We start from the raw sequence: 41,405 nt of genomic DNA on the forward strand, positions 1-41,405 counted from the left end.
ATTTTCCACTGAAGTAGCAAAGCGGGGAGCCTTATCATACAATGCCAGGCATAAGGCATCTAATAAAGTAGACTTACCTGCACCGGTAGGTCCTGAAATGGCAAAGATACCTGCAGAATGTAATGGTTCTGCCATAAAATCCACTTCTACCGTTCCTTCTATCGAGGTCAGATTCTTCAATCGTATAGCTAGTATTTTCATTCTTCTTCCTCCTCTTCTTTACGGGTAGCAGCCAAATAGGCCTCTTCAAACAAACCTGTCAGTTCTACAGGCATTTCCACCTGATAAATCTTCTCAAAGGCAGACTGTGCAATCTGCAAGGGAGACATTTCCTGCAACCCCCTCTTCCAGTTTTCATTTTCTTTCGTCGTATTTCCAGTTTCAGTGCGATAGGTAGAAACAATACGCGCCAACCGATAGTTTTTATCTGCCAGTGCATCTTCAATCTCCTGCCGAAGCATGGGTTCCGGTTCCTCCAACAATACCTTTACTTCCAGATATGGGGCTACGGCTTCTGTCTCGGGTAGTTCCTTCAAGGCTTCCAAGACGGCTTCCGGTGAAACAGGTTCTCCGTTCGGGACACTCAACAAAGGTATTAATTTCGGGCATTCCAACCGTTCAATGTCCACCGCACAACCTCCGTCGAAAGTCACCATCACGACTCCATGATGATAATGTTTCTCGGCAAAAGACATCGGAATGGGACTTCCGGCATACCGCACATTCTCTCTTCCGGACACTCGCTGCGCTTTATGTATATGTCCCAATGCCGTATAAGCTATCTGTTCGGAAAAAGTTTCCGGAGATACGCACTCCAGCCCACCAATCACGGTACGCTCGCTATAATCCTTCTCTGCAATTTCCGATCCTGTAGCCTGCAAATGACCGATGGCAAGAATCGCCTGATTCTCCGTCCTTCGCTTCCATAGCCTTTGCAAAAGTTGTGCATAAAGTTCGCGAACTCCCTCCGCATACGGATTGCCTTCCGTTTGCACGGCCGGATAATCTCCCTGACGCAGAAAAGGAACTGCCATGCAAAGCAATTCCACTTCCCCTTTCCGGTTCTTCAGTTCCACAGTCAAATGGTCATAATCGATTTCTCCGCCTTCGAGCTTGCGAACTACCCCTCTGACTTCCGTCCGCATAGCTTGCAACAGAGGCAAAGGAGCCTCCAGGCGTGCTGCCGAATCATGATTGCCGGCAACAATGACAATCTGCAAATACGGATTCTCTGCTGTCACCCGATAAATAAACTGATAATACATGCTTTGGGATGCTGCGGAAGGGTTGGAAACATCAAAAACATCTCCGGCTATAATCAATGCATCAATCTCTTTCTGACGAATTTCTTCTGCCAGCCAATTCAGGAATACTCCATGTTCTTCCGTGCGATCATAACCAAAAAAGGTTTGTCCCAGATGCCAGTCGGCAGTATGTAATATACGTATCATAATTTTGTAACTATCTCTAATAACAAGAGGCAAAAATAACACAATCAAAAAGATTATATCACATCTGCCTCTCTTTTTTACCAATAATCATGTATATTTGCAGGATAAAAATCCAACCCTATGAAGATACTGTATTATATTTATCAGATTTGCATCGCTTTGCCTATTTTATTAGTGTTGACCATCCTCACGGCAATCGTCACTATTGTAGGTTCTCTCTTGGGAGGAGCCCACATCTGGGGATATTATCCGGGGAAGATTTGGTCACAATTAATTTGTCTGTTTCTATTGATTCCCGTGAAGATTGAGGGACGTGAAAAGTTGCATGACAAGACTTCCTATATTTTCGTACCTAACCATCAGGGTTCATTTGATATTTTCCTTATTTATGGCTTCATCGGAAGAAACTTTAAGTGGATGATGAAAAAAAGCCTGCGCAAACTGCCGTTTGTAGGAAAAGCCTGTGAAAGTGCAGGACATATCTTTGTAGACAGATCTGGTCCTAAAAAAGTATTGGAAACAATCCGGCAGGCAAAAGACTCATTGAAAGACGGGGTTTCTCTCGTAGTCTTTCCTGAAGGAGCGCGTACATTTACAGGACACATGGGATACTTTAAGAAAGGCGCTTTCCAGTTGGCTGATGATTTACAGTTGGCGGTTGTACCCGTCACCATTGACGGCTCATTCGAGATTCTGCCACGCACAGGCAAATGGATACACCGTCATCGCATGATTCTGACTATTCACGAGCCTATTCCTCCCAAAGGGAAAGGAATGGAAAATATCAAGGCAACCATGGCAGAGGCCTACGCTGCGGTTGAAAGCGCCCTGCCGGAACAATACAAGGGAATGGTGAAAAACGAAGATCAAGACCGATAGTCAGTACATAATCTTATATAAATATGGGGATGCTCACGCACCCCCATATTCCTAACCAGTTTTATGCATCAAACTATTAAATTAAGAAATTCAGATATTTAGATGTTTTGCAAGGTTATGGTTTGGTTTGACATCATTTGTAATTCTTGAAAAGTCAAATTAAAACTTTTATAAATTTCCTTTTCTAAATTCTCTAATGAGAAAGATTCATTTCTGACACCATTAATCTTCCCTCTAAACCGATTGTTATAATGCTTGCGGAATGTATCCGGAGTAACCAGACCTCCCAAGCCATAATCACCCACTACAATCACCGGCTTTCGGCGCAATACCCCTTCGTAAGCGGTAATCCCCGCACCAATAATCAAGTCGGCTTCTTCAATCAGTTTACCGATCTCACTCTCGGAGGATATATAATCCACCTGATACTCTGAATATTTACTTAATAGAATTCCTATCCGTAACCTGGTGCGAGAATTTGCTATTCCGACAACAATGCTGGCTTTTTGTTCTATTAACTGCAATTCGTCACCTCTCAAAGAAGAGGCGGCAGATAATTCATTAGGATTTTTCATATAGCTATTTGGTTTTTGTTGTGTCAAAAGTACAGCATGCATCCGAAAACACAAAAAAAGTCACCCGGACAAAATCAGTGCGCCTGATTTTTCGTAAGCACTTACATTTCAATCAAATACAGATTAGCGTTCTATTAATGACCCGGACAATTCATTTTTTATTTATCAAAAATCCCTTAAAAACACATTCAAATCTTCTTGTGGAGAAATGCCTAATCGACCTTTCAGCCTTCCTTTTGCTTTGGTAACAGAATCGGAAGAGGTCTGAAAAATACGCGCCAGTTCTTCATTGGTCAGTCCAAATTTAAGAAAGCAACAGATCTCAAGATCATGTTTAGTTAATAAAGGAGTTTTGTCAAGCAACCGGGTAACGTAATTAGAATAGAGAAAATCAAACAGGCTAAACAATTTATAGCGTTCTCCATTAGACAATTTACTTCTTAATGTTCCCTCTTTGATAGCAAGCAGCAGACGAAAAGCGGATATGTACTGTTCAGAAGAGGGTCCGACAGTTAATTCTCCTCCCAGTTCTTTCAACAGTCCCGATAAGGTTTTGTTCTGCATACTTAGAAGTACAATCTTTCCATTCAACTCGCCTACCTTCATTCGATTTTCTTCCAGTATGCGGTTCTCTTCCAGTACTTGATCTTTCAACTCCTGGATTTCTTCCATCTCCTGCTGGTATCGCTTTATCTCCTCTTCATTATCTCTAATCTGGGATTCGATTTCGGCAATCTTCTTCCTGTGATTTTTACTTTTGTAGTAGTAATAACACATATAGAAGGCCACAATCAGGAAAATAACCGTACCGCAAAATATAAAAACTGTACGGTCCACTTTCAGTTGTAGATTATCATTCCGGAGTTTCTCGTTCTCGTACTGCTTTTGCAGTTCTGTTATCAACTCCTGCGAATCGACTTCATCCAATACATTCACGATAGAGTCCGCTTTTTCATGGTAGATAATCGCTTCTTCAAAATTATCAATATCTTTTTCAAGAAAGTATAAATTGTTATATGCGTCAATACGGGTATATTCTTTAGAAGAATTGATACTCATCTTAAAATATTTCCGGGCATTCTCTGCATCGCCCATCTGTATATACAAATAGCCGAGAGACATACACTCCACGTATTTCCTTTCTTCATCCGTTTCTTTTTCATAAGCTGCAAGAAAATAGCGTTCTGACTTTTTCAGTTCTCCCATGGAACGGTACAGTATCCCCAACTCATGTAAAATGGAAACTTCAGACGGATATTGCTTTTCCCTGGCTAGTTCTAAAGCGTAAGTATAATAGAAATAGCAGCTATCCCATTTATTCTGAAACAAATAAGCCCGGCCTATATTTTGCCCGGCTCTGACAAGACTCAAAGAATCTTTCAACTCTTCATAGATCGTATATGACTCCCGAAAATTCTTCAACGACTCCTGATACAATTTCTTTTTCCGGTTAATCATCCCTATCTCATCAGTAGCCATTGCAAACATCTTACAACATTGAATATTCCCGAACATTTCTTTTGCCGAAGATAAAAACGTCAAAGCCTCTTCATCTTTGCCCAATTCACGCAACACTCTTCCATAATAATACTGTGCTTTAGCACGCGTAACAGAGTCACCACGCTCTACAGTATAGTAATTCAGCGCCAGTGCAATCAATGAGTCAGAAGTAAACTTCACATAGTTCTGATCCATCGCCTGCGTCAATAAAAGTGCATAATCCGCCTGCAACTTTCCACGCAATTTTTCAGTATGAGGTATTGACTTTAATAGATACAGAGCTGTATCCGGAAGAGATTCCATGCACATTTCAATCCTCTGGAATGCCGCATCAGGGGCCTCCGAATCTCTATGACAAGAAACCGATAAGACTAAAATAAAAAAGAAAGCGGCGTATACCGAAACAGTAGTCGTTTTCACTTTACTTGAGTTTTGTGCAAAAATACACAAAAAACTCAAGTATTACTTATTTGTTGAAGCATTTTGTTCCAATCGTTGATGTTCTTCTATCAACTTCATGTTTTCTCTTGCTTTAGACAGAAACTCTCTAACCAGCTTATTATCTTTAAAAGAATAAGGAGCATCCTTGATTATATCATCAATCTGCGGAGTCATAATGGGATAGGGCAAAGAGCTGCAGAGCATCATAAACACACTGGGTCCCAGCACATTTTCGTAATTATCGGAGATGAACGTCTTTACATACTGATTCATCGCTTTCATCAGTGAGTCTCCTTCCACCACCAACTGACCGTGAATTTCATCCAGATCGCCTCCATCCAGTACCATACGGGTTTCCTTCTGCTCCAGTTCACCAATGCTTTCTTCCAATTGGTTTCTTTTGCTGATAAACTCGTACAGTGCATTATTTAAAGATGTTCCGACTGCCTTGAGGTCCGTGTTGCTAATGGTAACAGTTATCTTCCCACTTTCCAACACAATCGGCATAATGCTTTCTTCATCCATATAAAGTGTCACCATCTGTACGGAATCTATTTTCCCTTTCATTGAGAACAGACCATGCACTACTTCAGCTGAATCCAGCTTCACCCACTCTCCATCACGAAGGGACTTAAGATACAACATCTTTCCATCCAGACTATTCACTGAAGAGGTTCCTTCAATCTTGTACTTACTGGTGCAGGAAGCCAAAAACGGAAGCAAAAGCAAAAAAGGCAAAATTTTATTCACGTTCATCTATTCATTAAATTCTGGGTACAAAGGTACAACTGATTCAGAATTCAAAGAAACATTTTATCAATATTTAAATCTTGTAAGACTCTTTTCTTTAATAATCCTTATAAACATAGGTATAAGGCTATTTTTTTCATTTAGTTTATCTAATTTTGCGGTCATGAAAACATCAACATTTGCCCCTTTTGCCAAACCGCTTTATGTAATGGTAAAGCCTGTAGGTGCCGTATGTAATCTAGCATGCGATTATTGCTACTATTTGGAAAAGGCCAACCTATACAAAGACAATCTGAAACACGTAATGAGCGATGAACTTCTGGAAAAGTTTATCGACGAGTACATTAACTCACAAACCATGCCGCAGGTGCTTTTCACCTGGCACGGAGGAGAAACGCTGATGCGACCGCTCTCCTTCTATAAAAAGGCGATGGAACTACAAAAAAAGTATGCCCGAGGACGAACGATCGACAACTGCATCCAAACCAACGGAACCATGCTCACCGACGAATGGTGCGAGTTCTTCCGTGAAAATAATTGGCTGGTAGGAGTCTCTATCGATGGTCCCCAGGAGTTTCATGACGAGTATCGCAAAAATAAAATGGGAAAACCCTCTTTTGTGAAAGTGATGCAAGGCATCAATCTTTTGAAAAAACATGGGGTGGAATGGAATGCGATGGCGGTTATTAATGACTTCAATGCCGACTATCCACTAGACTTTTATCGTTTCTTCAAAGAAATCGGTTGTCAGTATATCCAGTTCGCTCCTATCGTTGAACGTATTCTCTCACATGAGGACGGTCGTCACCTCGCTTCTCTTGCAGAAAATAAAGCCGGAACCCTTGCCGATTTTTCGATCACTCCGGAGCAATGGGGCAACTTCCTTTGTGCTCTTTTCGACGAATGGGTGAAAGAAGATGTAGGCAAGTACTATGTACAAATATTCGATTCGACTTTGGCGAACTGGATGGGCGAACAGCCTGGTATATGCACAATGGCAAAGACCTGCGGTCATGCCGGCGTGATGGAATTCAACGGAGATGTTTATTCATGCGACCATTTTGTATTTCCCGAATATAAATTAGGCAACATTTATAGTAAAACTCTGGTGGAAATGATGCATAGCGAGCGTCAGCACAATTTCGGGAACATGAAATATCAGTCTCTCCCTACTCAATGCAAGGAATGTGAGTTCCTGTTTGCCTGCAACGGAGAATGCCCGAAAAATCGTTTCAGCCAAACGGCAGAAGGCGAACCGGGATTGAATTACTTATGCAAAGGCTATTACCAGTTCTTTAAGCATGTAGCTCCTTATATGGACTTTATGAAAAACGAACTGATGAATCAACGTCCGCCTGCTAATATCATGGAAGCACTGAAGAACGGAGATTTGAAAATTGAATACTAACCAATCATATATTTTAATTTTATCATTAAATAATGAACAGACTAAGACTTTATCTATTAGCGCTGGCTGCGCTTTTTGTATGTTCCGTTAAAGCGGATGAGGGTATGTGGCTATTGCAACTGATGCAACAGCAACACTCCATAGACATGATGAAAAAACAAGGATTAAAACTGGAAGCACAGGACCTATATAATCCGAATGGAATTTCTCTTAAAGATGCCGTAGGTATATTCGGAGGCGGATGTACCGGAGAAATTATCTCACCCGAAGGTTTGATTCTGACCAATCACCATTGTGGCTACGCCTCCATCCAGCAACATAGTAGTGTTGAGCACGATTATCTGACTGATGGTTTCTGGGCTACTTCCAGAGACAAAGAACTCCCTACTCCGGGATTGCAATTCACATTTATCGAACGTATCGAAGATATTACGGATATTGTCAATGCCAAGATCGCGGCGAAAGAAATCACCGAATCCGAATCATTCAGCAATATATTCCTTCAAAAGCTGGCTCATGATCTTTATTTTAAAAGTGACCTGGCAGACAAAAAGGGAATTGTTCCGCAAGCTCTTCCGTTCTATGCCGGAAATAAATTCTATCTTTTCTATAAGAAAATATATCCGGATGTACGTATGGTAGCCGCTCCACCCTCTTCTATCGGTAAGTTTGGTGGTGAAACAGACAACTGGATGTGGCCGCGTCATACCGGTGACTTTTCCATGTTCCGTATTTATGCAGATGCAAATGGTGAACCTGCAGAATACAGCGAGAGTAACGTCCCACTGAAAACCAAGAAACATTTGTCTATCTCTATCAAAGGATTGAAAGAAGGAGATTATGCAATGATTATGGGATTCCCCGGAAGTACGAGCCGCTACCTGACTGTATCAGAAGTAAAAGAACGTATGGAATCGGAAAACGATCCACGTATCCGTATTCGTGGTGCACGTTTGGCTGTCCTGAAAGAGGTAATGAATGCCAGTGACAAAATCCGTATTCAATATGCTAACAAGTATGCGGGTTCCAGCAACTATTGGAAAAACTCCATCGGCATGAATAAGGCCATCATCGATAATGATGTATTGGGAACAAAAGCTGCACAAGAAGCCAAATTCGCAGAGTTTGCAAAAGCACAAAACAATGCTGAATATGCAGCGGTAGTGAAGAACATTGATGACCTGGTAGCTAAGACAACTCCTCTCAACTATCAGTACACCTGTTTGAGAGAGACTTTCTTCGGAGCTATCGAATTTGGCAATGTGATGTTGACTAAAACACGCGAAGCATTGCTTGAGAAAAACGATTCTGTAATCGAAGCACGCATGAAAGCCTTGGAAAGCACTTACGAAAGCATCCATAACAAAGATTACGATCATGAAGTAGACCGCAAGGTAGCGAAAGCCTTGTTCCCCTTATATGCTGAAATGATTCCGGCAAACCAACGTCCTTCTATTTATAAGGTTATTGAGCAGAAATATAAAGGCGATTATAACAAATTCGTTGATGATATGTATGACAACTCTATTTTTGCCAACCGGGCAAACTTCGAGAAGTTTACAAAGAAGCCTTCAGTGAAAGCGATTGACAATGATCTGGCACTACAATACTGCCAGTCTAAATACGACTTGATGGATACACTGGCTTCCCAGCTCAAGGATATGGATCAGGAACTAGCTTTGCTGCACAAAACTTATATCCGTGGTCTAGGTGAAATGAAGTTGCCTGTACCTTCTTATCCGGATGCAAACTTTACCATTCGTCTGACCTATGGTAACGTGAAACCTTATGATCCGAAAGACGGCGTACACTACAACTACTATACGACCACTAAAGGTATTCTTGAAAAAGAAAATCCGGAAGACCGTGAATTCGTTGTACCTGCCAAACTGAAAGAACTGATCGAAAAGAAAGATTATGGCCGCTATGCTTTGCCAAATGGTGATATGCCTGTCTGCTTCCTGTCGACCAACGACATCACCGGTGGTAACTCCGGCAGCCCGGTACTGAATGAAAACGGAGAACTGATCGGTTGCGCTTTTGATGGCAACTGGGAATCATTAAGCGGTGACATCAACTTCGACAACAACCTACAACGTTGTATTAACCTGGATATCCGTTATGTCCTGTTCATTTTGGAAAAGTTAGGAAACTGCGGACACCTAATCAATGAAATGACAATCGTAGAATAAATGAGAAAGCAAATCCTATTTGTCCTATTTTCACTGGCAACTCTTAGCATCCACGCCGACGAAGGCATGTGGATGCTAACCGATCTGAAAGCACAGAACGCTGTTGCCATGCGCGAACTTGGTCTCGAAATTCCGATAGAGGAAGTATACAACGCAAATGGCCTTTCTCTAAAAGACGCTGTTGTACACTTCGGAGGAGGATGTACGGGAGAAGTTATCTCTTCCGAAGGACTGGTACTGACTAACCATCACTGTGGTTATGGAGCTATCCAGCAACATAGTAATGTAGAACATGACTATCTGACAGATGGTTTCTGGGCTATGAACCGTGATGCGGAACTCCCTACTCCGGGATTGACCGTCACTTTTATCGACCGGATTCTCGATGTGACGGATTACGTCAACGAACAACTGAAAAAAGATCCGGACCCGGATGGTGTTAATTATCTATCTCCAAGTTATCTTGGCAACGTAGCAGAACGTTTTGCCAAAGCCGAGAATATAGAAATAACTCCTGCAACAAAGTTGGAGCTCAAGGCTTTTTATGGAGGAAACAAATATTATCTGTTCATCAAAACAGTATACAGTGATATTCGTATGGTAGGGGCTCCTCCTTCTTCCATCGGTAAATTCGGAGCTGATACCGACAACTGGATGTGGCCTCGTCACACAGGCGACTTTTCTCTCTTCCGTATTTACGCGGACAAGAATGGAAAACCGGCAGAATATTCTAAAGACAACGTTCCTCTGCAAGTGAAAAAACATCTGAAGATCAGCCTCGCCGGAGTTCAGGAAGGAGATTTCACCTTTGTCATGGGATTCCCCGGACGTAACTGGCGGTATATGATTGCCGACGAAGTGGAAGAACGGATGCAAACGACCAATTTCATGCGCCAGCATGTACGCGGAGCCCGTCAGAAAGTACTTATGGAGCAAATGCTGAAAGATCCGGCAGTGCGTATTCATTATGCAAGCAAATATGCTTCTTCGGCCAATTATTGGAAAAATGCAATCGGCATGAATGAAGGACTGATACGCCTCAATGTACTGGATACCAAACGTGCACAGCAAGAAGAACTATTAGCCCGCGGCCGTGAGAAGGGAGATGATTCGTATCAGAAAGCCTTTGATGAGATTCGCTCTATTGTATCTCACCGACGCGATGCGCTATATCATCAGCAGGCTATCAATGAAGCATTGGTCACCGCCCTTGATTTTATGCGTATCCCTTCCACGACAGAATTGGTTACCGCTCTGAAATCGAAAGATAAAGAGCAGATAAAAGAAGCAAAACTAAAACTGAAGAAAGAAGGTGATAAGTATTTTGCTTCTGTCCCTTTCCCCGACGTGGAACGGATGGTAGCGAAAGAAATGCTGAAGACTTATGCCAACTACATTCCTGCAGAACAACGAATCAACATCTTCGAAATCATCAATTCTCGTTTCAAGGGAAGTATTGACGCCTTCGTTGATGCCTGTTTCGAACATTCCATTTTCGGCAATCCTAAAAACTTTGAGAAGTTTATCAAGAAACCAAGTTTGTATAAAATAGGATATGACTGGATGGTATTATTCAAATATTCTGTTACCGACGGAATTCTGAAAACAGCCATTGCCATGAAAGAAGCCAATCAGAACTATGACGCAGCTCATAAAGTATGGGTGAAAGGCATGATGGACATGAGACAGGAAAAAGGAACGCCGATTTATCCGGATGCGAACTCTACTTTACGATTGACATACGGCCAGGTGCTTTCTTATGAACCGGCTGACGGTGTGGTATATGATGCTCATACCACCCTCAAAGGTGTGATGGAAAAAGAAGATCAGGGAAACTGGGAATTCGTAGTGCCTCAAAAGCTAAAAGAGTTATATAAATCCCAGGATTATGGACGTTATGGCAAAAACGGTGAAATGCCTGTCTGCTTTATCGTAAACACCGACAATACAGGAGGAAACTCCGGTAGTCCGGTATTTAACAGCAAAGGTCAGTTGGTTGGAACTGCTTTCGACCGCAACTTTGAAGGCTTAACAGGAGACATTGCTTTCCGTCCTTCATCGCAGCGAGCCGCTTGTGTTGACATCCGCTATACCTTGTTTATCATCGATAAATACGCAGGAGCCTCTCATATCATCGACGAACTTAGCATTGAGTAAGTTGAGAGTTGAGAATTAAAAATTGAGAAATAAAAGTTATGCCATCTGGCATTATATTTCTCAATTTTTAATTCTCTATTTTCAATTTATATAAACTCTTCCACCATATACATCTCGTCAATCATCTCATTCATTATATTCTGTAAATTCTGAACTGCTTCTTCAGGAGATTCCCCATAAGCATTACATTGCATATTTACAGTCAACCAGGCATAGTAGCCACCATCTGATGCGCGTTCAAGCACATAATCCGTTCTGTTTAGTTTCATATTGGTAAATAATTAGTGAATGTTGGTATTGAAGTTATTTCTGAATGTGAAGCTGCCAGTTTCTCCAGTTCACGGATCATCCGACGTTCACAGCTACGAACCCAATAAACGAAATGACGGTTCGGAGTATATTCTCCTGCAAAACGAAGCAACGGCTGCAAATCAAAGGAATCACTGATTATTCCTGCCCCCGCTTTCATTGCATCATAGGCATTGCAGTCTTGTTCAATATGTGCCGGAACCATTAATACAGGTTTTCCAAGATACATTGCTTCGCAAATAGACTCGAAGCCTGCCGTACTGGCATAAGCCTTACAACCCGCCATAGCATTAAGAAACTTCACATCATCTATTTGATGGAAACTCAATGTTTCGTCAATCCGTGTCACCTCTTCAGCATCCGATCTATCCCAGAAAAAAGTTAAAGGAACTTCCGGATGTTTCGCATGAAAACTCTCCACGCTATCAGCAAACCCGGAATTAACCATATATCCATGAATATAATCACCCTTTTCCGGACGGATAGCGGTCACTTCCTGACGAATCAATGGAGGAACGGTCACTATTTGATTCATATCATCCTGTTCCATTTCCAGGAAAGACAAAGCCAGTTTCTTCGAAGATCTTAGAGCGGTCATCCGGGTAAAGAAACGCAGCATCCATAACTGGCACGAATTTTTATCCGGAAACTCGAAATCACGATGTAAAAACAGATACTGATGCCCAACACAAATATACGGAACGGAGGGACGGAAGAGTGCATAGGTAAGTCCGGTTAAAAGCTCGTAGAAGTTGATGACAACTTCCGCCCCTGTCTCCCTGATCCGCTGATTTATATAATACATGCTACGAAGATACTCCGGTAATCTTAATAAATTGTATGCAAAGCTTTTCGTCAGGTTCGCCCGTTTATTATCTGCCGTAGGCAGAAAGTTCGGACTAATGAATCGCTTCACCGGTGCATGAATACTCCGATTGAAAAATCCCGGCAAAGTACGTGTCGAGCTTTTCCCGACTAAGACTTCCACTACTTCATGCCCATTGCGCAATAACATTTCTTCGAGAGTGATTGCCTGTGTAAAATGCCCTCTCCCCTCACCTTGAACAATAAATAAAAATTTCATAGTTCCATTATTTTTAGATACGCAAAATTCCCTCTTTCACATTACAAGATGATGACTCTATGATTACTATTTCATGAACAAAATCAGCTTTTTCTCGTTATATAATAAAATAGAAATTATATTTGCGGTCTTCAAAGACTGCTTTTTAACTCTAAGAAAGAAAAGATTATGGAAAAATTTGAAGATTTAATACAGTCACCAGTGCCCGTTTTAGTTGATTTCTTTGCAGAATGGTGTGGACCTTGCAAAGCAATGAAACCGGTTTTAGAAGAACTAAAACTTATTGTGGGAGATAAAGCACGTATTGCAAAGATAGACGTTGACCAGCATGAAGACCTGGCTACTAAATATCGCATACAAGCTGTACCGACCTTTATACTGTTCAAGAATGGAGAGGCTGTCTGGAGACATTCCGGCGTAATCCATAGTAGCGAACTGCAAGGGGTTATCGAGAAGCATTATACATAAAAAGATAATAATAACGAATGAAGAAAGTATTAGTAATGGTAGCCCTCGTCATGGCAAGCGTAATTGTATACGCATTCAATGACAGTAGGGAAACTAATCAAGGTAAAAAAGAGGTAACAGGTAACGGTGAAGTCGTCGTAATGGACAAAGAAATGTTTCTGAAAGACGTCTTCGATTATGAGAAATCAAAGGAGTGGAATTATAAAGGTAATAAGCCCGCCATCATCGACTTATATGCAGATTGGTGCGGACCATGTCGCCAGACAGCTCCTATCATGAAAGAATTGGCAAAGGAATATGCCGGAAAAATTGTCATCTACAAAGTCAATGTAGATAAACAAAAAGAACTGGCAGCTTTATTTAATGCAACAAGTATTCCATTGTTTGTATTCATTCCCATGAAAGGAGATCCACAGCTTTTCCGTGGAGCTGCTGACAAGGCAACTTACAAAAAAGCGATTGATGAATTTCTCTTGAAGTAAAGAAGAAAATATAGTGACGCTATCCGGTCGGGATAGTAACGCTATAATAGGAAAAGAGTGACGGTATCCTTGCGGGATACCGTCACTCTTTTGTATATCTTGCCAATCCTTATTTGAAGTATCCCACAGGATGATTCATCATTGGCATTTGGCTATCTTTCAATTTCAAAACTTTCTTCAATTGTTCATTGTCCATCGAAGCGCGTGGCACTGTTGCTATGTTAGCAGCGGAACAGAATATTGAAATATTTTGAGAAACGATGCCGGAATCCATAGCCCCCATCAACTGGCTGCGTGCACTCTTCGCATCTCCAAATCTGGAAAGATCACTGATTAACACCAAGGACACCGGAGCTGTTTTCACAAATGCCTGTCCACCGGCTACTGCTCCACGATGATCTCCTTCAGCAACCAGAGTCAACTGATGATTTTTAGCATCATACAGATAACTTCCTTCAGGTAATACTACATATACATCCACATCCTGCTTATTCAACGCCGACGGAGCTGTTCTCATTCCGGATTCCTTACGGTTTATCCCATTAGCAGCCCATAACAAATCAGACAGATCCGACAGACTCAATGATTTAGAAGCATACTCGCGAGTTGAATGTCGTTCAGACAATGCCTTCATCACCGCACCGGTACGGTTTAAATTAGGCTTCGGCAATTTAATCACTTTGTCAGCAGCAAAAGCAGCCACCGAAAGCATTAAACAAACTAACAATAGTTGTACTTTTCTCATAACTGTGGTATTTAAAAATTGATAGACAAATATAAATAAAAAAGGTCTGTATTCGTTGCAGAATACAGACCTTTTAAGAGTTTATTAGGCTTAATTATTTCTTATCACCGAAATAACGGTTGTACAATCCTTCAAAACCTTTACCGTGACGAGCTTCGTCTTTGCACATTTCGTGTACAGTGTCATGGATAGCATCCAGATTCAGAGCTTTAGCACGAGTTGCGATACGTTTTTTGTCTTCGCATGCACCTTGTTCAGCATCTTTACGTTTCTGCAGGTTCGTTTTAGTATCCCATACGCAGTCGCCCAACAATTCCGCAAACTTAGCAGCATGTTCAGCTTCTTCCCAAGCGTAACGTTTGAAAGCTTCAGCTACTTCAGGATAACCTTCACGGTCTGCCTGACGGCTCATAGCCAAATACATACCAACTTCAGTACATTCTCCCATGAAGTGATTGTTCAGGTCCTTAATCATTTCTTCGTCACAACCTTTTGCCACACCAATAACGTGTTCGTCAGCAAAAGACAATGCGCCACCTTCTACCTCAACAACTTCTACGAATTTGCTGGCAGGAGCTTTACACAATGGGCATTTTTCAGGAGCTGCGTCACCTTCATGAACGTAACCGCATACAGTACATCTAAATTTTTTCATTTTCTTCTCAATTTTAAATTAATTAGTCAATACGTGTTTCTTTATCTTTACTTAAGCAATTCTTGCAAATACCTTTATAATAATAATGAACTTCTGATACCTGGTGACCATCCATTCCCAGATTTTCCACTTGTTTAATCGCTTCCGGACATTTCAAATCATAAATATGTCCGCAACGTTTGCAAAGGAAATGAGAATGTACAGAAGTATCCGCATCAAAGTTTGTATTCTTTTCGTCAATCGTAAGCATTAATGCCGCCCCCTGTTCGGAAAACAATTTCAAAGTATTATAAACCGTGGTCTTTGAAAGTGTCGGCATTGAAGGAGACAATGCAGTGTAAATATCATCAGCCGACGGATGAATCGGATGCTCCATCAAATATTCCATGATAGCGATGCGTTGCATAGAAGGCTTGATATTATGCTCTAATAATCGATCGTATGGTTTCATCATCTTCCTTTCTTTTCAAAGTTGTATTCATTACAATTATAAATCCAATGCAAAGATAGAAATCCTTAATCTTATTTCCAAATAATTCATGACTTTTTTTTGTGACATGACTAGCATTATTAGGTAAAGAGATAAATCAGTATAAAAAAAGGATTCACTCCATTTACTGAATGGCGTGAATCCTCTTTTTCTTTCCGTAAATTAAAACTTAATTATCCGTATCAGCTCTCGCTTCTTCTACAATCTTAGAAGGAACCTCGTCACAACGAACATATTTAGACACATCCCCCGCATCGTCTTTCGCTGTCCAAATCATAGAACCGGCTTCCAATAAATCGGTTACGATATAATCATTGTTCCATTCACCGTTGCCGAAATCATATTCACCACTAATCACATATCCCAAATAAGGATCTTTTTCAATGCTAAAATCGCCAGTGATATAACGCGCGTACATGCTGTCAAACTTCTGGTAAATTTCAAAAGTTTGTTCCTTACGGTTAAAGGTTATGTAGCAATACGTACCTTCGGCAAGAGATTGTCCGTTCCATTCGGCCAGTTGCCACGTACCGTTCAAGTTGGCCGGAGTGACCGGCAATGTCGGAATATCCGTCTTCTCATCGTCATCACAAGAAGTGAAACAAAGTACGAAGGCGAATAATGCTATCAAATTAAATATATTCTTCATATTTTCTTTTATTTATTACGTTACTCAATACGATTTACTCTAATATTCAATGTACGGTCAGACTGCGGTCCATCTATTCCTTCTATTATAATAGGAAAGGTAAACGAACTGCCTTTTCCTGAAGGAATCTGTGATGTATCTATCGTAACCACTATATCAGCTTCTCCCGCCGGACTGATAACCTCCGGTTCCGTACGAAAAGTTGCAAACTTGGGAACACCGGAGGCTGACAAACGTAACTCTTGCTCTCCGCTATTACCACAGAGAATTCGTTCTGACAAGCGTTTCCCGGAAATTTTAAATTCCATCCGGTTTTGTTTGAGCCGCAATTTCCCCATTATATATGGATACCGCGCCCATTCATCTGCGCCGGGTAGCACATTACCTCTTAATGTGAGTCGTGCCACAGGTTTTTCGTCAGAAAGCGACAAATAAACGAAAGCATTTGCATCTATCGTTCCGGGATGGTTATTCGGATTATAAGTCAATCCGATAACCTTTGTTTCCCCCGGTAATATATCTCCGGATTGAATATCCGCAACCACGCATCCACAAGTCGTTTTGACCCGGGTTAAATTCAAGGTCTTACCACTTACATTAGTACACATGAAACGATATGTCTTCGGAGCATCATCTTCGGTTAATGTTCCGATATTTATTAATGTACTGTCGAAATGCAGTATTTGTCCGGCCTGCTTTAACAACGGCGGATTTATAAGTGAATCAATTCGTACCTGTGGAGCTGAACAACCAATCCTGGCTTCGAGCATCCGGCAATGTCCAATGACTGCACTTAATAAAATTAGCCGTATCAGAGTAAATGGTTTCATTAAAATATCAGAATTTACATCCAACCGTTATCATTCGCATTCTTACGCACGGTAACTGTAATGGTCTGTTCGTTTCCGTTACTTACTTTCACCAGGATGCGAGTCGCACCGGTTTTCAATCCGGATACTTTCATTAGTGTACCTTCAACAGTTACCGTAGCAACCGATGTGTCACTCGATGTACAGATATAAGTCAGGTTCTCTCCTCCCACATAATAGTAAGCCAAATTGAGAGTCGATTCCGCACCTTCCGCCACATACACATTCGGCACTACCATGTCCGAACCTTTACCTTCGATATTATCAAGCAAAAGTCCTGCATCTACAAGACCAGCCCCCATCTTACCAATGTATTTCGACAAATTTATTTGGGTAAGAGAAGCACCTACCGATAGATGGTTGCGATAATATTTTTTCACCTTTCCATTGCCATACCAACTATCCAACGGTTTTACAGAAGCCTTTAGCAGCTCAATGAATTCACTAGCTTTAAAGTGACGACGTTGCTGATAAGCGTATGACAAACCTAGTGCTGCAACTCCCGATACATGCGGACAAGCCATAGATGTACCATCCATGAATCCGTATGTAGCTGTACCATTTTGTATCCATGTAGACAAAATAGAACCGGAATATATTCCATCCGACCAACTTTCGGGATCATCCTGTCCCACCTTATTATAATATTCCGTATCACCACCAGGAGCGGAAATAGTCACCTCCTTACCATAGTTTGAATAAGAAGCGGGAGTAAAATCTGCCGCCACTGCACTCACTGATATACATTTGGAATAAGCAGCGGGAAACGCGGCCATTCCTGCATATTCGTTACCAGCAGCAAAGATTGCCAATCCACCGTCAATCACTCCGTTAGGAGAACCGGCGTTATTGATGAAATAATCTAATGCTTCTTTTTCCAGCGGATACATATTTTCCCATTCCTCCTCCGAACCCGGTCCGGGAGAATATCCTTCAATCATATTAGCCAAAGAAGAGTTATACCCCCAACTACATTGCAAGATAACAGCACCATTATCCGCAGCATATTTAATTGCTTTGGCTTCTGCATCCAAAGTAGCACCATTAACACCTGAAAAGATCTGGCAAGACATAATTCTCACTCCGGGCTTTCCTGGCCCGTCACCACCGGCAATACCGCAAACACCTTCACCATTACCATTCACAGCAGCAATAGTTCCTGCAACGTGTGTTCCATGTCCGGAATCTTCAGCCTCCATCCACGAGATAATACCTGTATCACTTACGAAATTGTATCCATACTTGTCATCTTTATATCCATTACCATCTTTATCTGTATCGGCATAAAGTTCTTCTCCTTCGTTCATCCACATATTATCTCTTAAATCGGGATGACTATGCATCACTCCTTCATCCAACACAGCCACAATAATAGCAGGATCGCCAGTACATTTCTTCCAAGCTTCCGTACAACCTACATCGCATCCAGCTTCCGAACCATTATTAAGCCCATTTTTATTATCGAACTCATTAGTACCACTGTTGATGTAATGCCACTGATAAGGTAATCCGGGATCAGAGAATCTACCGCTTGCTGTTACAGCACGTGTAGCTGATTTTTGTTGTAACGCAGCTTCGCTTATATAACTCCTGTAACCTTTAGTATTATAAGCACGCTTAATATGGCCATTAGCCTGTACCTTGGATATCTCTCCCAATTTAGCAAGACGACTGGCAGCTTCCTTCAAATCTGTATTTTCATCGAACTTTACCCGATACCAAAGATGTAATCCGGCAGAGCGTGTACGCTCCTCATTCTTAACATCTACCGGAAATATACGTTCAAAATGATATGCTCCCAGAATGTCCAACACTTCATCCGTAGATGGAATACCGGAACGAGTCATAGCTCCTCCACTTCTTGTCGTAACCTTTAGAGTCCGATCAAGAATATCTGTCATTTGAGGATCGAATTTAATCAGCAGTTCGCCGGAAGTGACATCAGCCGGAAGCTGAACTTCCGTCCCCCCTACAGGGGTAGACGGTTGTTCAATAAGTTCTTGTTCCGAGCATGAAGCCAATATCATAGCAAACAGTGCTGTATATAAGAATTTTTTCTTCATTGTTCCTTTTTAAATTATTCTTGTTAATGATATTTATGCCACAATTAGCCTAGTCAGTTGTATCCGATAGTACGAATTTTCTGAAATATAACGGATAAGCTACACCATCCACAACTGTATCGTTCCCCGGATCTTCTTTTCCATAATAATAAGAATAATCGTAGTTAACCAAATCCACATTACTAAATCCAACCACGGTTCCACTTGAATTCTTACCATTCTCCTGTTGATTGAATACCATGGTTTCCGGATACCAATATGCAAAATAAGGATGGAATAAAATCCAATTCGGCACAGCACCAGTCAGGAAGTTCAAGTTGAAATGAACATTACGGGCAAATGGCAATACACGCGGTATTTGTTGCCCATTTACCGTAGTTTTGGTTTTCTTATATTCCACAGGCTGATCTGTTGTCAACAACCATTGGCAAGTGTCTTTTGATATCTTACTCTGGTATACAGACGGCGTAGCTGTCAGTTCCTCTTTAGTAAAGAAATCATCAGCCTTATAAGTCAGTGGTTTTCCTGCCGCTCTCAAAGCTTCGGTTACTTCTTCATCTGTAGGAAGTTCACCCTCTATAAAATTGTATGACATTTGCAGTGAAAGCAGATTATCCCAAGTCAGCAATTTCAAGAAAGCCTCCCGTTCCAGTTGCCCTTTAGAAATATTCACATACAATCCGACCTCTCTACCATTGTATTTAGTGCCTTCAATCAGGCTTAAATCGCTCAGCGTTTCCGTAGCACGGCAGCCGGTCAATGTCAGATATTTCAATTTCGGGAAGTTGTTCTGGTTTACTTTTTCAGTAATCACTGACAATGTCTTGAAATTATTGCTTGCCAAATCCAATTTCTCCAGTTTCTTACCTAATTTAACAAAATTATTAGGGAAGTCTTCAATTCCAAGAGAAAATACAGTGAGATTCTTTAAATATTCCAATTCACAGATTTCCTCACCCAAATGAACTGTACGTGTCTGTCGGTTCGCATTACTTTGAATAGAGAATGATTCCAAATACTTCAGATGACGGATTTCCTTTGGTATAGAATCACCACTTTGCAAATCAATCATGGCATAACTTACCGAACGCACGCGTCCTATTGCTTCCTCAGGAACTTCGTTATTTTTAATCTCCTTATCAGTAGCCTCCCAAAGCGTCACAAAATCCCAGTTAGTCATATTTTCACTAGTATCGAAACTCATCATGGTCTGGAGTTTGCTATTAATAGTGATTACAGCCAACGAGTCTCCCGAACGGTTATCTTCAATTTTCATTGCAGCCTTCTGTGTTACAGTCAACACAACAGCATCAATTTCATTACCGTCATCATCTACTAATTGGTCTGTTTCCGGATGTGCCGGAACTAAACGTACTTTTGCGACACGAGTATAAGGAGCCACATTCATTCCCCAACGGAAATCAACCTTCAGAGTACGGGGACGCGCACCCCTGTCAAGATCAACCTTTAAATCCTCCATTTTCGGCGATGTCAGCCAACCAGTACGTTCTCTCTCCACTTCCGCTTTCTCCTCAGCGGTCATTGTAGCCTCTTCAGCAAAAGAATAATCTACTTTATCGATCACAAATTCAACATTCGTAGAGATGGTAGTTTCAAAATGACGTTTTTTGTGAGTATCGGAACTGGGAATTTCCACTTCCGGTTCTCTCACTATAATTTGCTTGCCGAAGCCAAACTGCGTAACAGTAACCAATTTAGATTCACCTCCATTCATAGAAAAGCGTATCTGTGCCTCGCGTGCAGTATTTTTCAGTGTAGAGTCTATGGCAAGAACGCAGTCTGCCGAACCCACACCATTTGCCGGTGAAACGGCAATCCAAGGCTCAGACACACGTGCCACCCATTGTTCATTAGATGAAACGGATATCCTCTCTGTTCCTCCTTCGGCACCAATAGTAATCTCTTCCTTATCTACCGAGATACCATTGATTCCCGCTTCATCATCATCCTTGCACGATGAAATGAATCCCATGCAAAGAATCAGTCCTAATGTTATTTTATTTAAATATTTCATTAATAGCATCTTTTTTATTATCGTTCAATATCCAAAGCATCACAACCACGAATATCCTGTGTCTTATCATATATAAGCGCATACATACCTGCTTCAATATAAGGACATACGCTTGTCACATCAATAGATATATTGGGATTGTCTGCAATATCTAAAATCCAAAGTTTCGAAGTCAGCGTTTCGGTTACTTTACGGATGTCATTCGAACCGATTTGCAATTGAATCAAACTCGGACAAGTAGTAATACCTGTAGGCCATTCACGCAAAATACGGTTACCTTCTGCATCACGCTGGTGGCGGATACCAAAAGCTTGCAACTGACTACTGTTCAGCGGCTGCGTCGGAAATTTAGAAAAACAGTTGAAGCCGACATCCATATTACTCAAGTAAGGTAAAGTGGTCGCCCGGAAATCATCGGACAAACTTGTGAGTTTATTAAAACGCAAGTCTATAGTAGTCAGCAGATACGTATTCTTATAATTACCCTCTTTCGGTTTCAGTGAATATTCCGGAATCGATGTCATCTTATTATTGCTCAGATCAATAGTAGAAATAGGAGATCCTGACGCAAACAATTCTGTCGGGAATTTCTCTATCTGATTATAGGATAAGGTAATCGTACTGGCATTGATACCCTTGAACTCACTCATTCCACATTTTATATTTTTACCTTCCGAACCAATTTCATTGTATGAGAAATCTACAGAACCCATTACATAAACCGATTTGGCATTGAATATATTCGGAATATACTTTAACTTGTTATGTGAAAATCCCAAGCCTTCCACCTGATCGGTAAACGCACAGAAATCATCCGGAATTTCTTCTATCTGATTGTAATCCAGCTTAAGAGTTGTCAGTTTGACTTCCGTACCGAAAGGATTCAGTGTGCTGATATTATTGTGAATACAATCCAGCAAACCAAGCTTTACCATCTTCTTCAACGACTCGTGTGGCGGGAATGCTTCCAGATTGTTGTATCCCATATATAAGATCTGAATCTTCGGACCTGTATCTTCATCGTCCGCCAATTTTTGCCAATCAGCCAATATATCGTCAGGTTTAATACCTCTGTTGCAAGCAATATTAAGCAACTGTAAATCCGGAAGATCAAATATAAATTCCGGAAGACGGGTCATATTAGGACAATTATACAGTTCCACATCTGTCAATGACTCCATTTTGCTCCAGCTCAGATCCTCATTCATATATTGTTTGGCATATTCGGAATCCTCTTTTGCCCACTTGGTTGCGATGTCATCTTGAGTGAAAGGCGAATTGGCAAAAAACAGCGTCTGCAATTTAGTCAATCGCATAATAGCTTTCGATACAAACGTAATATCGTTAGTAAAAGTTCCTATTTGTGTATCCTTCAATGTAATACGACTGTTTTTCTTGATAGGTTTCATTTTCGGATTCCTATTGATAGCATCTTGTATAAGTTCCGACATATTCAGACGCGGGTCGTAATCAAGGAATGTTCTCTTATAATGCATACGTATCCGCTGTTTCTGTTCCTCACTCATATCTGGAGTCAGTTCGTCTTCACCAAACTTTCTTCCGCTCAGCGTTTCGCTATGTGTACCGAAAGACAATGTTCTCAGTTCTGTTAACTGTCCGATAGCATCAGGAACAAAGCCTTTGGCTCCGAAGCCGGCGACTGAAAGTCCGGTAACGCGCCCGTTACTATCCAAATCAACACCGGGCTGGTCGCCCCACATGTCCATTTCTTTATTGAAGTTCCAATTTGAGCTGTGCACAGAATTATCTACTGAACCTCCATAATATTTCCAATTTTCACCACCTAAAGCTTTCCAAATTTCTTTCAGTGCTATATAGTCCTTGATATACTCTGCAGTTTCCTTCAATTGGATAGGCACATTAGCATCTTCTGTCAACTCATTATCTTTCACAACGAAAGGTTCGCCTCTGACGGGTTGCGTTTCCAGTTCCTTTTTTGTACTACCGCTTTTTGTGTAAGTGGTGTAAGCTACTACCTGATAAGTTCCGGCAGGAAGCCATACGGCAGAGTCGCAGGTCGCTACACCTATATCCATATACTTGTTATCAGGATTACCAGAAATCTCATTCTTTTTAGAATCTTCTTTATAGGTGACTTTCATATCTTTCAGTTCAGTAGTGACCCTATTGAAGGTATTCATCACTGTGACATTGATAAAGCGAATATCACTAAACAGATATTCACCAGCAGCACGAGTAGCCGGAAGCCATTCTTTTGTCAATTTGAAAGTTACAGTTCCGCGAGACACGGCATCTACCGCTAATGCTTTTTCCTGAAGTCCGCCACCAACAACAACGAACTCATTATCATCTCCACCAGGACCAGCCAACAACACTATATCCTGTTTGTCATACAGATAATAACCGATAACTTTATAAGTACCGACAACTAACTGCAATTTTTCACTACGCATACCATATTCTGCATTATTTTCATTGTATGCGTTCAAAGGTAAAGTCTGCGAAACGGTTGTACCGTTATGCTCCATTACCACCTTTATCTTCTGTGCACTCGACAACGATTCAAGTTTGTCTGTCGCACGAGTAGTTGCTCCTTCAAACGACGCGCTTTTGAAAAGTCGGAACTGCACATAACCATACTGGCTTTGCAGTGCTTCATCATCGTCGGAACAACCAGTTACCAACCCTATCGTCAGTATACTGACGATAAGGGGTAAGAGGTATATTGAGTATAATTTATGTAGATTCATTTAATCTATATTATTCATTTGGAGTAATAATCAAAACTTTAACATTCATATAATTTTGTTTGAAACAAACATGAATTTCTTGTTCTAATGGCTCATCATTAAAAAATGTAATTTCTTTTTCCAATGGTTCCATATATTGACTTGTAACATTAACATCACCTATCCATATCTGAACAGTCCAATCTATCTCATAACTCCCCATAAACGGATCAATAGTTAGAGCATGTCCGCTTGAATCTGGTTGCTTTAATATATAAACATCCTCGATACCATAACCATAGTCATTATCTGCTTTAGTACAAGTTGCTTCTTGCAAAGCCCATTCTGCATCATAATATGTTATTTTAAATGCCTTATTATCTGGCTCTTCTTTCACTTCTTTTTGAGTAAATCCAACTAAAAGATTGTTCTGTTCATACTTATAAGCTATTTCTCCATTTACAACAATAGCTTCCTCTAGATTATCTTTTATATTTTCATATTCAGCACGTGAAAATGCAAGAACATATCCCATTCTTTCATCAGGGTCACCATTCATTGCGTTAGGAATATATTCATCAATAGTTAAATTCAATTTTCCTCCATCCTTTTCACAATGTATCCATTCATAAGTAAAGAAATCAAAATCGGAACCTTTAAGATGGATATTACCGTCCCATCCCTCACTTAAAAATACGATTTCAAAATCATCTTCCAGAGTCTTGACAGTAAATGGCATTCTTTTGTGTAGTGTTACTTCACCCGTACTACCACCTGTACTTTTCTGGGTAAATGTCTTTCCATCCATTGATACAACCCAATCCGATGCATAGCTTGAAGGACGAGTCAACTCCATCATTCCCGGCGTCATGCCATCATAAACCACTTTGAAAGTTTTGAATGACCTTCCCTCTTCATCAGCGAATGTGATCACATTTTCTTCACTAGCCTGAACCGGATACTTTTCACGAACCTCGTTTTCGATGATTTTCAAACCGCCTTTCACTTTCTGATTCACTGCACCAACAAGAGAACCACCTTCCAATTCTACCCAACCCGGCAGATTCGTTGCTGCAAAGCGGAAGTTAGCTTTTACATCAAAACGAACAAAATCTCTATATCCGACTTTAAGTATTCCTTGTTCAGTGATATCAATTCCATCTGCATCGTATATCTTCAATTCATAATCTACTTTCGAGCGGGTCACTTCACCAATTACAATCGTCTGACCCCCCATCGTCAATTCCAATTTAGCTACGCTAACGTTGCCCGCCTGCATATTATCGTCAGTAACCAGAAGAGTCACTGTCTGCGTACCGGCTGTTCCGGACAGGACAAATTCTTCCATGTCATCTGCCTTGAACTTACACCAAATGGCAGAAGAAGCCAAACTCCAGTTCGTATTAGCCGTAAAAGTGAACTCCCTTGTATCATTAGAGTTGCAAATGATGTTCTGTTTTTCCGGGAATATCGGAGTCACTGCATCATCATCGTCGTCCGAACATGCCGCAAGGCAGAAAGCCATAAGTAAGCCAATAAAGAGCCAACTCTTGCATAATGTCTTCATGCACGAATCTCCTAGTGGTTTTAAACTAAACTTTTTCATATCTTTATCTATTGCTATTTTTTAATATCCTTGTTCTTTTAATTTTTCAGCTTCCGCTTCGCTTATCCACTCGAGTACATTGACAAATGTTCCTACCGTACCGTAGTATGAGCCGTCTTTATTATTCACACTCATCGTAACATACTGCAAAATAAAATTCTCATTTGTACTATAGAACGAAGTATAAGCTGTAGGCTGATTTAACCGTAACTTGCCATCGCCATGAATCGTATTGAATGCCTCTCCGGTAGAGCCACAAATCTGTTCTTCCATTTCTACGAGAGGTTCCAAAACATCTTTCCGGTTGAACTTTATCTCCATATCGTAACCGTCAAAATAAAGATCATGGACTACAATCGTGTTTTCTTTACCTTCCACAATATCAGAAGTCACTAATCGCAAATCTACTTTCTTCGGATAGTAATCGGAAGACAAATAGCTGGAAGTCACTTTGCAATAGCCCTTAAAGTTTTTGATATCAAACGGACAAATCTTTTGCATCACAACCTTTGCCTCGTTCTTGTATAAACTCCATTGTTCAGTATCAGGGATTACCAACCGCAAAGCGAATCCTAGCGAATCAGTAATACCTATATTCTTATAAAGACCTTGTACCTTAACATCAGTACTCATCTCGCCGGCTTTTATAGTAACGGTATTCGACAAGATTTTGTAGTGCTTTCCTTCAACAGCATTACTCTCCTTATCTATGACTTCGACACCAAAAGTGCGGTCATAGTCGGCAGGCACAGTGGCAGAAACAGGCACATTGAATATCTCATTGGTTTCTTGCACGGCATAAGTATAAAGCGTGTCAGAAAACATAAGATAATTGGGTCCGCTGTACACCACCTTGTCCTGATCGCATCCGGAGAAAGCTATCAGAGCAGCAACGGCTGCCATACATCCTATTAATAATTTCTTCATTATCGTATGTTTTAATCTTATTTATTACTTTCATTCGGTTCTATTTGCGAGCCGGGAGCGTCTAGTTCGTGCTGCGGAATAGGCCATACAAATAAAGGATCGTCTGCTTCTACCTTCAATCTATCGCCAGTTGACAAAGACTGGTCTTGCGGCTTGCGCTCGAAACCTTTGTGCCAACGTTTCAAATCATGAAGACGGAAACCTTCCATATAAAGCTCTTTCACGCGTTCGGACTCGATAACCTCCATTGCATTAGCCTCGCTCATGGGAGTTGATCCACCATAAGAGGAATATCGTGCAGTACGCAGTGTCGTAATATCTTTTCCCGCACGGCCATAGTCCGGCTGTTCCTTTTTCACGTAAGCCTCAGCGCGTATCAGATATTGTTCTGACAGACGCAAAACTTTAGGCATGGAAACATGAAGAATATTAGCAGCTATGAAATCTTGATTACCGGCATACTTAATCAGCAAAGGCCAAGAAAGATGATGGCTAAAACTAGTTGTATGCGATTCGAAGAAAGTAGAGGCACGTAAATCATTCATATCATAAGCATTGAGCACCCAAGTAGCCGGGACATAGTCCGGGCGATAATTCACATGGTCGTAATTTAAGAAAATCAATCCCAGTTTGCCTCCATAAGAATTGACGGTGAAGCCCACTTTCCAAATAGCTTCTGTAGCCATGTCGTTTGTCCACATATACTTATAATAGCTGACTCCGGAGGAAATTGCACGAGTGCAACTAGCCAACAGATAATATCCGCTATCTATCACTTTACTGGAATATTTGATGGCTTCATCCCACTTCTTCATATAAAGAGCAACACGTGCACGCAAAGCGTATACAGTATATTCGTTGAAGTAAGTAGCATTGTTAAATAAAGCCACATCTACAGACGGATCATAGTCTTTATCCAACTCCAACAACTTAGCAGCCCGGTCAAGATCTTCAAGAATAAACTCATAAGAAGCTTTCAACGAAGAACGTTTCATTTCTTCGTCGCCTTGATAATGTTTCGTCAGGATAACCCCTAGCTGATTAGCAGCATCTTCATCACTTTCGTAGGCTTTACAGAAAAGCTTTACCAATTCCGAGTAAGCAAGTGCGCGGGCAAAATAAGCTTCACCACAATACTGGTCAAGCTTGTCCAAATCATTATCATCGGTTGTATTGTTTCTCACTCCGTCTACACGATCGAGCATGAAGTTACAACGATTGATCACATCGTAAAGTCCGGCATAAACAGCCTCGATACTTGTATTTGTTGCCAGAATGTCTTTCCAGCGCCAGATATCTCCGTATGTATTCGTATTTCCGTTGATCCCATACACAAGATCGGTCTGCAAATCAGGAAGTATCGTGAGATTACCGGAATACAGAGCACTATTCTTGAATGCGTCGTAAATACCGATAACTGCCAGATTTACATCATCCACCGTCTGAATGGCATCATCAAAAGGAATAGAGTCTTCCGGCATCTTATCCAAACAGGAAGTGGCGGAAAGAGCCACAGCAGCCATCAGGATATATAATTTAAATTTCTTAATCATCTTTCTTTATTATACTATTAGAATGAAATGTCAATACCCAAAGTAAACTGACGTGAAGCCGGGTACTGTGCCCTATATACATTAGATGCCACTTCCGGATCAAGTCCTGTAAAACCTGTCCAAGTAAACAAATTCTGTCCCTGCAAATAGACACGTGCTGACGTGAAGAAATGAGTTTTATTCAACAATGATTGCGGAAGCGCATAAGCCAGTGTCAGGTTCTTTAAACGAAGGAATGATGAGTTCTCAAGAAAACGGTCGTCCAGTTGAGCTGTCACTCCGTAACGGGGAATATCCGTAATGTCACCCGGTTTTTTCCAACGATCATACAATAGTCTTCTTGATTGATTGTAAGCACTATACAGTCCGTTACTTTCTTCGAAGAAGCGGTCATTATTCATCACATATCTTTTAGCCATCCAGCTGAACTGGGCCGATAATGAAAGCCCTTTCCACATCAGGGTTGTGCCGAAGCCGCCTGCCCAGGGGGAGTCGAAGGTTTTACCGGTCATTACTTTGTCTTCTTCACGGTATTCTGTTGTCAGTTCTCCGTCAGCAGTGTACCACAAAGCATCACCATTAGCCGGATTCACTCCTGCATAACGGTTCATGTAGTATTCATGAACAGGATGTCCTACTACGTATTTCAATCCGGTAGTGGAATTTACATATTCTTCCACACCATTATAAAGTTCCAATAGTTTATTCTTATTATAAGATACGTTTGCGCTCAGATTCCAAGTGAAGTATTTTGTACGGATCACATCTCCGTCCATTGCAATTTCCACTCCTCGATTCATCATAGCACCAATGTTGTCCCACCGATTACCGACACCGGTAATAGCATACGATTGAGGAACTAACATTAACATATTAGTCGTCTTTTTATGATAAAAATCGACGTTCAAATTGACTCTATTGAAAAAGCCCAAAGTCAAACCGATATTGTTTGCCCAAGTTTGCTCCCAGCTTAATTCTTCGTTCCCGCTTTGTTTGGGATATATACCAGCTTCATCATTATAGTTGGCATCACCGGCAACCAGTGCCAGATGATCATAGTAAGGAATTTCCGAGTTTCCGGACGTACCTGTACTTAACTTAATCTGTGCATTCGTGAGCCATTCTATTTCTTTCAGGAAAGCCTCGTTCTTGATATTCCACATAAAACCTAACGACCAGAACATTCCCCAACGGTGGTCTTTACCAAAACGGGAAGAAGCGTCTGTACGTGCAGCAACTTCCGCATAATATAACTCTTTATAGTTATACTCTCCACGAAAGAAAAAAGACAGGTATGCATAAGCACTATTTGAGTCCGGCCACGAGATAGCACGAGTTCCGGAAAGCAGGTTGGTTAGACGGTCATTGTTCTGTCCTTGTGTAGTTACCTGAAATCCGGTCGAACGATAGTCTATACCTTCTTGTCCCAGCAAAAAATTCAATGAATGATTATCATTCAAAGCCCATCGGTAATTGGCTGTAAGAGTTTCACTCAAACTAAGAATATCCGATGAACTACGCCCGGCTTTACCTGATTTATTATTAATTATATAACTTGGGAAAGATTGCATGAAAGCTGTAGAATGTGCATAATCTGCAGCAAACTGTGCACGAATGGTTAAATCCCGAATCGGAGTAACTTCCGCGAAGATAGTAGACAGCAATTTGTATTTTTCATATTTTACAGGATTGTTCGCCATCCATTCTATCGGGTTCTGTCCGGTTCCTGTCCAAGTTCCATCGTTTTCGGAAGCCAAAGAGCCGTCAGCATTATAAGGATTCCAGTAAGGCAACATAAAACGCGAACCGGAAATAGGTGTATAAAGTGCCGGTTCTCCCTCTTCAGCCTGTGCTATTTCTTCGTATGCCATCATCGTATTAGTACCTATTTTCAGCCAGTTGCTAGCTTTCACTTCCGCATTAGCACGCATATTATAACGACGAAAATTAGAGCTCTGGGCAATACCTTCCTGATCATAGAATCCTCCGGAAACAAAATAATTCAAACGGTCGGTAGCACGATTAACAGACAATTCATAACTCTGCAAAGGAGCGCGGTCATTGAATACTTCATCCAGCCAATTTACATCCGTACGAGACAACAAGTTATAATCCTTTCCCGTATCTAAACCGATTTCTTTTTCAAACTGGATACGTTCCGGAGTATTCATCACTACCCAATTGTCGTCTGAAGCCAATTGTGAAAAACCCCATTGCGCACGCATGGTTACTTTCGCCTTGTCAATCGCCAAACCACGTTTGGAAGTGATTACTACCACACCGTTCGCTGCACGGGCACCGTAAATAGAGGTGGATGAAGCATCTTTCAACACAGAGATAGACTCTATATCGCCCGGACTGATTGTATTAAAATCAGCACTGGAAATAGGCACACCATCCAAAATAAATAACGGAGATGTACCCGAATTGATAGAATTGGTACCTCGAAGCTGGAAAACAGCCGCCTTACTTGGTTCCCCCGAATTAGAGATTACCGTTAACCCGGGGGTCTGTCCCTGCAATGATTGGTCGAAACCGGCCGCAGGTACATTTTCCATTTTTTCTGCCTTTACAGTAGATACGGCACCGGCAATCGTTCCTTTCTTACGTGTACCATAGGCAACGACCACCACTTCCTCTACCATCTGCGCATCGCTCTCCATCTTCAAATCAATACGAGTGGCAGCAGACACCTGCTTTTCCATCGTTTTCATTCCAATGTAAGAAAACTGCAAAATAGCGGGGGATTTCGTCACTGTGATACTGTAATTACCATTCATATCGGTAATTACTCCGTTCGTCGTACCCTTCTCCAAAACAGACACACCAATCATCGGCTGATTATCTTCCGCCGAAATAATGTGTCCCGTTACCTGATATCCACCCTGCGCAAAAAGCAACAGGGGGATACTTGTCAGAGTAAAGAGTACAAACAAGAGAATTGATTTTCTCATCTTTGATACTTGAATTAAAATTAATGAAATTGATTTATTTTTATAGATTTATCTACAATTAGGAATACGCTTATCTTCGCATATGGAATAGTAATACACTCCTTCCCCAAAATCGGCTTTAAGCATATTCTGCACCGACCCGGGATAGGCTATTATTATCTATAAATATAGAATAGGAATAGACTAACTTGGCAAATTCTTAATATTGCGCCAAATATCCAAATAATTTTTTCGTGTTACTGCTGTGTGAATTAAACGTATGACCATCTGCTCTCTTAAGTTATAAATTAAACACTAATATCACTTGTTCTGTTTAGGTGTTATATACTTCCAATATCGTTCTTTTTCGGGTACAAATATATATATTATATTTAAATAAAAGAAACAATATGTCGCATATTTTATACCATATTTCCACTTATATCTTTTTGCTATATATTTAAGCATATATTACTCATTTAAGAAACAAATACACAATATATTTCAATATAAACCTAACATTAACAACCATTTTGATAGTTATTTTAATTGTTTAAACAACAATGCCATATCTCACACAAAATAGCTTATCGAGAGGATTCAATGCAGAAAAGATAAATATTCAAAAGTATTTCCTATTTTTGCACCCATTATATATAAATAAGGTATAAGATGAACTACGGATTTGTAAAAGTAGCTGCAGCCGTGCCACACGTAAAAGTGGCTGACTGTAAATTCAATGTAGAGAAGATAGAAAGTCTGATTGCAGTGGCTGAAGGAAAAGGAGTGCAGATCATTATTTTCCCGGAAATGAGTATCACAGGATATACGTGTGGCGACCTGTTCGGACAACAACTTTTGCTGGAAGAAGCAGAAATGGGGCTGATGCAAATTCTGAATAACACTCGCCAATTAGACATCATTTCTATTGTTGGTATGCCTGTCGGTGTCAATTCGACAGTAATCAATGCAGCCGTAGTGATTCAGAAAGGGAAAGTGTTGGGAGTTGCCGCCAAGACCTATCTGCCGAATTATAAAGAATTCTACGAACAGCGCTGGTTTACTTCGGCGCTTCAGTTGACAACAAATAGTGTACGTCTCTGTGGACAAATCGTTCCGATAGGTTCTAATCTGCTTTTTGAGACTTCAGATACGACTTTTGGCATCGAGATATGCGAGGACCTTTGGTCTACTATACCTCCCAGTTCTTCGTTGGCACTGCAAGGTGCAGAAATTCTTTTCAATATGTCTGCTGATAATGAAGGTATTGGAAAGAATAATTATCTTTGTTCTCTCATCAGCCAACAATCTGCACGTTGTATTGCCGGATATGTATTCTCGTCTTGTGGCTTTGGAGAATCTACTACCGATGTAGTTTTTGCCGGCAACGGGTTCATTTATGAAAACGGTTCACTGCTTGCACACAGCGAACGTTTCAGCATGAAAGAACAGCTGATTATCAGCGAAATTGATGTGGAACGTATCCGGGCAGAACGCAGGATAAATACAACCTTTGCAGCTAATCAAGCAAACTTAGGGGATAAAAAGGCGGTTTCTATTGCGACTGAATTTGTCAACAGCAAAGAGCTAACCTTAACCCGGAAGTTTAATTCTCATCCTTTTGTACCGCAAGGAATAGAGCTAAATGAACATTGTGAAGAAGTGTTCTCCATACAGGTAGCGGGATTGGCACAAAGGCTTGTCCATACAGGAGCTAAAACTGCTGTAATCGGTATCTCTGGCGGGTTGGATTCAACACTGGCATTACTTGTATGTGTGAAGACTTTTGATAAGTTGGGATTGTCCAGAAAGGATATTCTCGGCATTACGATGCCAGGATTCGGAACGACCGACCGTACTTATCATAATGCCATCGATCTAATGAAATCGCTGGGTATCTCTATTCGTGAAATCAGTATCAAAGATGCTTGCATTCAACATTTTAAGGATATAGACCATAATATTAATGTACACGATGTCACATACGAAAATTCTCAAGCACGCGAACGTACACAAATATTGATGGATGTGGCGAACCAGACTTGGGGAATGGTTATCGGTACAGGAGATTTATCAGAACTTGCACTAGGATGGGCAACATATAATGGCGATCATATGTCCATGTATGGAGTGAATGCGAGTGTCCCTAAAACTCTCGTAAAATACTTGGTACAATGGGTGGCAGTAAATGGCATGGATGAAAATTCGAAAGCGACTTTACTCGATATTGTAGATACTCCCATCAGTCCGGAACTGATTCCGGCAGATGAAAACGGAGAAATTAAACAGAAAACAGAAGATTTGGTGGGTCCTTATGAACTACATGACTTCTTCCTATATTATTTCTTACGTTTCGGTTTCCGGCCTTCCAAGATATTCTATCTGGCAAATATTGCATTCAAAGATATGTATGATGAAAAAACCATCAAGAAATGGCTTTCTACCTTCTTCCGTCGTTTCTTTAATCAACAGTTCAAGCGTTCTTGCTTGCCGGACGGTCCTAAAGTAGGAAGTATTTCTATCAGCCCGAGAGGAGATTGGAGAATGCCGAGCGATGCCAGTTCAGCCATGTGGCTTAAAGAAATAGAGGCCTTGTAAAGACGTCCTATCAATAGGCTTGTGCCACCGCATTGGCACAACTGTGCCAGCATGATGGCATGGTTGTGACAATACGGTGGCACAGCTGTGACAGAGCGATGGTAAAGATATGGCATATTATAACTCTCCACCTTCCATTACTTCTTTTCTTATTTGCTCCACATTTGCTTCCTTGATTCTTCTAATAATATTCTTATAAATTCGATGAAAGCCATAGCCTCCTTCAGCCATTTCATGGATTGCATCTTCTTTTGAAACATTCTGAAAAATGATACGATAAAACGCACAAACAGCCCCTGTACGGTCAGAGCCGTGGTGACAATGGAAAACAATAGACGCTTTACGATTTTTAATAATGCGTAATGCCTGTATCAATTGCTTTTCACTAATCGAATGTGCTTTAGTTTTTACCCGGTGAAGTTTTATACTTGTTCCTTTTGCTTCGTCATCATCACTATGTCTGTTTCGTAGATTAAGTACTTCTCCAATACCATACTTTTCTAAAGCTTTAAAGCCCTCTTTTGAAGGTTGCTCCGAACGATATACGCCCGAATCTATTTGATACAAATTTGTCAAATCACTATCAGACAGAATAATCTTATCCGCTTTCAGATTTTGACCGAAAAGAGAGACGGATAAGACTATCGCCAATAAGCATAGTGGGATTTGCTTTTGCATAAGCAATATGGATATGATTCTAAAAAACATTAAAGCACACCCTTACTAGATGGAAGTTCAAAATGATAGATATCTCTTTTAATTGCCATTTTCAAAGCACGGGCAAGGGCTTTAAAAATTCCTTCTATCTTATGATGTTCATTCTGTCCTTCCGCTTTGATGTTCAAATTCATCTTTGCCGCGTCACTTAGTGACTTAAAGAAATGAAGGAACATTTCCGTCGGCATCTCTCCTATCTTCTCACGCTTGAATTCAGCATCCCAAACTAACCAGGGACGACCACCGAAGTCCAGACAAACCTGACAAAGACAATCATCCATCGGTAAGGCATAGCCATAACGTTCAATCCCTCGTTTGCTACCTAAAGCCTGATAGATACATTCGCCCAATGCAATGGCGGTATCTTCGATCGTATGATGTTCATCTACTTCCAAATCTCCTTTTACACGGATGGTCAAGTCCATGCCGGAATGTTTTCCAATCTGCTCAAGCATGTGATCGAAAAAGCCAAGACCGGTAGAAATGTCACAAGTTCCATTTCCATCCAGATTCAAAGCAACATAAATATCTGTTTCTTTTGTAGTACGACGTACTTCCGCTTTCCGTTCTCCGGCAAAAAGGAATTCGGCTATCCGGTCCCAGTCAGTAGTTGCAAGAGCACAGACTTCTTCTAATCCTTTTTCTTTCAAAGCGTCGGTCGAGTCTTGCAAATAAATTGCCCGGCAACCCAGATTTTTAGCAAGTTCCACATCCGTAGGACGATCACCTATCACAAAACTTCCGGTAAGATCATAATCGGGACTATTTAAATACTTCGTCAACATTCCCGTACGTGGTTTGCGGGTAGGTGCATTATCTTCAGGGAAGCTACGGTCTATCAGAATTTCATCAAAAGTAATCCCCTCTCCTGCCAATGTTTTAAGCATCAGATTATGAGCAGGCCAAAATGTCTCCTCCGGAAAAGAAGATGTACCCAATCCGTCTTGATTGGTGACCATCACAAATTCAAAGTCAAGTTTACTACGGATGAAACCCAAATTACGGAATACCTTCGGATAGAATTCCAGTTTTTCCAATGAATCGAGCTGATAATCAATGGGAGGTTCGATTACCAACGTGCCATCTCTATCGATAAATAATACTTTCTTCTTCATAAATTATCCTTGATAGTTTTTAAGGGCGGCCAGTAGGGTATTATTTTCTACACGGGTACCGACAGTTACACGCAAACAGTTGCAACAAAGTGAAATATTATGACGATTACGCACTATGATTCCTTCACTGACCAAATAGTTGTATATCTTCACAGCATCTGTCACTTTAGCCAAAAAGAAGTTGGCGTCAGAAGGAAACAATTTGATGGTACATGGAAGTTTTTCAAATTCCGCTTCCAGATAATCACGCTCTTCCTTCAACGTTTTCACCCAACGTTCTATCTCATAGTGCTTATGCAACATAGAAATAGCTTGTTGTTGAGTCAACTGATTGACATTATAGGGATATTTGATTTTACTAAGAATGTCTATAATTTCTTTGGAAGCAAAAGCCATTCCCAAGCGAATTGCAGCACATCCCCAAGCCTTGGAGAATGTTTGGAATACGACAAGGTTGGGATATTTATCCAGCTCTTCGAGGAAAGACGGAGCCTGGGAAAAATCATTGTAAGCCTCATCCAACATCACCAATCCTTCGAACTGACAAAGTACCTTTACAATTTCAGAACGAAGCAAATCATTACCTGTCGGGTTATTAGGCGAGCAAAGGAAAATCAATTTAGTGTGTTCGTCGGTAGCCGCCAGCAGTTTATTGGCAGAGAACTGGAAGTCATCATCCAGTAATACTTTCCGATATTCCACATTGTTCACATCGGCACAAACCTGATACATACCATAAGTAGGGTCGATGGCTACGACATTATCTTTTCCCGGTTCGCAGAATGCACGAAAAACCAAGTCGATGGCTTCATCGCTACCGTTTCCAAGAAAAATATGCTCGGGGGATACTTTTTTGATTTTCGACAACAACGTCTTCAGTTCGCACTGCATAGGATCCGGATAGCGGTTATGAGGTGTATTGTAGGGGTTTTCGTTTGCATCCAGGAAAACAGAGGCTGTAACTCCTTTATATTCATCTCGTGCCGAAGAGTAGGGTTTTAATTTCCAGATATTCGGTCGGGTTAGTTCTTGTAACGTTTTCACTTCTTTAAGTTTTAAATTATAAATTTTGAATTGCTTTGAGACGAACTGTGACGGCATTTTTATGTGCATCCAGCTGTTCATTAGCCGCCATCTCTTCAATAGCAGGACCGATAGCTTTTATTCCTTCCGGGAGAATTTCCTGAAATGTAATCTTACGGATAAAACTATCCAGACTTACACCACTATAGGCTTTGGCATAACCGTTGGTCGGCAGGGTGTGATTCGTTCCGGAAGCATAGTCGCCGGCACTCTCGGGAGTTAATGAACCTAAGAAGACAGAACCTGCATTTATCACACGTTCGGCCACTTCCATATAGTTCTCCGTTTCTATGATTAGATGTTCCGGAGCATACGCGTTAGTCAGTTCCAATGCTTCATCCAGATCCTTCACTAAAATCAATTTACTATTCTCCAGTGATTTCGCCGCAATTTCACGACGGGGAAGTTCTGCTAATTGACGCTCCACTTCTTCCATCACCTCTGTTTGAAGTTTCTCGGAAGTGGTAATCAATATAGCCTGGCTATCTATTCCGTGCTCTGCCTGTGACAAAAGATCTGCTGCTACAAAAACCGGATTGGCAGATGCATCAGCCAAGACTTCCACTTCTGAAGGACCGGCAGGCATATCAATAGCTACATCACGCAGGCTTACCAACTGTTTGGCAGCTGTCACATATTGATTGCCGGGGCCAAATATCTTATATACTTTGGGTACACTCTCCGTTCCATAGGCCATAGCGGCAATAGCCTGCACACCACCAGCCTTGAATATTTTGCTGACACCTGCCAGTTGCGCAGCAAAAAGGATAGCCGGATGAATATTTCCATTTTTATCGGGAGGCGTACAAAGTACGATTTCCTTGCATCCTGCAATTTTAGCCGGAACAGCCAACATTAATACAGTTGAGAAAAGCGGTGCTGTTCCACCCGGAATATATAAGCCGACCTTTTCGATTCCCACTGATTTTTGCCAGCAAGTTACCCCATTCATTGTCTCTACCTTCTTCCCGACAAAACGCTGGGAAGAGTGGAATGTTTCAATGTTTTGTTTAGCTAAAGAAATGGCAGCCTTTAGTTCATCGTTTACTAATGTCCCGGCGGCTTGAACCTCTTCAGGAGTCACAGCAAGTGCGGACAAGGTTACTTTATCAAAAGCAGCCTCATATTCCAATACTGCTTTATCGCCTTCTGTCCTTACCTTATTTATAATAGAACGAACAGTATCGAACAAACTTTCCGTATTTAGTGCCGGACGTTTCAAAAGTTCTGTCCATTGCTCTTTTGAGGGATATTTAATCAATTTCATGGTTCATATTTTATCAGGAACGAATTTTCGTTCCTATCTATTTATACAATCATCTTTTCAATCGGCAGTACCAAAATACCTTCTGCTCCCAGTCCTTTCAATTTTCCGATAATTTCCCAAAAACGTTTTTCATCAAGTACTGTATGAACAGAACACCAGCCTTCCTGTGCCAATGGCATCACTGTAGGACTCTTCATACCGGGCAATACAGCTATGATTTCTTCCAGTTTGTCTTTTGGAGCATTCATCAATACATATTTTTTATCTTCAGCTGTTTTTACTGCGTTCATACGGAACAGCAATTCTTCGAGCACTTCTTTTTTCTCTTCGCTCATGTTCTTGTTGCCAATCAACAATGCTTCCGACTTCATTACAACTTCCACTTCTTTCAAGCGGTTGCTGACCAAAGTAGAACCGGAACTTACAATATCAAAAATGGCATCAGCCAATCCAATACCCGGAGACACCTCTACCGAACCGGTTATCACATGTATTTCGGCATTTACGCTATTTTTTTTCAGGAAGTTACGAAGAATAACCGGATAAGAGGTAGCAATCTTCTTGCCTTCAAACCATGACAAACCGGGATATTCAATATCCTTCGGCATAGCCAGTGACAGACGACATTTGCTGAATCCCAGACGTTTGACAATTTCCGCATCTTCCTCCTTTTCCATAAACTCGTTCTCACCAACAATTCCCAAATCAGCTACCCCGGTAGCTACCGTTTGCGGAATATCATCATCACGAAGAAATAGAACTTCGATAGGAAAGTTAGAAGACTGTACCAACAAGGTACGTTTAGTAGTGCTTAACTTGATATCTGACTCTTCTAAAAGTGCCATTGTCTCTTCGAAGAGACGTCCTTTGGCTTGTACTGCGATTCTTAACATGACTTTATTTAATTACTAATTATTAATTACAAATACAATCTGCGTTGAAAAACAAAAAAGGCTTACCGCATTCGGTAAGCCTTCGTTATCGTTTATATAGTTATACACAATATCATCCACGCCCACCGATTATTCGTTAGGAAAATGATGATGATGATGTGTAGCTGTATATTTCATATTTCTTTTATTAACTGCGACAAAAGTAAAGTATTTGTTTGATACTACCAAACATTTATCACAAAAACTTAAGTTTTTATTTCAAATTAATGGTAATATCTCTTCCGATTCTACATCACATTTCGAAAAATGCATTTCATCTTTCGACTTTTCTTTCGAGAAAGTAAAGTAAGTACAAACTGATTCTGTACAGACTTCTCCATCCTTATTATATAACTTTGCTTCAACAATAACGATGTTCCGCTTTACCTCTTTAATAGACGCGCGTAATACGATATGAGAATCTTTGGTATCAATCGATTTTCGGTAACGAGTTTCCATCTTCGACGTCACCCCCGTAGTTTGTAGTTTACGAAGTATAACCCAGGCACAGATTTCATCCATCAAGACAGCTTGAATACCGCCATGCAAGGTATCAATCCAGCCTTGATATTCGGGACGTGGTTTCCAAATGCTTACCACTTCGTCACCATCTTCGTAAAATTCCATTTTTAATCCGGCTTCATTATTGGAAGCACAACCAAAGCAGTTGTACCCTTCCAAACCTTTCCAGGGATTTATTATCTTCTTCATAGTTCTCTCTTTTAGTTAGTTTTACTTCCCAAATATAAGCAATTTATGGAAAAGAGAAGCCTTTTTCGTCGATTTACTTTCTGATGCAACGAATGGCAAAGGCTTTTGTATCAACACCTGCATTAGATTCTTCAATGATATCCGTATCACTTTTCAGATAGAAAACCTTGATATCGATAGCGGTATTTGCATTATCCAGTGTCCAATATGCCAGATGTTTTTTCTCGTAATCAGTTTGAAAAGCCCCCACATACATTCCTACAGGTATTCCATTAAAACCGGATAAATTAGTTGCAGGCTGTACCTGTTCTCCCGCTTTCAAAGGTAACCAAGTACCTGATTTCAGCAAAGAAGCCTCTCCATTCAGATAGTCTTTTAAAATGTTCCAGTCTTTCCAATCCGGTATACTCCAATGAATAGGTAGAATTTTATTAGAAAGTACTACATTAGCTGTATAAAAATAGTGTTCCGTAGTAGATTGCAGATATCCGACAACATTCGCTGTCACTGCATCCAGTCTGGGAAGTGCTTCACCGCCAACATACGAAGATGCCTCCAGATTATCCCGCATCCAATATTGTGTTCCAATCTTCACTAACGGATAATTATGAATGATTCCTCCACGTACATCACGAACGATATCTTCCAAAACCAAAACAGATAGTACGTCATCTGCTGTCGTAACAGATAAAGAAACGGTTCCGTTTGCCATCACATATACATTATTACGAATCGGCAAAGTTCCGTCAACATAGGCCAATGAGTAATCTTCCATATTCCATGATACGCTTCCTCCATTCACTTTTCCGGATTTCCCTAGCAACTGTGCTACAACACCTTGAGATAAGTCCACACTACCATCTTTTTTCATCGGATAGGCAACGATTGCCTGCGAAGAAAATTCCGGAGTAACAAGATACTCCTTACATATTTCAGCTACTTGCTTTCCCGAATGTAACACTTTATACACATTCGACTTTTCAAAAGTTAACTTCGAAACATCTATGTATTTATGAAGCGTGACTGATTCTGTATGATCTATTTCGGTTCCGTCCCAATCTCCGATTTCCCCATTCACTTTGCTCATTAATACATCTTCGGCTGATACAAACTTTATTTCCAATTCGCGCTGCTTTCCACTTTTTAATTGTAAAGTAGATGGTAATGGGCTTATATATAGCTTTCCTGCAGCTTCCAACGTTATGTATTGGTATCCCGGAGTCGCCTCCTGCGGTATCAAAATAAATTCCTTTCCTATCAGTCGTCCGTCTTTTATCTCCCATTCTCCTGCAGGAATAATATCTTTCTCTTCGGAATAACCAGAGAAAGTCTTTTTCTGAAAATCATAACTTGTTTTAGTATAAAAGCCACTCACCGAAAGCGTAGGCTTAACGGATAACATATCTTCCAAATTCTCCCCCTCTCCAGGAATAAGAACAATTTTCAGACGAAAAAACTGATGATTATAGGTCAGAGCGACCGCCTCCTTACTGGCTAAGACCTCTTCTTTAGAAGCAATTAGGAAATCAGAATGTGAATAATCGTCAGGAATATTTTGAGTCGTTGAAACCGCCACCTGCATGGTGCTCTCCCCTATCCCCACGCCACTCTTTTGATAAGGATAATAACTGATTAAATTCAATGTAACTCCATCATCCGGATAGTATACCGACTCGTTAGATTCAAACTCACCATTGGATGAACGTATGAAATGAAGATTATCCACATAACGTTCTTCTTGCATTGTAGTGGTTCCGGCAAGAGCAAACAGACCGACTTCATCCCCTTCAGCAAAGTTATTATTTGCCATACGGGTACCAACTGATTCACGAATATCGGCAATAAATTTCAATGGAATATCTCCATTATTAACACTATCCTCCTCTTCCTCCGAAATATGGTTCACACAAGCACTAAGCAAGATAGTACAAAAAACAAGTAAACCCACGCCCCTTTGTAGGTTATAAAATAAACAGATAGCTAAAAAGTAAATTTGAGAAAAGCGTAGCGATTCAACTGAAAGAGTGGTCGTTACGCTTTTGCTTTTGAT

33 protein-coding genes (1 of these 33 cut by a window edge) are annotated in these 41,405 nt (G+C 40.8%); 7 read left to right on the forward strand and 26 right to left on the reverse strand.

Going from position 1 to position 41,405, the window contains the following annotated elements:
* Positions 1 to 201 carry the start of an AAA family ATPase gene (locus KQP79_RS13525; protein ID WP_004312025.1) on the reverse strand. Its footprint begins 2,667 nt before the window's first position, so 201 of the gene's 2,868 nt are visible here — the first part of the coding sequence; the start codon lies at positions 199 to 201; the stop codon falls past the left edge of the window.
* On the reverse strand, positions 198 to 1,451 hold the full coding sequence (locus KQP79_RS13530; RefSeq protein ID WP_004297351.1) for an exonuclease SbcCD subunit D: 1,254 nt from the start codon (positions 1,449 to 1,451) through the stop codon (positions 198 to 200). Before KQP79_RS13530 ends, KQP79_RS13525 begins: the two co-directional genes overlap by 4 nt.
* Before the next feature lie 120 nt (positions 1,452 to 1,571).
* Here KQP79_RS13530 and KQP79_RS13535 point away from each other — a divergent pair, with 120 nt between their 5' ends.
* Positions 1,572 to 2,330, forward strand: coding sequence for a lysophospholipid acyltransferase family protein (locus tag KQP79_RS13535; RefSeq protein ID WP_004297350.1), 759 nt, complete (start codon positions 1,572 to 1,574; stop codon positions 2,328 to 2,330).
* Positions 2,331 to 2,428: 98 nt separating this feature from the next.
* Here the strand turns inward: KQP79_RS13535 and KQP79_RS13540 are convergent, their stop codons facing one another.
* The 3 genes from KQP79_RS13540 to KQP79_RS13550 form a co-directional block, all read right to left on the reverse strand.
* A complete protein-coding gene (locus KQP79_RS13540; RefSeq protein ID WP_004306016.1) occupies positions 2,429 to 2,905 on the reverse strand; it encodes a hypothetical protein in 477 nt (158 codons plus the stop codon).
* A gap of 165 nt (positions 2,906 to 3,070) precedes the next feature.
* A complete protein-coding gene (locus KQP79_RS13545; protein ID WP_138343254.1) occupies positions 3,071 to 4,825 on the reverse strand; it encodes a hypothetical protein in 1,755 nt (584 codons plus the stop codon).
* 42 nt (positions 4,826 to 4,867) lie between these two features.
* On the reverse strand, positions 4,868 to 5,602 hold the full coding sequence (locus KQP79_RS13550) for a DUF4369 domain-containing protein (RefSeq protein ID WP_004306014.1): 735 nt from the start codon (positions 5,600 to 5,602) through the stop codon (positions 4,868 to 4,870).
* A 157-nt stretch (positions 5,603 to 5,759) separates the two neighbouring features.
* Between KQP79_RS13550 and KQP79_RS13555 the strand changes: the two genes are divergently transcribed.
* Genes KQP79_RS13555 through KQP79_RS13565 form a run of 3 tightly spaced genes read left to right on the forward strand, consistent with a single transcriptional unit; the run spans position 5,760 to position 11,353 of the window.
* The gene (locus tag KQP79_RS13555) at positions 5,760 to 7,004 is read left to right on the forward strand and encodes an anaerobic sulfatase-maturation protein (RefSeq protein WP_004297342.1); all 1,245 of its coding nucleotides are present in this window, start codon (positions 5,760 to 5,762) and stop codon (positions 7,002 to 7,004) included.
* A gap of 32 nt (positions 7,005 to 7,036) precedes the next feature.
* Positions 7,037 to 9,196, forward strand: a complete 2,160-nt coding sequence (locus KQP79_RS13560; protein ID WP_004306012.1) for a S46 family peptidase — start codon at positions 7,037 to 7,039, stop codon at positions 9,194 to 9,196.
* Complete coding sequence (locus KQP79_RS13565) at positions 9,197 to 11,353, forward strand: S46 family peptidase (RefSeq protein WP_004325553.1); 2,157 nt, start codon at positions 9,197 to 9,199, stop codon at positions 11,351 to 11,353. It begins immediately after the preceding gene.
* Positions 11,354 to 11,439: 86 nt separating this feature from the next.
* On the opposite strand, the gene KQP79_RS13570 is transcribed toward KQP79_RS13565, so the two are convergent.
* On the reverse strand, positions 11,440 to 11,622 hold the full coding sequence (locus KQP79_RS13570) for a type II toxin-antitoxin system HicB family antitoxin (RefSeq protein ID WP_004297339.1): 183 nt from the start codon (positions 11,620 to 11,622) through the stop codon (positions 11,440 to 11,442).
* Positions 11,619 to 12,746, reverse strand: coding sequence for a glycosyltransferase family protein (locus tag KQP79_RS13575; protein WP_004297338.1), 1,128 nt, complete (start codon positions 12,744 to 12,746; stop codon positions 11,619 to 11,621). The genes KQP79_RS13570 and KQP79_RS13575 overlap by 4 nt, the downstream gene beginning before the upstream one ends.
* Before the next feature lie 168 nt (positions 12,747 to 12,914).
* Here KQP79_RS13575 and trxA point away from each other — a divergent pair, with 168 nt between their 5' ends.
* Together trxA and KQP79_RS13585 are read left to right on the forward strand one after the other, a co-directional pair.
* The gene (trxA, locus tag KQP79_RS13580; protein WP_004306008.1) at positions 12,915 to 13,214 is read left to right on the forward strand and encodes a thioredoxin; all 300 of its coding nucleotides are present in this window, start codon (positions 12,915 to 12,917) and stop codon (positions 13,212 to 13,214) included.
* Positions 13,215 to 13,231: 17 nt separating this feature from the next.
* On the forward strand, positions 13,232 to 13,696 hold the full coding sequence (locus tag KQP79_RS13585) for a thioredoxin domain-containing protein (RefSeq protein WP_004306007.1): 465 nt from the start codon (positions 13,232 to 13,234) through the stop codon (positions 13,694 to 13,696).
* A gap of 109 nt (positions 13,697 to 13,805) precedes the next feature.
* Here KQP79_RS13585 and KQP79_RS13590 read toward each other — a convergent pair whose 3' ends face one another.
* The 12 genes from KQP79_RS13590 to KQP79_RS13645 form a co-directional block, all read right to left on the reverse strand.
* A complete protein-coding gene (locus KQP79_RS13590) occupies positions 13,806 to 14,441 on the reverse strand; it encodes a SagB/ThcOx family dehydrogenase (protein ID WP_004306006.1) in 636 nt (211 codons plus the stop codon).
* Positions 14,442 to 14,535: 94 nt separating this feature from the next.
* Entirely contained in the window at positions 14,536 to 15,096 is a 561-nt protein-coding gene (locus KQP79_RS13595) for an NADH peroxidase (RefSeq protein ID WP_004297333.1), read from the reverse strand.
* A gap of 22 nt (positions 15,097 to 15,118) precedes the next feature.
* Positions 15,119 to 15,547 carry a Fur family transcriptional regulator gene (locus KQP79_RS13600; RefSeq protein WP_061448569.1) on the reverse strand — a complete coding sequence of 143 codons (429 nt, stop codon included), beginning with the start codon at positions 15,545 to 15,547 and terminating at the stop codon, positions 15,119 to 15,121.
* Between the two features lie 208 nt (positions 15,548 to 15,755).
* On the reverse strand, positions 15,756 to 16,235 hold the full coding sequence (locus tag KQP79_RS13605; RefSeq protein ID WP_032843748.1) for a lipocalin family protein: 480 nt from the start codon (positions 16,233 to 16,235) through the stop codon (positions 15,756 to 15,758).
* 20 nt (positions 16,236 to 16,255) lie between these two features.
* Complete coding sequence (locus KQP79_RS13610; RefSeq protein ID WP_061448567.1) at positions 16,256 to 17,065, reverse strand: DUF1573 domain-containing protein; 810 nt, start codon at positions 17,063 to 17,065, stop codon at positions 16,256 to 16,258.
* 14 nt (positions 17,066 to 17,079) lie between these two features.
* On the reverse strand, positions 17,080 to 19,167 hold the full coding sequence (locus KQP79_RS13615) for a subtilase family N-terminal domain-containing protein (RefSeq protein WP_061448542.1): 2,088 nt from the start codon (positions 19,165 to 19,167) through the stop codon (positions 17,080 to 17,082).
* Between the two features lie 49 nt (positions 19,168 to 19,216).
* Entirely contained in the window at positions 19,217 to 21,202 is a 1,986-nt protein-coding gene (locus tag KQP79_RS13620) for a BACON domain-containing protein (RefSeq protein ID WP_195310583.1), read from the reverse strand.
* A gap of 17 nt (positions 21,203 to 21,219) precedes the next feature.
* Positions 21,220 to 23,934: a DUF4458 domain-containing protein gene (locus KQP79_RS13625; protein ID WP_061448539.1), complete on the reverse strand. Its 2,715-nt coding sequence runs from the start codon at positions 23,932 to 23,934 to the stop codon at positions 21,220 to 21,222.
* A 10-nt stretch (positions 23,935 to 23,944) separates the two neighbouring features.
* On the reverse strand, positions 23,945 to 25,519 hold the full coding sequence (locus KQP79_RS13630) for a DUF5003 domain-containing protein (RefSeq protein WP_195310584.1): 1,575 nt from the start codon (positions 25,517 to 25,519) through the stop codon (positions 23,945 to 23,947).
* A gap of 21 nt (positions 25,520 to 25,540) precedes the next feature.
* A complete protein-coding gene (locus tag KQP79_RS13635) occupies positions 25,541 to 26,446 on the reverse strand; it encodes a DUF4984 domain-containing protein (protein ID WP_195310585.1) in 906 nt (301 codons plus the stop codon).
* Positions 26,447 to 26,463: 17 nt separating this feature from the next.
* On the reverse strand, positions 26,464 to 27,999 hold the full coding sequence (locus KQP79_RS13640; RefSeq protein WP_061448536.1) for a RagB/SusD family nutrient uptake outer membrane protein: 1,536 nt from the start codon (positions 27,997 to 27,999) through the stop codon (positions 26,464 to 26,466).
* A 17-nt stretch (positions 28,000 to 28,016) separates the two neighbouring features.
* Complete coding sequence (locus tag KQP79_RS13645; protein WP_061448535.1) at positions 28,017 to 30,953, reverse strand: SusC/RagA family TonB-linked outer membrane protein; 2,937 nt, start codon at positions 30,951 to 30,953, stop codon at positions 28,017 to 28,019.
* Between the two features lie 651 nt (positions 30,954 to 31,604).
* Here KQP79_RS13645 and KQP79_RS13650 point away from each other — a divergent pair.
* Positions 31,605 to 33,530 (forward strand): NAD(+) synthase, encoded by a 1,926-nt coding sequence (locus KQP79_RS13650; protein ID WP_032843760.1) that lies wholly within the window; start codon positions 31,605 to 31,607, stop codon positions 33,528 to 33,530.
* 117 nt (positions 33,531 to 33,647) lie between these two features.
* Here the strand turns inward: KQP79_RS13650 and KQP79_RS13655 are convergent, their stop codons facing one another.
* From KQP79_RS13655 to KQP79_RS13685, 7 genes are all read right to left on the reverse strand, one after another.
* A complete protein-coding gene (locus tag KQP79_RS13655) occupies positions 33,648 to 34,208 on the reverse strand; it encodes a dual specificity protein phosphatase family protein (RefSeq protein ID WP_061448565.1) in 561 nt (186 codons plus the stop codon).
* Between the two features lie 29 nt (positions 34,209 to 34,237).
* The gene (hisB, locus tag KQP79_RS13660; RefSeq protein WP_061448534.1) at positions 34,238 to 35,362 is read right to left on the reverse strand and encodes a bifunctional histidinol-phosphatase/imidazoleglycerol-phosphate dehydratase HisB; all 1,125 of its coding nucleotides are present in this window, start codon (positions 35,360 to 35,362) and stop codon (positions 34,238 to 34,240) included.
* Between the two features lie 3 nt (positions 35,363 to 35,365).
* Complete coding sequence (gene hisC / locus KQP79_RS13665; RefSeq protein WP_061448563.1) at positions 35,366 to 36,463, reverse strand: histidinol-phosphate transaminase; 1,098 nt, start codon at positions 36,461 to 36,463, stop codon at positions 35,366 to 35,368.
* Entirely contained in the window at positions 36,423 to 37,712 is a 1,290-nt protein-coding gene (gene hisD / locus KQP79_RS13670) for a histidinol dehydrogenase (protein ID WP_008648347.1), read from the reverse strand. The genes hisC and hisD overlap by 41 nt, the downstream gene beginning before the upstream one ends.
* 41 nt (positions 37,713 to 37,753) lie before the next feature.
* Positions 37,754 to 38,605: an ATP phosphoribosyltransferase gene (gene hisG, locus KQP79_RS13675; RefSeq protein ID WP_004296908.1), complete on the reverse strand. Its 852-nt coding sequence runs from the start codon at positions 38,603 to 38,605 to the stop codon at positions 37,754 to 37,756.
* A gap of 258 nt (positions 38,606 to 38,863) precedes the next feature.
* Complete coding sequence (locus KQP79_RS13680; RefSeq protein ID WP_004296910.1) at positions 38,864 to 39,355, reverse strand: PaaI family thioesterase; 492 nt, start codon at positions 39,353 to 39,355, stop codon at positions 38,864 to 38,866.
* A gap of 73 nt (positions 39,356 to 39,428) precedes the next feature.
* A complete protein-coding gene (locus tag KQP79_RS13685; RefSeq protein WP_264386642.1) occupies positions 39,429 to 41,333 on the reverse strand; it encodes a fimbrillin family protein in 1,905 nt (634 codons plus the stop codon).
* Between the last annotated feature and the right edge of the window lie 72 nt (positions 41,334 to 41,405).

It is taken from the genome of Bacteroides sp. DH3716P (assembly GCF_025914115.1).
Classification (GTDB): domain Bacteria; phylum Bacteroidota; class Bacteroidia; order Bacteroidales; family Bacteroidaceae; genus Bacteroides; species Bacteroides ovatus.

Excerpts from the sequence above, each read along its gene's own strand:
- KQP79_RS13530 (WP_004297351.1), bottom strand. The coding sequence starts at position 1,451 with ATGATACGTATATTACATACTGCCGACTGGCATCTGGGACAAACCTTT.
- KQP79_RS13535 (WP_004297350.1), top strand. The coding sequence starts at position 1,572 with ATGAAGATACTGTATTATATTTATCAGATTTGCATCGCTTTGCCTATT.
- KQP79_RS13540 (WP_004306016.1), bottom strand. The coding sequence starts at position 2,905 with ATGAAAAATCCTAATGAATTATCTGCCGCCTCTTCTTTGAGAGGTGAC.
- KQP79_RS13550 (WP_004306014.1), bottom strand. The coding sequence starts at position 5,602 with ATGAACGTGAATAAAATTTTGCCTTTTTTGCTTTTGCTTCCGTTTTTG.
- KQP79_RS13555 (WP_004297342.1), top strand. The coding sequence starts at position 5,760 with ATGAAAACATCAACATTTGCCCCTTTTGCCAAACCGCTTTATGTAATG.
- KQP79_RS13560 (WP_004306012.1), top strand. The coding sequence starts at position 7,037 with ATGAACAGACTAAGACTTTATCTATTAGCGCTGGCTGCGCTTTTTGTA.
- KQP79_RS13565 (WP_004325553.1), top strand. The coding sequence starts at position 9,197 with ATGAGAAAGCAAATCCTATTTGTCCTATTTTCACTGGCAACTCTTAGC.
- KQP79_RS13570 (WP_004297339.1), bottom strand. The coding sequence starts at position 11,622 with ATGAAACTAAACAGAACGGATTATGTGCTTGAACGCGCATCAGATGGT.
- KQP79_RS13575 (WP_004297338.1), bottom strand. The coding sequence starts at position 12,746 with ATGAAATTTTTATTTATTGTTCAAGGTGAGGGGAGAGGGCATTTTACA.
- trxA (WP_004306008.1), top strand. The coding sequence starts at position 12,915 with ATGGAAAAATTTGAAGATTTAATACAGTCACCAGTGCCCGTTTTAGTT.
- KQP79_RS13585 (WP_004306007.1), top strand. The coding sequence starts at position 13,232 with ATGAAGAAAGTATTAGTAATGGTAGCCCTCGTCATGGCAAGCGTAATT.
- KQP79_RS13590 (WP_004306006.1), bottom strand. The coding sequence starts at position 14,441 with ATGAGAAAAGTACAACTATTGTTAGTTTGTTTAATGCTTTCGGTGGCT.
- KQP79_RS13595 (WP_004297333.1), bottom strand. The coding sequence starts at position 15,096 with ATGAAAAAATTTAGATGTACTGTATGCGGTTACGTTCATGAAGGTGAC.
- KQP79_RS13600 (WP_061448569.1), bottom strand. The coding sequence starts at position 15,547 with ATGAAACCATACGATCGATTATTAGAGCATAATATCAAGCCTTCTATG.
- KQP79_RS13605 (WP_032843748.1), bottom strand. The coding sequence starts at position 16,235 with ATGAAGAATATATTTAATTTGATAGCATTATTCGCCTTCGTACTTTGT.
- KQP79_RS13610 (WP_061448567.1), bottom strand. The coding sequence starts at position 17,065 with ATGAAACCATTTACTCTGATACGGCTAATTTTATTAAGTGCAGTCATT.
- KQP79_RS13615 (WP_061448542.1), bottom strand. The coding sequence starts at position 19,167 with ATGAAGAAAAAATTCTTATATACAGCACTGTTTGCTATGATATTGGCT.
- KQP79_RS13620 (WP_195310583.1), bottom strand. The coding sequence starts at position 21,202 with ATGAAATATTTAAATAAAATAACATTAGGACTGATTCTTTGCATGGGA.
- KQP79_RS13625 (WP_061448539.1), bottom strand. The coding sequence starts at position 23,934 with ATGAATCTACATAAATTATACTCAATATACCTCTTACCCCTTATCGTC.
- KQP79_RS13630 (WP_195310584.1), bottom strand. The coding sequence starts at position 25,519 with ATGAAAAAGTTTAGTTTAAAACCACTAGGAGATTCGTGCATGAAGACA.
- KQP79_RS13635 (WP_195310585.1), bottom strand. The coding sequence starts at position 26,446 with ATGAAGAAATTATTAATAGGATGTATGGCAGCCGTTGCTGCTCTGATA.
- KQP79_RS13640 (WP_061448536.1), bottom strand. The coding sequence starts at position 27,999 with ATGATTAAGAAATTTAAATTATATATCCTGATGGCTGCTGTGGCTCTT.
- KQP79_RS13645 (WP_061448535.1), bottom strand. The coding sequence starts at position 30,953 with ATGAGAAAATCAATTCTCTTGTTTGTACTCTTTACTCTGACAAGTATC.
- KQP79_RS13650 (WP_032843760.1), top strand. The coding sequence starts at position 31,605 with ATGAACTACGGATTTGTAAAAGTAGCTGCAGCCGTGCCACACGTAAAA.
- KQP79_RS13655 (WP_061448565.1), bottom strand. The coding sequence starts at position 34,208 with ATGCAAAAGCAAATCCCACTATGCTTATTGGCGATAGTCTTATCCGTC.
- hisB (WP_061448534.1), bottom strand. The coding sequence starts at position 35,362 with ATGAAGAAGAAAGTATTATTTATCGATAGAGATGGCACGTTGGTAATC.
- hisC (WP_061448563.1), bottom strand. The coding sequence starts at position 36,463 with ATGCCGTCACAGTTCGTCTCAAAGCAATTCAAAATTTATAATTTAAAA.
- hisD (WP_008648347.1), bottom strand. The coding sequence starts at position 37,712 with ATGAAATTGATTAAATATCCCTCAAAAGAGCAATGGACAGAACTTTTG.
- hisG (WP_004296908.1), bottom strand. The coding sequence starts at position 38,605 with ATGTTAAGAATCGCAGTACAAGCCAAAGGACGTCTCTTCGAAGAGACA.
- KQP79_RS13680 (WP_004296910.1), bottom strand. The coding sequence starts at position 39,355 with ATGAAGAAGATAATAAATCCCTGGAAAGGTTTGGAAGGGTACAACTGC.